The following is a 56,466-nucleotide window of genomic DNA, read 5'->3' as shown; positions in this document are numbered from 1 at the left end:
GATAAAGGCGCTCTGGCCGCCCAGCCGGGCAATACCGACCGCAACGTTTGCCGGTGCGCCGCCGGGACACTGCAGCAATCTGCCTTCTCCATCGGGCAGCAAATCCACTACCGCATCGCCAAGTACCCAGATTTTTTTCATGCTTTCCTCGCAGCTAAACAATATTAAACCGTTTTAGCTATTTAAGCACAGGCAGTGCGAAGGGGAAATAACGCGGGAGGAAAATTGGCTAACGCACCAGATGCGGCCAGTGAATATCACCGACGCCATTAAGCTGCGGGCGGGCAAACAGAAAGCCCTGGAAGCGGCGGATCCCGGCAGACTCGAGCCAGCACCACTCCTCTATCTTCTCGATCCCTTCCGCCACCAGGGTAATTTCGAGATCGGAGCAACAGCTGACGATGGAGCGCACAATCGCCTGCTTCGGACCGCTGAGGTGGATATCGCTGACTATCTCCCGGTCGATCTTAATTTTATCCGGCTGGAAGCGGGTCAGCAGCGAAAGACCGGCATAGCCGGAACCGAAATCATCGATCGCCAGGCCAATCCCCTCACCGCGAAGCTGCTTGATGGCGCTATTAAACTGATTGAAGCCGGAGATCATCTCGTTTTCCGTCACTTCAATGACCACCTGCTCCAGCTGAAGGCCATGTTTTTTTATCTCGCTGACCAAAAATTCCACGGCGTTGGGGACATTCACCAGCGACATCGGCAGCAGATTTACCGCAATCTTATGGCTGCCAATGCCCAGCTTTTCCGCGAGAGCAAAGGCATACGCTTTCGTCTGGAGATCGACTTCGTAGATTTTGTCCGGGTCAAGGGCGCTGAAGAAATGCTCCGGGCTGCCGCCTTCGTTGCCGCGAATAAGGGCTTCAAGTGAACTGATCTTCCCTTCCGAGGGCTCAACGATGGGCTGGAGCGCAAACTGACAGGTTTGGTTGGCCATCAGCCCCAGGTGTTCGCCAAAGGGCAACGCCTCGGGTGAAAGCGTCCATTTTTCAGGTACGTAGCGTGCACCCGACAGGGCCGGACGTTTGCCTGTGATAAACGTCTGAATAAATTTGAACACCCGGTCATCGGATGTGAGATAGCTTTCCAGCTTGCTGTAATTCAGAACCGACTGCAGCACCTCTTTCGGTGACTGCGTCTGCAGATCGAACAGCAGCATACCGACGTTTTCGAAGCGCCTGCGCGGGCCATAGTCCCGCATCAGCTCAACCACTCCACTGTGCCGCTTGTCGTCACGGATTTTATGGAACAGCTTGAGCACGCTCTCTTCCGACCCTTCGAGTATTTGCAGCACATCGCTGCCTTTTGCGAGCAGAACCCCGGTGATATTCAGACTGGCATTGCGGATCCGGGCGCGCTCCACCAGTTCCCGCAGCTCGGTGGAGGGGCGGGATAAATTCAACTGGCTTCGGTAAATCAGAGTCGTCAGCACAAAAATGGGTTCCGATGAGAAAGTGAGGTGCCTTGAAGCTACTATTTAACATACTTAATCAATGCGACCTAACATATTCACACCACAGGGGAACGTTACTTTTCCCCGTTGCCAATGCGGCTGTCGATCCTCTCCTGCATATAGTCGTAGAACGGATTCGAGGTGACCCGCATCAGCGCCTCTTTTCCGACGCTCAACACGGAGGTTTCGCCCCAGAGCGCAATCGTCCCCAGGCTGATGCCGTAGCGGTTTTTCACCCCAGGCTCACGGCCATAGAGATCGTCATCCGGCGGGAACGGCACCGCAATATGCGACAGGGAATAGACATCCTGCGGCCAGGCCTGCGCCAGCGGCACGACCGTCTCCCGGGTGCTGCCTGCCGGAGTGATTTTCGCCACAGTCGAGAAACTGTGCTCGCTGGCATTGGTAATAATCGTGACACCGTAACGCCTCTGCGCAACCGGCAGCAGCGCCGAAGTTGCCGTCCACGACGACGGTTTGAACAGCGGACGGAAGCTCGCCGCCTGGTTGATGTCAAACACCACCAGCTCGCTGCCGTTTGCCGGAAGCTGGTCAAACAGGCCGGTCACCACCGCGCGGGTGCTGACCGTGGAATCCATGACCGACTGGAACGCCAGAACCGGCGGCAAATTCGCCAGCCTGTTCTCCCGCGCCTCGCGGCCGATTTGCTCCTGCAGAGCCTTCGTCAGAAGCCATGACTGGCGGGCGGCGTTCACCGGGAACGAGTTATATTTGTACGGGTTATATTCCGGAGAGATATTCAGCCACGCCGCTTTGGCAAACGCCGGCAGCAGCGCCGGTAACCCGGCGAAACCGGCAAACCGCGCAAAGGCCGTCACGCCGATCATCGGTGAGAGCAGTATCACCTGCTGCGGTTTACGCAGCGAAGGCGCGTCCAGCGCATCGAGGGCATATTTCATCGCCAGCGCCCCGCCGTTGGAGTAACCCACCAGATGCAAAGGCACAGCCTCACCCGCCAGGCGCGTGGCTTCCCGCACCGCAAGACGCGTCGCCGCCAGCCACATTTCCCAGTCAACGTCCGTCAGCGCGCCGGGCGCGGTGCCGTGCCCGGGCAGGCGCGGTACCACGGCCACAAAGCCGTGCTGTTGATAGTTCACCGCAAGCCGCCGGACGCTGTAGGGCGAGTCCGTCAGACCGTGCAGCAGCACCACCGCGCCGCGCGGCTTTCCGGCTGGCATCAGCACAAAGGAGCGGTTGGCATCGGGGGCAAACTGACCGGGCCACACCAAGCTCTGGCGGTAATAGCGGTTTAACGGGGTTTGTTCCTCGCCCGCTGTTTTCGCCGTCACCGCGTTATCCAGAGCGGTGAAAATCGCCTTTTCCCGGGCCTGATACCCGGCAAAATCGGCGTTGTCCATCTCGCGCGCGGACATCTCATCGGCCCGCCAGGTGTGCCACAGGTGCAGTTCCGGCCCCTGCTGCGAGAGATAGACCCGCACCGCCAGCAGAACGACCAGGACGATCCCCACGACCATTCCTGTTTTCTTTGCAAGCGCGATCAGGCGCACGCTGACTCGCCAGGGCAAATTCGCCATGAGGGATCCCTTTTATGTTCTCAATGCTTCTATCTTATCAAAAATGTGAACGGACTGACGTATTCACCAAATTCATACCTGCCCGCTCAGCCAGTGCACCAAAAGTGAACTACGCTGCACAAATGTTGATCATTGGTTAAACAAATATTGCATGAAGTTTACTGCACAGCGGGTTTCACCCGCCCTGTGAACATGGCACGCGTCATGCATTGTTAACCCGGTAACAAAAATTCGGCTTTTGACAGCCTGTTAACAGCGAGGCGGTATGACGACGAAACTTGAGATGTTGAGCCGTATCGAAGCGACGTTCAGCCAGCTCACGCCCAGCGAAAAGCGGGTCGGAAGCTGGCTGCTGGCGCACGCCGCGCAAATCCCGTTTGAAACGGCGGAGAGCATCGGCCAGGCGAGCGGGACCAGCGGAATTACCGTCGGACGCTTCCTGCGCAAGCTGGGGTATCGCAACCTGGAGGATGCCAAAAAGAGCCTGCGCGATCCGTATCAGCCCTGGGGCATGAACGAGCGGCTGGACTCCTGGCAGCAGCAGCGCCCCCTTTCCAGCCGCCTTCAGCACGCCCTGTCGCTGGAAGTGGATGCCATCACGCAGGTGTACCAGATGGCGCAAACGGACGCCTTTCGTCAGGTGGTGCACAACCTCGCCCACGCCGACGCGGTGTTTGTGCTGGGGATCCAGTCCACGCGCGGGATTGCCAACGCCTTCTTCAGCCACCTTGAATACCTCCGCCCGCGCGTGAGCTATTCGGAGGGGGCTTCCGGCAGCTGGGTGGAATCCCTGAACTCGGGGTTTTCGCACCCGTACGTCGTGCTGACCGATACGCGCACCTACTCCTCGATGGCCCGCCAGTACTGCCGCGTCGCCAGCGAGAAAGGCATTCCGCTGGCCTTAATCACCGACATCTGGTGCCCGTGGGCGCGGGATTACCCGATTGATTTACTGCAGGTGAAAACCGATACCGGTCACTTCTGGGATTCGCTTGCCCCCGTGAGCTGTCTGTTCAACCTGCTGCTGTCGGGCGTGGTGGAAGCGCTTGGTGATGCGCTCCCGGCGCGTCTGGCGGTCAACCGACAATTACAACAAGAGTTTGGTCAATTCGAACGCTAAAGGAGCGGAGCTATGCCCGAAGAGAGTGAACTGATTGATGTGGCGAAGACGTTTCCCACGCTGCATATCGATCTGAAGTACGCCACCGCCGACAACATCACCGGCCGTCCGATCTATCAGGAGGCGCTGTGCCTGCTGCATACCGACGCGGCCACCGCGCTGGCAAAAGCCATCAGCATTGCCTCGCTGGCCGGGCTGAAGCTGGTGGTGTACGACGCCTATCGGCCGCAGCAGGCGCAGGCCCAGCTGTGGGATGCCTGCCCGAACCCGGAATACGTGGTCGACGTGGCGATTGGCTCCAATCACAGCCGCGGTACGGCCATCGACGTCACCCTGATGGATGAACATAACGCCGTACTGGATATGGGTGCCGGTTTTGACGAAATGCACGACCGCTCGCATCCGTATCACCCTTCCGTGCCGCCGCACGCCCAGCGCAACCGTCTTCTGTTGAACGCCATCATGTTCGGCGGTGGTTTTGTCGGTATCAGCAGCGAATGGTGGCACTTCGAACTGCCGAACGCCGCCAGCTACCCGCTGCTCGACGACCGTTTTGCCTGTTTTCCCCTGACGCACACTTCTCTTTAAACCTGGAGCACTGCCATGAAAACATCGCTTGTTTCGACCCTGATCGCCGCCACGCTGGCCCTGAGCGCCCCGCTGGCGCTGGCTGCCGTTCCGAAAGACATGCTGGCGATCGGTAAAGCCGCCGACCCGCAAACGCTCGATCCTGCCATCACCATTGATAACAACGACTGGACCGTCACCTATCCGTCCTACCAGCGTCTGGTCAAGTACAAGCCGGGCTCTACCGAGGTGGAAGGCGATCTGTCGACGGGCTGGAAGGCGTCTGAAGACCAGAAAGAGTGGACCTTTACCCTGGCGGATAACGCGAAATTTTCCGACGGCACGCCGGTCACCGCCGAGGCGGTAAAACTCTCCTTTGAGCGCCTGCTGAAGCTCGGCCAGGGGCCGTCTGAAGCCTTCCCGAAAGATCTGAAAATAGATGCCGTCGATGACCATACGGTGAAGTTCATCCTCAGCCAGCCGTTCGCGCCTTTCCTCTACACGCTGGCAAACGACGGGGCGTCCATCATTAACCCGGCGGTGCTGAAGGCCAATGCGGCGGACGATGCGCGCGGTTTTCTGGCGCAAAACACCGCCGGTTCCGGGCCGTTTATGCTGAAAAGCTGGCAGAAAGGCCAGCAGCTGATTCTGATCCCTAACCCTCACTGGCAGGGTGAAAAGCCGCACTTTAAGCGCGTATCGGTGAAAATTATCGGTGAGAGCGCCTCGCGCCGACTGCAGCTTTCCCGCGGCGATCTGGACATTGCCGACTCCCTGCCCGTCGATCAGCTCGCAGCGCTGAAGCAGGAAGGCAAAGTCGCCGTCGCGGAATACCCGTCCCTGCGCGTGACTTACCTCTATCTCAACAACGGTAAAGCGCCGCTCAATCAGGTGGATTTACGCCGGGCCATCTCCTGGGCGACGGATTACCAGGGGATGGTGAAAGGCATTCTGAGCGGCAACGGCAAGCAGATGCGCGGCCCGATCCCGGAAGGCATGTGGGGCTTTGACGCCACGGCAATGCAGTACAGCTTTGACGAGGCCAAAGCCAAAGCGGCGCTGGAGAAGGTCAAAGACAAACCCGCCAGCCTGACCTTCCTCTACTCGGACAACGATCCGAACTGGGAGCCTATCGCCCTCTCCACTCAGGCCAGCCTCGGCAAGATCGGCATTAACGTCAAGCTGGAAAAACTGGCCAACGCCACCATGCGCGACCGCGTCGGAAAAGGCGATTACGACATTGCCATCGGCAACTGGAGCCCGGACTTTGCTGACCCGTACATGTTCATGAACTACTGGTTCGAATCGGACAAAAAAGGGCTGCCGGGCAACCGCTCGTTCTATGAGAACAAAGAGGTCGATTCCCTGCTGCAGGCCGCGCTGAAAACCACCGACCAGGCAGAACGCACCAAAGATTACCAGCAGGCACAGAAGGTGGTTATCGACGAGGCGGCCTACGTTTATCTGTTCCAGAAAAACTACCAGCTGGCGATGAACAAAGAGGTCAAAGGCTTCACCTTTAATCCGATGCTCGAGCAGGTGTTCAACATCGCCACCATGAGCAAATAACGGTTCTCGCCGGGGGAAAGCGTATGACGTTCTGGAGCATAGTGCGCCAGCGCTGCTGGGGGTTAATCCTGGTGGTGGCCGGTGTCTGTATTATCACCTTTATTATTTCACACCTGATCCCCGGCGATCCGGCCCGCCTGCTGGCCGGCGACCGCGCCAGCGACGAAATCGTGCAGAACATCCGCCAGCAGCTAGGGCTGGACCAGCCCCTGTATGTTCAGTTTGGCCGCTACGTGGACGCTCTGGCCCACGGTGATTTAGGCACGTCCATCCGTACCGGACGCCCGGTCGCGGAAGACCTGAAGGCCTTTTTCCCCGCCACGCTGGAGCTGGCCTTTTGTTCTCTGCTGCTGGCGCTCGTCATCGGCGTGCCTCTGGGGATTTTGTCCGCGGTGTACCGCAACCGCTGGCTGGATCACCTGGTGCGTTTAATGGCGATGACCGGGATCTCCACGCCGGCCTTCTGGCTCGGGCTGGGCGTCATCGTGCTGTTCTACGGGCACCTGCAGATCCTCCCGGGCGGCGGCAGGCTGGACGACTGGCTCGATCCGCCGACGCACGTCACCGGCTTTTATCTGCTGGACGCGCTGCTGGAGGGCAACGGTGAGGTCTTTTTCAACGCGCTTCAGCACCTGATTTTACCCTCGCTGACGCTGGCGTTTGTTCACCTGGGGATCGTGGCGCGCCAGGTCCGTTCGGCGATGCTTGAGCAGCTCAGCGAGGACTACATCCGCACCGCGCGCGCCAGCGGACTGCCCGGCTGGTACATCGTCCTGCGCTACGCTCTGCCGAATGCGATGATCCCGTCCATTACCGTGCTCGGGCTGGCGCTGGGCGATCTGCTTTACGGCGCCGTGCTGACCGAAACCGTCTTTGCCTGGCCGGGCATGGGCGCCTGGGTGGTGACGTCCATTCAGGCGCTCGATTTCCCTGCCGTGATGGGCTTTGCCGTCGTCGTTTCGCTGGCCTACGTGCTGGTTAATCTGGTGGTCGATCTGCTTTACCTGTGGATTGACCCGCGAATCGGGCGCGGAGGTGCCGAATGATGTTAACGCAGGAAACGCCCGTCCCGGCTAAAACCGCCGGACAACGCATCAACTGGGCAAAGCTGTTCTGGATGCTGCGTCAAAGCCCGCTCACGATCGTTGGCGGCATCATTATGATTGCGATGCTCTTCCTGATGGTGGCTTCGCCGTGGATTGTGCCGCATGACCCGAACGCGCTGGATCTGACTGCACGCCTGCAGGCGCCGTCTGCACAACACTGGTTTGGTACCGATGAGGTGGGACGCGACCTGTTCAGCCGCGTGCTGACGGGCAGCCAGCAGTCGATTACCGCCGGGCTGGCGGTGGTGGCGATTGCGGGCGGCATTGGCTCACTGCTGGGCTGTTTTTCCGGCGTGCTGGGCGGGCGCGGCGACGCCATCATCATGCGGGTGATGGATATCATGCTCTCCATTCCCTCCCTGGTGCTGACCATGGCGCTGGCCGCCGCGCTCGGGCCGAGCCTGTTCAACGCCATGCTGGCGATTGCGATTGTCCGCATCCCGTTTTACGTCCGCCTGGCGCGCGGGCAAACCCTGGTGGTGCGCCAGTTTACCTACGTTCAGGCCGCCCGCACGTTTGGCGCCTCCCGCTGGCATTTGATCCGCTGGCATATCCTGCGCAACGCCCTTCCGCCGCTGATTGTGCAGGCTTCGCTGGACATTGGCAGCGCCATTCTGATGGCCGCCACGCTGGGGTTTATTGGCCTGGGCGCGCAGCAGCCGACCGCCGAATGGGGCGCGATGGTGGCCGTTGGCCGTAACTACGTCCTGGACCAGTGGTGGTACTGCGCCTTTCCCGGTGCGGCAATTTTGATTACCGCCGTAGGCTTTAACCTGTTTGGCGACGGTATCCGCGATCTGCTGGATCCGAAATCGAGAGGAAAACAGTGATGACCGAACCGGTATTACGTATTGAGGACCTGCACCTGAGCTTCCCGATTTTTCGCGGTGAGGTCCACGCGCTGAACCACGTCTCGCTGGAGATCGGCAGGGGCGAAATTGTCGGCGTGGTGGGCGAGTCGGGATCGGGTAAATCCGTGACCGCCATGCTCGCCATGCGGCTGTTGCCGGAAGGGAGCTACCGCATTCATAACGGACAGGTGAAGTTACTCGGCGAAAACGTCCTGACGGCGTCCGAGAAGCAGCTTCGCCAGTGGCGCGGTGCCCGAGTGGCGATGATTTTTCAGGAGCCGATGACCGCCCTCAACCCGACGCGGCGGATTGGCAAACAGATGGTGGAGGTGATCCGCCAGCATCAGCCGCTTTCGCGGCGCGAGGCGCAGCAGAAGGCGATTGCCCTGCTGGAAGAGATGCAAATCCCGGACGCGAAGCAGGTCATGGAGCGTTATCCCTTTGAACTCTCCGGCGGCATGCGCCAGCGGGTGATGATCGCCCTTGCCTTCTCCTGCGAGCCGGAGCTGATTATCGCCGACGAGCCGACCACCGCGCTGGACGTTACCGTCCAGCTCCAGGTGCTGCGCCTCCTGAAGCACAAGGCGCGGGCCAGCGGGACCTCGGTGTTGTTTATCAGCCACGATATGGCCGTGGTGTCGCAGCTCTGCGACAGGATGTACGTGATGTATGCCGGGAGCGTGATCGAGAGCGGTGCCACGCAAACGCTGATCCACCGACCCGTGCATCCCTACTCCATCGGCCTTCTGCGGTGCGCGCCGGAAAACGGCCAGCCGCGCGACCTGCTTCCCGCCATCCCCGGCACGGTGCCCAACCTCAGCCAGCTTCCGCAGGGATGCGCCTTCCGCGAGCGCTGCTTTGCCGCCGGGGCGAAATGCAGCGAAACGCCGCGCTTACAGCCCAACGGTGCAGAGGGCCAACAGGCTGCCTGCTGGTATCCACAACGGGAGAAACACCATGTCTGATGTACTGCTGGAACTGGATAGCGTGCACGTGAACTTTGCGGCGCGCAAAAACTGGCTGGGCCGCGTAACGGAACAGGTCCATGCCCTCAACGGGCTCGATCTGCAGATCCGCCGGGGGGAAACGCTGGGCATTGTCGGTGAATCCGGCTGCGGGAAAAGCACGCTGGCCCAGCTGCTGATGGGCATGCTTAAGCCCAGCGCCGGCGCGTGCCAGCGGGCTCACCACGCAGGCGGCATGCAGATGGTGTTTCAGGATCCGCTCTCGTCGCTCGACCCGCGATTGCCGGTCTGGCGCATCATCACCGAGCCGGTGTGGGTGCAAAAACGCAGCAGCGAGCGCGAGCGCCGTCAGCTGGCGGAGGATCTGGCGCTGCAGGTGGGCATTCGCCCGGAATACCTCGACAGGCTTCCGCACGCCTTCTCCGGCGGGCAGCGCCAGCGCATCGCCATCGCCCGGGCGCTCTCGTCCGATCCCGATATTATCGTGCTTGATGAACCCACCAGCGCGCTGGATATCTCCGTGCAGGCGCAAATCCTCAACCTGCTGGTGAACCTGCAACAGCAGCGTAATCTGACCTACGTGTTAATCTCGCATAACGTCTCGGTGGTCAGACACATGAGCGACCGGGTGGCGGTGATGTACCTCGGGCAGATTGTGGAGCTGGGCAGCGCCGCGCAGGTGCTTGGCGAGCCGCGCCATCCCTATACCCGTCTGCTGCTCGACTCGGTTCCCCGCACCGGTGAACCGCTGGATGAAAATCTGGCGTTACGCAAAACGGAGCTTCCCGGCAACCGTCACCTGCCCGAGGGCTGTTTTTTCCGCGACCGTTGTCCGATGGCAACGCAGGGGTGTGAACGTCCCCAGCCGCTACAGCCCTCACGCGAGGGCCGTAACGTCCGCTGCTGGCGCAGTCTGGATTAGATTTGCGCCATTCCGCCGTCCACAAACAGCTCGATGGCGTTAATAAAGCTGGCCGCGTCGGAGGCCAGAAACGCCACCGCTTTACCCACCTCGCCCGGCGCGCCTAAACGCCCCAGCGGTACCTGGGCGGCCAGAGCGTCGTACAGCCCCTGACGGTGTTCTTCCGGCACCAGATCGCCGAGACCTGGCGTTTTGATCGGGCCCGGGCTCACCACGTTGACGCGGATCCCGCGGCCCTGCAAATCCAGCGCCCAGGAGCGGGCAAAGTTGCGCACGGCGGCCTTACTGGCGCTGTAGACGCTGAAGTTGGCCGTCCCTTTAACGGAGACCGTCGAGCCGGTCAGAATAATCGACGAGCCGGCGGAGAGCAGCGGCAGCGCCTTCTGCACCGTAAACAGCACCCCGCGGACGTTGGTGTCGAAAATCCGGTCAAACTGCTCTTCGGTGATCGCGCCCAGCGGCAGCATATCGCCGCCACCGGCATTGGCGAACAGGATATCAAGACGGCCTTCATCTTTGGCTATCCGGGCATAAACCTCATCCAGATCGGCAAGCTTTGAAACGTCCGCGCGAATGCCCACGGCGTCAGAAGCAATTTCTGCTACCGCGGCGTCCAGTTCGGCCTGACGACGACCGGTGATGTACACCTTCGCGCCCTGCGCCGCCAGCTCCTGCGCCGTGGCAAGACCAATACCGGTGCTGCCGCCGGTGACCAGTGCGATTTTTCCTGAGAGAGTCGTGTTCATGTCATTTACCTTTTGTTGGGTTTGTGGTGCGCGCTTTCGCTCGCGTTGAACAAACTTTAGCCCTTGCGGCATTAGTGAAAAACAGGCAAAAATTAAAATGACTATTCACATACAGAAATAATCAGAGGTCATCATGGACCAGCTCATGGCGATGCGCGCCTTTACGCGGGTCGTGGAGTCCGGCAGCTTTACCCGCGCGGCGGACTCGCTGAATATGCCGATCGCCACGCTGAGCAAGCTGGTCAAATCGCTTGAGTCGCACCTGGAGATACGCCTTTTGCACCGCACCACTCGCCGGGTGGTCGCGACGCCTGAAGGGATGGAATACTATGAAAAAGCGCTCAGGGTGCTGATTGATATCGAAGATATCGACACCTCGTTTCGCGTTTCCCGCGCGACGCCAAAAGGGCATTTGCGGGTTGACGTGGGCGGCTCCACCGCCCGGGACGTGCTCATTCCCCTGCTTCCGGAATTTATGCAGCGCTACCCTGAGATCCGCATCGACCTTGGCGTGGCCGACCGGCCGGTCGATCTCATCAGCGGTAACGTAGACTGCGTGATTCGCGGCGGTCCGCTGGACGACTCAACCCTCATCGCCCGTCATCTCGGTAACGCCGAAATGGTCACCTGCGCGACGCCGGGCTACCTGAAAAACCATGGAGTTCCGGCCTATCCACAGGAGCTGTGCAACGGCCACAAGCTCATTAGCTACCTCTCGCCCGTCACCGGGCGGGCGTTTCCTTTTCGCTTCAGAAAGAACGGCGAGACGCTGGAAATCAACGTTCCGCATTATCTCGGCGTAAATGAAAGTAATGCCCATCTGGCGGCTGCCGCGGCGGGGCTGGGGATCGTTCAAACCTTTGAGTATTCGGCAAAGGCGTATTTGCAGGCGGGAACGCTGGCGGCGATCCTGGGTGGCTGGCGCCCTGCCGCGTATCCGTTTCATGTGGTTTACCCGCAGAACCGGCATTTGACGCACAGGCTGAAGGTGTTTATCGCCTGGCTGGCGGAGGTGTTCCCCGCCGCGCTGAAGGGATAGCCGGGCGCAAACCCGGCTGGGTCTTAATTGAGCTTATAGTCCAGCGTAATCTCAGCTTTCAGGAGCTGCGAGACCGGACAGCCCGCTTTTGCTTTCTGAATAATGCCGTCGAACTGCTGCGGGGCGATGCCTGGAACGGTCACCTTGCTTTTCAGGGCAACCTTAGTGATGGCAAAGCCGCCGTCGGTTTTATCCAGAGAGACGTCCGCGGTGGTATCAATGGAATCGGCGGTATAACCCGCTTCGCCGAGCATCAGCGACAGCGCCATTGAGAAGCAGGCCGCATGTGCCGCGCCAATCAGCTCTTCGGGGTTGGTCCCCTTTTCGCCCTCAAAGCGGGTATTGAAACCATAAGGCTGCTGATTGAGAACGCCGCTCTCGGTGGAAACCGTTCCTTTTCCGCGCTTAATGTCGCCAGACCAGTGTGCCGAACCGTGCTTATGAATAGTCATTCTTGCTCTCCTTTTGGCTTACAAAGGGTTAAGTATAGACTACGCATCTGCCCCACCCTGGAACACAGACAATTCCGGGACTTTCACCTGCTGTACCGACAAAAAGGATAATGATATGGCGCTAAAAATCAGGATGGCCGTTGCCGTCACCACGCTGGCTCTGTCGCTCTCTTCACTGGCGAAAACGCCGGAGAACTTTATCTATACCAGCTCGGGCGATCTCGACGCGGCGTTTCCGCTCGTTGCGCGAAGCGATATCGGCGGCGTGCAGATCGTTTACAACTGGCGCCTGCTGGAACCCGAGAAGGACAGCTATGACTTCTCGCGGATCGAACAGGATCTGGTGCGCGTTAAGGCCGCCGGAAAAAAACTCTTTATTCAAATCCAGGATCGTTTTTTTGAGGCGGACGCCCGCTACGTGCCGGACTATCTGATGCACGATAAGCAATACGGTGGGGGGATTGCGCCGCAGTTCGATAACCCCGGCGAAGGCAAGCCTGTCGGTTCAGGATGGGTGGCGCGTCAGTGGGATCCCGCCGTGCGTCAGCGCTACCAGGCTTTGCTGGCCGCCCTCGCGAAACGCTTTGATGGTGAGGTGTATGGCGTAAACCTGCCCGAAACCGCCATCGATCTCGACGAAAAAAATCCGCCCGCCGGGTTTACCTGCGACAGCTATTTCGCTGGAGAAATGGAAAATCTGGCCTTTGCGCGAAAGGCTTTTAAGAAATCACACGTGGTGCAATACGTGAACTTCTGGCCGTGCGAGTGGGATAACGACCACAACTACATGGGGCGTCTGTTTAAGTATGCCAGCGCCAACAATGTCGGTCTGGGTGGGCCGGATATTGTTCCCAACCGCAAGGCACACATGAAGAATGCCTATCCCTTCTTCCATAAAAATAAACAGACGCTGCCGCTCATCGCCATGGCGGTTCAGGAACCGACCCTGACCTATAAAAATCCTGAGACCGGCAAGCCCTTCACCAAAGCAGAATTTGATCGGTTCGCGGAAAATTATCTCGGGGCGGATATTATTTTCTGGAGCACGTCCTCTCCCTGGCTAAAGGCAAAATAATCACCCGTAAACCCTGCTCTTAAGCCAGGTAGCGGGCCAGTTCGTCGAGAAACACGCGCAGCGCGGCAGGCTGATATTCCCGTGACTGATAAATGCCATGGATGGCAAGCGGTTTCGGCTCAAGCGCCTCCAGCACCGGCACCAGCAATCCCTGTTCCAGCGCGGCAGACGCTTCGCGCTCCGGCAGCATGGCAATACCGCAGTGCTTGATCGCCGCGTCCATCAACAGTGAAGAGATGCTGGCGCTCAGGTTGCCGCTGACGGCCACGCTCAGGCTTTCCCCTTCTGGCGTCAGGAAGTGCCAGGACTGCCCGGCAAAAAAGCTGTAGTGCAGACAGTTGTGCTGCGCTAATTCTTCAGGGCTGACGGGGGTACCGTGCTGTGCCAGATACGCCGGCGAGGCGCAGAGCACCGAGCGACATTCCCCCAGCCGGCGGGCAATCATGCCGGGTTCGGGGTTGTCGGTAATGCGCACGGCGACATCAATGCGCTCTCCCACCAGGCTCACCGGGTGGTTGTTCACGTCCAGCTCGATGCGCAGCTGCGGGTAGCGCGAGAGCAGCTCAGGCAGGACCGGCGCAATCAGGTGCATGGCGGTAAAATGGGCGCAGGCCACCCGCAGCGTGCCGGAGGGCAGATCTTTCTCCGACTGGCCCTCGATTTCCTGCGAAATCTGCGAGAGCGTCCGCGTTTTTTGCAGCACCTTTTCACCCGCCGCGGTCAGCGTTAGCTTGCGCGTGGAGCGGTTTACCAGCCGCGTACCCGCCCACTTCTCCATTTGTTCCAGGTAGCGGCTCACCATCGGCCGGGAAATGCCCAGCGCGCGCGCCGCCGCGCTCAAACTTCCCAGCTCGCATATCCGGTTGTAGACCTGAGCGGCAATAACGCGATCCATAAAAGCTCCATCTGCTCGATTTATGAAACTAAGCATGTCTTGTTTCAGGAATTCTGGCAAATGCGAATATCCGTACAATAGACACATTCCTGAACAACTGAGACAACAGCATGAAACTCACTCATATTGCCCTGCTATCCACCCTTTCCACGCCGGCGGTTTTTGCCGCGCCGTTAACCATTGATACCTGGAACCCGCAGGAAAAAGGCATTTTCCCGGTCTCCTCCACGCTGGTTTCCGGCCCGAAAGAGGCGGTGCTGTTTGACGCGCAGTTCAGCGTGAAGGATGGCGAAGCGCTGGTAGAAAAAATCCGCCGCAGCGGTAAAACCCTGAATAAGATTGTGATCACCTCCGGCGATCCGGATTTCTATTTTGGCCTGCAGCCGCTGGTCAAAGCCTTCCCGAATGCCAAAGTGGTGGCCACGCAGCATGTGGTTGACCATATTAAAGCCACCAAAGACGCCAAGCTCGCCTTCTGGGGGCCGCAGATGAAGGACGGCGCGCCAACGGAGCTGGTTGTCCCGCAGGTTCTTGCCTCCACCACGTTCATGGTTGACGGGGAAAAGGTCGATATCGAGCAGTCAGACAGCTATGCGGCCTATGTGTGGATCCCCTCAGCAAAAACGATCCTCGGCGGCACCGGGGTAGCCTGGGGCATTCACGTCTGGACGGCAGACACCCAGACGCCGGAAAGCCGCAAGCAGTGGCAGGAAACGCTGGAGCATATGGCCGCGCACAAACCTGAGCGCGTGATCCCGGGCCACTACCTGGGCACTCCTCCAGCGGGCACTGGCGCGATTGATTTTACCCGCGACTATCTGCAGCGCTTTGAAAAGGCTTTAGCCGCGCATAAAGATTCCGCAGGCGTTATCAATACCCTGAAAAAACAGTATCCGGGCCTGGCTGATGAAAGCTCGCTGGAATTAAGCGCCAAAGTGAATACTGGCGAAATGAAGTGGTAATTTAAAAACGGCTCCTGCTATATTTCCGCGATAGCAGGAGCCCCGCCAAAATATCCCCGCCGTTACCCGTCGATATAGCCACACCTTTTAAAAGTGCATAAAAGCATGCACTTATGCCATTTTTATTTCTAAGATGAATCTGAACCACAACCGGGAAAATATTTGCCATTCTGTTTATGAATTAAATTTTTTGCGAGCCGTACCATTAAACAGACAACGACACGGAGGCAGCATGTTTACTTATTACCCGGCTAATACCGCAGCAGCACAACCTGAACTCGTTAACGCGATTGCGCAGGGTCTTCACGCCGAGCACGGTGCTGTGACTGAAGATGACATTTTGATGGAACTAACCAAATGGGTGGAATCCACCGATAATGACATCCTCAGTGACATCTACCAGCAGACTATTAACTACGTCGTCAGCGGACAAAACGCACCCTTGTAAAAACCTGCTAAGCTGGATCTGCAACCTAAGGGGTTACATTTCGTTTGCGTAAGCAAACTGGTCCTTAAAACTATCAACAGGATTGAGGAGTTAACATGAAATCGAACCGTCAGGCACGCCATATTCTGGGACTGAACTACAAGCTTTCAAATCAGCGTAAAGTGGTGATTGAAGGCGACTACGAAACGCAGGTCACGCACGCCACCGGCAGAAAACGCCACACCGGCAAGTAAGTTCCAGACTGAGATCCAGAACACCATCGGTAATCCCGATGGTGTTTTTGTTTATGTGTTGCGGTAATTAATATTTAGCTCCTTTATAATACCGCCTGACCGCACCCCATCGCACAGGCCAGAAAGATGACAAACAGCAGTGTCAGGGACGGATCTTCATAAAAAGAGTGAGTGACATGGACAACAAACTGAAAAAACATCGTTCCTTATACATCCCATACGCCGGACCGGTTTTACTCGAATTCCCCCTGCTCAACAAAGGCAGCGCCTTCAGCATGGAAGAGCGCAGCAGCTTTAACCTGCTGGGTTTACTGCCCGAAGTGGTTGAAACCATTGAAGAACAGGCGGAGCGCGCGTGGATCCAGTATCAGGGTTTCAAAACCGAAATCGACAAGCACATCTACCTGCGTAACATTCAGGACACTAATGAAACCCTCTTCTATCGCCTGGTGCAGAACCATCTCGAAGAGATGATGCCGGTGATCTACACCCCGACGGTGGGTGCGGCCTGCGAGCGTTTCTCAGAGATCTACCGTCGTTCACGCGGTGTTTTCATCTCCTATCAGAACCGCCACAACATGGACGATATTCTGCAGAACGTGCCGAACCACAATATAAAAGTGATTGTGGTGACCGACGGCGAACGTATTCTCGGCCTCGGCGACCAGGGCATTGGCGGGATGGGGATCCCAATCGGTAAACTCTCTCTCTACACCGCCTGCGGCGGCATCAGCCCGGCGTATACCCTGCCGGTGGTGCTGGACGTCGGGACCAATAACCAGCAGCTGCTCAACGATCCGCTCTATATGGGCTGGCGCCATCCGCGCATTACCGACGACGAGTACTATCAGTTTGTCGACGACTTCATCCAGGCCGTGAAGCACCGCTGGCCGGACGTTCTGCTGCAGTTTGAAGACTTCGCGCAGAAAAACGCGATGCCGCTGCTGAACCGCTATCGCGATGAGATCTGCTCTTTTAACGACGACATCCAGGGCACCGCAGCCGTGACCGTGGGTACGCTTATCGCCGCCAGCCGCGCAGCCGGCAGCCAGCTGAGCTACCAGAAAATTGTCTTCCTGGGCGCAGGCTCTGCGGGCTGTGGTATCGCCGAGCAGATCATCGCCCAGACGCAGCGCGAAGGCTTAAGCGAAGAGCTGGCCCGCTCCCGCGTCTTTATGGTTGACCGTTTCGGCCTGCTGACCGACGCTATGCCGAACCTGCTGCCGTTCCAGAACAAGCTGGTGCAGAAGCGCGAGAACCTGAAAAACTGGGATACCGACAACGAAGTCCTTTCCCTGCTGGACGTAGTGCGCAACGTGAAGCCGGATATTCTGATCGGCGTTTCCGGGCAAACCGGCCTCTTCACCGAAGAGATCATTCGCGAGATGCACAAGCACTGCGAGCGCCCTATCGTGATGCCGCTTTCCAACCCGACCTCCCGCGTGGAAGCGACGCCGCAGGACATCATCGCCTGGACCGAAGGTAACGCGCTGGTCGCCACCGGCAGCCCGTTCGACCCGGTGGTGTGGAAGGATAAAACCTATCCGATCGCCCAGTGCAACAACTCCTATATCTTCCCGGGCATTGGTCTGGGCGTGATCGCCTCCGGCGCGTCCCGCATTACCGATGAGATGCTGATGTCGGCGAGCGAAACACTCGCGGGCTACTCGCCGCTGGTCAACAACGGTGAAGGGCTGGTGCTGCCGGAGCTGAAAGACATTCACAAGGTGTCGCGCGCTATCGCGTTTGCGGTGGGTAAAATGGCGCAGCAGCAGGGCGTGGCGGTGAAAACCTCTGCGGACGCGCTGCAGCAGGCCATCGACGACAACTTCTGGAAACCTGAATACCGTAGCTATCGCCGTACCTCGATTTAATTCTGCACTGCGACCGTTCCCTCTCCCTTTGGGAGAGGGAATTAGATTCGCCCCCCACTAGCCAAACCCCTTTTCCCCCGCTACACTCCCTTCATCTATTAACCTACTGAATATATAAGGAGGCCAATTATGCTGTATCGTGAAATTTTCAATGTTTCACATACATTTGGTGATCGCACCAGCTCAAGCGTTATCGGTATCGTGCTGCGATAACTTCTGCTTGAGCGAAGACACCAACCCCTGAAATCCCTTCTCTCGGGCTTACTGAGTTATCGTCAGCGATGTTTGACGAGGCATAAACATGCCTGTAACTCTTGGGTAAGCAACAATGAGCACTTTACTCACTGCACAATCTTTACGCGTTGATACGGCGTTTGGCACGCTCTTCGACTCACTCTCCTTTACGCTGAAAAAAGGCGATCGCATTGGCCTGCTGGGCGACAACGGCTGCGGCAAAAGCACGCTGCTGAAGGTGCTGGACGGCACTGACTCCCCCGCCGCCGGCACGGTAGCGCTGGCCGGGCACTGCCTGATGGCGCGCGTGGAGCAACATCTTCCGGACGCCATTTTCCCGCTGACCATGCTGGATGCCGTGCTCGCACAGCTGCCTTTAGCCGAGCGCGATAGCCTGCGCTGGAAAGCCGAAACGCTGCTGGCAGGCATGGGCTTCACGCCTCAGGATATGGCGCTGCAATCCGCCACGCTGAGCGGCGGGCAGCACACCCGCCTGCTGCTGGCGCGGGCGCTGATTCACGACCCGGATCTGCTCCTGCTCGATGAACCCAGCAACCACCTTGATTTGCCGACCATGCTCTGGCTGGAACACTTTCTGCAGAACTGGTCAGGCAGCTTCGTGCTGGTCTCCCATGACCGACAGCTGCTGGATGCCGTCACCAACGGCAGCTGGATCCTGCGCGATAAAACGCTGCACTACTTCGCCCTTCCCTGCACGGCCGCCCGCAAGGCGCTTGAAGCAAAGGATGAAAGCGACGCGCAGCGCCACAAGGCGGAGCAAAAGGAGATTGACCGCGTGACCGCCAGCGCGAAGCGGCTGGCGACCTGGGGCAAGGTTTACGACAACGAAGACCTGGCCCGCAAAGCCAAACAGATGGAAAAACAGGTCGAACGGCTGAAGGAGAGCCAGACGGCGCTCAAGGCAGGCAGCCAGTGGACGTTAACCCTGCGCGGCGACGCGCTGCGGGCCGACCGTCTGCTGGAGATGGAAAACCTCAGCGTCCCGCCTGCGCCCGGGCTACCGCCGCTGTTTAACATCGAAATGGCGCGGCTAAAAAGCGGCGATCGCGTGGCGATTGTCGGTCGTAACGGCTGCGGCAAATCGTCGCTGATGAGGCTTATCTGGCAACAGTTTGCCGATGAGTCCGCAGAAAGCGGGTTGAAAATCCATCCGCGCGTGTCGCCAGGCTATTACGACCAGACGCTTAATCAGCTGCCGGATGACGCCACGCTGCTCGACGCGCTGGAGCCTTTTGCACCGGATCCGCAGAACCGCAAAATGGCGCTCATCAGCGCCGGGTTCCCGTGGTCCCGCCATGGGCAGAAAATCAGCACGCTCAGCGGCGGCGAACGCTCGCGCCTGCTGTTCGTGGGCCTGACGCTTGCCCGCTACAGCCTGCTGATGCTGGATGAGCCCACTAACCACCTGGACATGGAAGGCAAAGAGGCGCTGGCGCAAACCCTTCAGCAGTTTGAAGGCGGCGTGCTGCTGGTCAGCCACGACCGTCAGTTAATTAGCCAAAGCTGCAACCGTTTCTGGCTGATTGAAGAGGGAAAGCTGAGCGAGTGGCACGATGCAGAAGCGGTGTTTGAGCGCCTGCGTGAAAGCGCGGGGCTGGCGACATCCACCGCGCCCGTCATCGACGCTGCGACGGTTCAACCCTCGCCGTATGACGATCTGCTCGAACGGCTGGTCGCGCTGGAAACGCTGCTGGAAGACGATCTGGCGCGTAAGCCGAAGCATCAAAAGCCGCATCTTCAGGCGCAATGGCGTAAAGAGATAGAGGAGATAGAGGCACAGCTGTAAGTCTGCGCCCGGCGAGTCTCTCGTCGGGCCAGTATTTTCCCCCTAAATTATTAGAGGAACGCCGTATTCTTATTCTGAAAATGGATTAAATAATGACATTATGTTGCCGTTGCCTTGCATTACAGCGCCAAACCACTAATCCTTGAGGAGTATTACACCTGCTATGCAGATACTCATCATGAACAAGGAGATACATATGAAGGCTGCTGTTGTCACTCAGGATCATCAGGTTAATGTCACCGAAAAAACCTTACGCCCGCTAAAGCACGGGGAGGCCCTGCTGAAGATGGAATGCTGCGGCGTATGCCATACCGACCTCCACGTGAAGAACGGTGATTTTGGCGATAAAACCGGGGTTATCCTGGGCCACGAAGGGATTGGCATCGTAAAAGAAGTCGGCCCCGGCGTGAAGTCGCTGAAAGTCGGTGACCGCGCAAGCGTGGCCTGGTTTTTCGAAGGCTGCGGCCACTGCGAATACTGTAATACCGGCAACGAAACCCTGTGCCGCGACGTGAAAAACGCCGGTTACTCCGTTGACGGCGGGATGGCGGAAGAGTGCATCGTCACCGCTGACTACGCCGTAAAAGTGCCGGACGGTCTGGAATCCGCTGCGGCCAGCAGCATCACCTGCGCCGGCGTCACCACCTATAAAGCGGTGAAGGTCTCGGGTATCAAACCGGGCCAGTGGATCGCAATCTATGGTCTGGGCGGTCTGGGAAACCTTGCGCTGCAGTACGCCAAAAACGTCTTTAACGCCAAAGTCATCGCTCTCGACGTTAACGACGAACAGCTGAAGCTGGCGGCCAGCATGGGTGCGGATTTAACCATCAACTCCCGCAGCGAAGACGCCGCGAAAATTGTGCAGGAGAAAACCGGCGGCGCGCATGCCGCAGTCGTTACTGCCGTCGCAAAAGCGGCCTTTAACTCAGCCGTTGATGCCGTGCGTGCCGGTGGCCGCGTGGTCGCGGTTGGCCTGCCGCCGGAAGCGATGAGCCTCGACATTCCGCGTCTGGTGCTGGACGGCATTCAGGTGGTAGGTTCCCTGGTCGGCACCCGTCAGGATCTGCAGGAAGCCTTCCAGTTCGCCGCAGAAGGTAAGGTGGTGCCGAAAGTCACGATGCGTCCAATCGAGGACATCAACGCCATCTTTAAAGAGATGGAACAGGGCCAGATCCGCGGCCGTATGGTGATCGACCTACGTTCATAATCGTTCATTTTTCATTACCGCTCCTCGCTGGGGCGGTTTTTTTATAGCCATTTTCCGGCAATCCTTATCTTAATTCCTTTGTTCCCTTGTTTTCCCCCGCGCCCGATGATGAATCCGACGCTAACAAGAAGATAACAAAGGAATTCACCATGCAAACCCCATTTCGTCTGCCGCTGCTGACGGCGCTGATTCTGGCGACAACCGCAGCCTGGGCAGCAGATGCGCCCGTCAAAGGCGGCACGCTGATTTATCTGGAGCAACAGGCGCACACCAACCTCTATCCGCCTGCCGGTGGCTTTTACCCGAACGGCGGCATTCTGAATCAAATCACCGACAAACTGACATGGCAGAACCCAAAGACGCTGCAGGTCGAACCCTGGGTGGCCGAAAGCTGGACCACCAACGCCGATAAAACCGAATACACCTTTAAGCTTCGTCCCGGCATCACCTTCTCCGACGGCACGCCGCTGGACGCCAACGCCGTGGCGAAAAACTTTGATACCTACGGTTCAGGCAATAAGGCACAGCGCCTGCCGGTGTCAGAAGTGATTAATAACTACGATCGCAGCGAAGTCATCGACCCGCTGACCGTGAAGTTCTACTTCAAAAAACCGTCGCCGGGGTTCCTGCAGGGCACCGCCACCATTGGTTCGGGTCTGGTCTCGCTCAGCACGCTGAAGCGCAACTTCGAAGAGCTGGGAGATGCCCGCCACATCATCGGTTCCGGCCCGTTTGTGGTGAAGGACGAGAAGCTGGGACGTGAAGTGACGCTCGAAGCGCGCAAAGACTACCAGTGGGGGCCGAAAAACCTGGCGCAGCAGGGGCCCGCTAATCTCGATGGCATCAAGTTTATCGTGACCCAGGAAGACAGCGTGCGCGTGGGGGCCCTGCTGGCCGGTCAGGCCGACTTTATTCGCCAGGTGCAGGCGTATGACGAAAAGCAGGCGACAGATCAAGGCTATAAAATCTACGCCGCCCCGACCCGCGGGGTGAACGACAGCATCAGCTTCCGCCCGGATAACCCGCTGGTCGCCGACGTTCGCGTTCGCCAGGCGCTGCTGCATGCCACCAATGCAAAACAGGTGGTCGAGACCCTCTTCTCGGCCAACTATCCGCAGGCGAAGTCCGTGATTGCCGGTTCCGCCGCAGGCTTTGTCGATCTCAGCGACAAATTGACCTTTGACCCGGCAAAAGCCAACCAGCTGCTGGACGAGGCGGGCTGGAAAGCAGGCGGCGACGGGATCCGCGCCAAAGACGGCCAACGTCTGGGGCTGACGGTGTATGAATCCCTGCCGCAGCCACAAAATAAAGAGGTGCTGCAGCTGGTTGCCCAGCAGTGGCGACAGGTGGGCGTGGCGCTGAGCGTCAAAGCCGGTGACGCAGGCAGCCGCACGCTGGATAACCTTGACCCGCTGAAAACCCCGTTAACCGTCTCCGAAGTGGGCCGCGCCGATCCTGACGTGGTGAAAAGCATGTTCTACCCGGCTAACCGCGACGCGCTGCTGCAAAAAGGCGGATCCAGCGACAAGGTCAAAAACTTCCGTGACGACAGGCTGAATGAACTGCTGGTGAACATTTCTGCTGAAGTCGATCCGCAAAAACGCCTGCAGCTGACGGGGGACGCCCAGCGCTACCTGCTGGATAACGCCTACGTTATTCCGATTTTCGAGGAGCCGCAGGTCTTTGCCGGTGCGCCGTGGCTGAAAGGCGTCAATTTTGAAGCGGTAGGCCGCCCGTCGTTCTACGGCGCGTGGATTGAGAAACACTGAGGAGCCGACGATGCGCCACGCACTTCTTCAACGCTTTGGGCACGGGCTGCTGGTACTGTGGGCCGCCTTTACCCTCTCGTTCGTGTTGCTCCAGGTGCTGCCGGGCGACGCGGTGCTGATTAAATTTCAGAACCCGGACCTGGGCTTAAGCCCGGCGCAAATCGAGGAGATGCGCGTGGCCTACGGCGCAGACAGCCCGCTGTGGCAGCAATACGGTCATACGCTGCTGGCGATGCTGCGCGGGGATTTCGGCTATTCGCTACAGGCAGGCGTGCCGGTCAGCGAGCTGATTGCCAGCAATCTGCCGGCTACCCTGAGCCTCGCCCTGCCTGCCTTTTTACTCGCGGTCCTGCTGGCATTTGCGCTGGCCTTTGCGTCGCGCCTGCCGGGTCTGCGCTGGCTGAGTAATACCCTCCAGTCTCTGCCAGTCCTGTTTATCTCTTTACCGACGTTCTGGCTGGGGATTGCCCTCATCCAGCTTTTTTCTTTTCAGCTGCGACTGATCCCGGTGATTAACCCGACGCCGCTGCAGGGGCTGATCCTGCCGATCGTGACCGTCGCGATCCCGATCTCCGCCCCGCTGGCGCAAATTCTGATGCGCAGCCTGGACCAGGTGGCGACGCAGCCGTTTGTCGCCGTCGCCCGTGCCAAAGGGCTGAGTGAAACCGCCGTCCTGTGGCGTCACGTGACCGGCAACGCCCTGCTGCCGGTCCTGAACATTGCCGGGCTGCTGCTGGGCGAGCTGATTGCCGGGGCGCTGATCACCGAAACCGTTTTTGGCCTCAGCGGGCTCGGGCAGCTGACCCAGCAGGCGGTGAATAATCAGGACATCGCCGTGCTTCAGACGGTGGTTATGATTTCCGCCCTCGGTTTTGTCCTGATCAATCTGCTGGTGGATATGCTGATGCCGCTGCTGGATCCCCGTCTGCAAACCGTTACCGGAGGTGCATCATGAGTCTGGTCGATTACGCGGCCGCCGCGCGAAAACGCGTTCCAGCGTGGCAGGGAGTGGAATGGCAGCCGGGGCTATGGCTGGCATGGGCGGTGATTATTTTAGCCGCTTTTGCCGCCGTGGCGCCCGGCCTGTTAACCCACTTCAGCCCGATTGAGGGCATCGCCGGGGCACAGCGCCTGGCACCGCAGGCCGGTCACTGGCTCGGGACCGATCAGCTTGGCCGGGATGTTTATACGCGTATCGTTTATGGCGCCTCCCATTCCCTGAGCGCGGCGCTGGCCGCCGTGACGATGGGTCTGGTGGTAGGCACCGGTTTAGGGGTGATTGCCGGGGCGTTCGCCGGACGCGTCGAGTCTCTGCTGATGCGCTTCGTCGACGTGCTGCTGTCCATCCCGTCTCTGCTGCTCTCGCTGACGGTGATTATTCTGCTCGGGTTTGGCACCGTTAACGCCGCGATTGCCGTAGGCGTTGCCTCCATTGCCAGCTTCGCCCGCCTCGCGCGCGGTGAAGTGGTGCGCATCCGCCACACGGATTACGTCGAGGCGGCGTTCGGCAGCGGCGGGACGTTTTTCGCCGTGCTGTGGCGACACATCCTGCCCAACGCGTTAACCGCCGTCCTCGCCTTTGCCACGATGCAGTTTGGTCAGGCCATCCTGGCGCTCTCCACGCTGAGCTTTCTCGGTTACGGCACCCCGCCGCCGGTGCCGGAATGGGGCTTACTGATTGCCGAAGGCCGTAACTATCTCTCTACCGCCTGGTGGCTCACCACTTTCCCCGGCGTCGTCGTCATCGCCGTGGTGCTGGCCACCAACCGCATCAGCCAACAGTTCAGCGGAGGTCGTTAATGACCGTGCTCTCAGTGGAAAATTTGACGATCAGCTACCGTACCGCGCGCCAGTGGCGAGAGGTGGTGCATAACGTCAGCTTCACGCTCGGACGAGGGGAAATGCTGGCGTTTGTCGGCGAATCCGGGTCCGGCAAGACGACCACGGCGCAGGCGATCATTGGCCTGCTGGCCGATAACGCCCGGCGCGATGCGGGAAAGATATCGCTCAACGGCGAGGAGATTAGCCGATGGTCCGCGAAGCGTCTCGATACCCTTCGCGGGGCGCGAATTAGCCTGGTGCCGCAGGATCCGGGTAATTCGCTCAACCCGGTGAAAACCATCGGTGTGCAGGTCGGAGAAATTATTCAGCTACACCAGAAGGTGACCCGCGCCGAGCGCGACGAGCAGGTGCTCGCCCTGCTGACAAAGGTCGGCCTGAGCCACCCCGAACAGCGCATGACGCAGTATCCCCATCAGCTCTCCGGCGGGATGAAACAGCGCGTGCTGATTGCCATCGCCATTGCCCTGCGTCCGGACGTGATCGTTGCCGATGAGCCCACCAGCGCGCTGGATGTGACGGTGCAAAAACGTATTCTCGATCTGCTGGATATCCTGCGCCGGGAATCGGGTACCGCCGTTCTGTTTGTCACCCACGATCTGGCGCTGGCCGCACAGCGCGCGGACAGGCTGCTGGTGTTTCGCGATGGCGAGGTTCAGGAACAGGGCAACACCGCCGATATCGTCCGCACGCCGCAGCACGCCTACACCCGTCAGCTGTTGAGCGATCTCCAGGGCCAGCGCCTGACCATCGCCCCGGTGGCCGGTCGCCCGCTCGCGTCCCCGGCCATTCGCGCCCGCGGCATCAGCAAGCAATTCTCCCTGGGCAAAGGTCATCAGCTTCAGGCGCTGGATCGGGTTACGTTTGACGTCAGGCGCGGCAGCACGCATGCGCTGGTCGGTGAATCCGGCTCCGGGAAAACCACCCTCGCCCGTATTTTGCTGGGTTTTGAACAGGCCGACAACGGACAGGTCATCATTGATGATATTGATGCCACCGCGCTCAGCCGCGAGGCACGCCGTCAGCTGCGCCAGAAGATCCAGTTTGTCTACCAGAACCCGTTTGCCTCTCTCGACCCGCGTCAGACGCTGTTCGAGATCATCGAGGAGCCCCTGAAGAACTTTTCTCGCCTCGGTAAGGCGCAGCGAAAGCTCCGGGTGGAGACGGTGGCTCAGCGGGTTGCCCTGCCCGTCGAACTCCTGACCCGCACCGCCCGGGAGCTTTCAGGCGGACAGCGGCAGCGCGTTGCCATCGCCCGGGCGCTGATCCTGGAACCGACCATTCTGGTGCTGGATGAAGCCACCTCCGCGCTGGACGTCACCGTGCAGGCGCAGATTCTGGCTCTGCTTCAGCAGCTGCAGCAGCAGCTGGGATTGACCTACCTCTTTATCACGCACGATCTGTCTACCGTCCGCCGGCTCGCCCACAGCGTCACGGTGCTGCGCAGCGGTCAGGTGGTCGAACAGGGTGATGTCGGAACCTTATTCGCGTCGCCGCAGAACGACTATACCCGCGAGCTGATTGACGCCATTCCCCATTTTTCATCCGCTACGGAGGAGTTCGCATGACGCGAAAACGCCTGGGATTTTTCACCCGCCTGCTTGACGACGCTACGCCGAAGGAGCGCTATCGTCTGGCAACTGAACAGATCCGCCACGCCGAACGCCACGGTTTTGACAGCGCCTGGATTGCCCAGCACCACTTCCACGAAAGTGAAGGTGGCCTGCCGTCGCCGCTGCTGTTTCTGGCGCACGTAGCCGCGCATACCGAAACCATCCGACTGGGCACGGCCATCATCACCCTGCCGATGGAAAACCCGCTGCGCGTCGCGGAAGATGCCGCCGTGCTCGATTTACTCGCTGATGGCCGTCTTGAGGTCGGTTTTGGTTCGGGCGGCACACCGACCTCATTTCTGCCGTTCGGCCTGACGTTTGAGGAGCGCGGCGCGGCCTTTGCTGACCATTTGCATGTGATCCAAAGCGCCTGGCGCGGGGATTCGCTGACCCATCCGGATAACCACCTTTACCCGCCTGCGCCGCAGCTGGCCGACCGTATCTGGATTGCCACCGTCTCTGTTGACGGAGCCGTTCGCGCCGCCCGGGCCGGACACGGTTTAATGCTCTCCCGCACGCAGCCGCGCCCGGCAGATCGGCTGGATTTAACGCTCGACGAGATCCAGAACCCGATTGTGGATGCCTACCTCGATGCGCTGCCTGCGGGCATCGCACCGCGCATTTTGGCCTCCCGTACGGCGTTCGTCGCCGACAGCGACGACTATGCGCTCAGGGTCGCGACGCCGGGCCTTACGAAACAGGCCCAGCAGCATCGCGCTGCCGGGCACGTGGTTAGAGGTGACAACGTCACCGATTATCGCCGCCAGTTTGACGCCCATATTGGTTCGCCCGATACGGTGCTGAATTCTCTGAATGCTGACTCCATTCTCAGGCGCGCCACGGATATCTCATTCCAGGTCCATTCGGTCGAACCCACGCATCGCGACACGCTGCGGTCCATCGAACTGATCGCCGAACGTATTGCCCCCCACATCCTTTGAGGAGACACCTATGTCGTTAAGTCAGGACATTCTCGCCGAGCTGGCGGAAATTAAACCCGGTTCCCCTCTGGCAGAGGCGCGCGCCACGCGTGATGCCTCCACGCGTCACGCGCAGGGCAGCTACGAAATTCTCTTTAGCCAGCAGGATGCTGATTTTGCACTGGACGAGCGCTTCGCCGTAGCGGCAAAAGTCGCCAGGTGGCACAGCGCGGAGGCGCTGGCCGCGCACTATGCGGGATTTGGCCTGGCCGATCCCACCTCAGAACGCCTGACCCCGGCGCTGAACTTCGCGCGCCTGCTGACGTTCTCCCCCGTCGAAGCGACGCCCGCAGCGTTAAGGGCGCTGACCCAGGCGGGATGGAGCAAGGAAGGCATTGTTACCCTGGCGCAGCTTATTGCGTTTGTGAGCTTCCAGAGCCGACTCATCACCGGGCTGCGGCTGCTGAACGACAGGCCCGTCGCCAAAAGCGATGCGCCGGTGGCGGCAGGCATCTGGCACACGACCGCAACAACGGTCACCGGGAAGGCGGCACCCGTCGCGTTTACCCAGCAGGAGCTGGGATGGGAACCGTGGATAGCGGCCAAACCGCTGGCGGATTTCCGTGACGATGAGGTTGCCATTCTGGCGAAATTTGGCCATACCGATTCCGACTACTTCCGCCTGCTGGGGCGCAACCTGCCGGTGCTTGAACAGCGCACGTTAACGGATAAAGGAATTTTTTATACATCGGGGGGATTGCCGCGCGCCGAGCGCGAGCTGGCCGCAACGGTCGCCAGTAAAATCAATGGCTGCATTTACTGCGCATCTGTCCATGCGCGTAAAGCCAGCCAGCTGTCAAAGGATGACGCGGCGGTAGAAGCCCTGCTGGCCGTGAGGCCGGGGCGGTCCCTGAGCGAGGGGCAATCCGCACGCTGGCAGGCGGAAATCGATTTTGCGGCGGCGCTGTCGGTCACGCCGCCTGCCGCCACGCCGCTGCACCTTGCCGCGCTGGAAAAAGAGGGGCTGGATACCTTAGCGCAGCTTGATCTGGTGCAGTCCGCCGCGTTCTTCGCCTGGGCCAACCGCCTGATGCTGACCCTGGGTGAGCCCTGGTTTGCCTGAAGCCTGTGAGGCTAGCGCGCGAGCGTTAGCCTGAGCCCGTCTGGCCCGCAGGTGACCGTAGATCAGCAGTGCGCTCATGGCCGAGAAAGAGAGTATTGCCGCCGGCAGCGTAACGTAACGCCAGCTAAAGCCGAGGACAATCATCATCCCGCCAAAGTACGCCCCAATCGCACTGCCGAGATTAAACGCCATCTGTCCCCCTGCCGCCCCCAGCATCTCACCGCCCTTCGCATTTTGCAGAAGCAGAATTTGTAGCGGCGCAGAGAGCGCGAACAGTCCGGCACAGCAGATAAAGCCCATGACCAGCGAGGCCGTTTTCAGTTCACCAAAGGCGAAAAGCAGCAGCAGCGAGGCGACAATCACCATGTCGGTGGTGGCCGCAATGCGCAGCGGGCTAAAACGCCCCGAGAGCTTACCGCTCAGCAGATTGCCCAACACCATGCCAAGCCCCATCAGCATCATGATGGCCGTCATCATCCCTTCTGAATAACCGGAGACGTTAACCATAAACGGCTTAACGAAGCTGAACCACGCGAACACCCCGGCGTTGCCAAACATGGTGGCGGCAAAAATCAGCCAGGGTTCTGGTTTTTTCAGAAAATGGAACTGCTCGGTCAATTTGATTTCTGAAGTGTCGCGGATGTCCGGCACCCAGAGCAGAACCGAGAGGATCACCAGCGCATCGAACACGGCAATCAGAAAAAAGGTATAACGCCAGCTGAACTGATGTCCGAGCCAGGTCCCCAGCGGAACGCCCATCAGGTTGGCCACGGTCATACCGGCGATCATCCCTGCCACCGCGACCGTCACCCTGCCCGGTGGCGCAATTTTAGACAGGATAATCGCCCCGACGCCAAAAATAGCCCCGTGCGGAAAGCCGGAAATCAGCCGCCCCACCGCCAGCCAGAAATAGGACGTGGAAAACGTGAACAGGGCATTGCCGACAGCGGACATCGCTACCAGAAACAGCAGCGTGGTCTTTAACGAAAACTTGCCTGAGAACAGCGCCACAATCGGGGCGCCAATCACCACGCCGAACGCATAAAACGAGATCATATTCCCGGCGGAGGGAATCGAAATACCGGTGTCATGTGCCAGCTCGGTTAACACGCCCATAATGCCAAATTCGGCCATTCCGAGGCCAAATGTGCCAAGCGCCAACGAAAAAATTGTCTTTTTCATACTTCAACCACTGGTTAATCACACGCGACGGACATTATTGAATAATCTTGTATGGTGAGCCAGCTCAAATCCGTTGGCTGGCAGGTTAATCCATTAATTCAGGTAAGGTTGTGAATACCGCTAGCCCAAAACCACGATGCCAAGCCGCTCCATCAGCTGGGCAATCTGATAGCTGTCCAGTTTGACACCCTGCAAATCAATACCGCGCACGTCCAGTTCACCCAGTTCTGAGTTGGTCAGATCGCAGTGGGTAAAATTGGCTGCTCGCCAGTCAAAAGAGGAGAACTCGCCCCCCGACAGATCCGAGCCGCTGAAGGTGGCACCGAGTATTTGCGCACCGTTCCAGCGGTTTTCCCACAACTCGCATTTTTCCAGAACCACCTTCGAAAAATTGGCATAGCTCAGGTTGCTTTTTGTTATGTAAGCACTGCAAAACCAGGTACGCGTAGTGATCATGTTCATAAAACTGGTCCCGCGAAAATCAGCCCCTTGCGCCCTGCATTCACGAATTTCGATGCCTAATGCATTCGAATGCCTGAAATCCGCCATCGATAAATCGCAGCTTTTGAAAATAGCATCTTTAAGCTGCGCCCGAGTAAACTTACCGCCCTGCTGGCTTTCCCGGTCATAGAACTGACAGCCAATAAACTCCGTGCTGGTTAAATCCGTGCCGGAAAAGTCGCAGTTACGAAAGATTGCATTCTCTATTTTCTCGCCGGTAAAACGAGTACGACCGATTTTTTCGCCCTCAAAAATCAATGCCATCACACCAACCTGTTTATTCATACAGTATCTGTCACCATTCTAACCCGTTACCTGCAGAAGAGAAACACGCTTATCTGACACACATGTCAAAAATTCCCGCGAAGGTTGCAGGCCAGCATTACACTTCAAAGTGTTAGTTCCTTCTAAGCACATCACCCGATCCGGAGATGAGAATTATCATGGGAAACGCAAAGCAGAATAAAACCAAAGCAGCGACCGTGACCAAAGCGAGCGTAGATAGCCTGGTTAAACCCGTGCTGAAGACCAAAGAGTATGAAAAAGAGCTACGTCGCCTCCACGTTGAACTGGTTAAGCTCCAGCAGTGGGTCGTCGCAAAAGGGCTAAAAGTGTGTATTGTTTTTGAAGGACGCGACGGTGCCGGTAAAGGCGGCACCATTAAAGCGATAACCGAGCGCGTCAGCCCTCGCGTGTTTCGCGTTGTAGCCCTCCCTGCACCCACCGAGAAAGAGAAAACCCAGCTCTATTTTCAACGTTATGTTCCCCATCTGCCTGCCGCCGGAGAGATCGTCATATTCGACCGCAGCTGGTACAACCGCGCGGGCGTCGAGCGGGTCATGGGATTCTGCACCCCCGAGCAGGTTGAGAAGTTTCTTGATGGTGCGCCGGTGATGGAAAAAGCGATGGTGGATGCCGGGATTATCCTGCTGAAGTACTGGCTGGAGGTCACGCCTAAAGAGCAGGAGCGCCGCCTGCGCGACCGTATTAACGATGGTCGTAAAATCTGGAAGCTATCGCCGATGGATATTAAGTCCTTTAACCTGTGGGACGAGTATACCCTCGCGCGCGACGCCATGTTTGAAGCGACAGATACCGCATGGGCGCCGTGGTTTGTGGCACGTTCAGAAGATAAAAAACGCGTGCGTCTGAATATTATTTCGCACCTGCTCACCCAAATTCCTTATAAAGAAATTCACGTCGAAAAGGTGGATTTACCGAAACGTAAAATTGGTAAAGTCAAACCCACAAAATATCCGTTCCGGTATGTGGAAGAGCGGTTCTGAAATTACTGGAATACGCCTCGCAGAATGTAGATTACCAGGGGATACGGTATTGTTTTTTGTTGGCTGCGGTTGATAATGACCGCACCAACAAAGGAGCTGAAAATGAAGCCAAACCGTAACAAAGACTATGGCAAAAGGGAGAGCATGGCGAGTGGAGTCTCCCGCGAGGCCCGTACACCAGAGGCGCGAAGACGAGAGCATCAGCAAGATAAAGAATTCATAAAAGCCATGAATGAATTTACGGCTAAAGCGGGATTATTATCAGACGATCCTTTCTTTGGAGGGATTTAATGTGCTTTCAGTTTGACGTTTACCGTAACCCTTCAGAAAGAACACGGGACTACCAGCCTTATTTTATGATAATTCAACATGACTATTATGATGATTTATCAACAAGACTGATTATTCCATTAAGCTACCATAGCTATCTACGTGGACATATCAATGCCGCGATGCCTTTAGTGAATATTGATTTCGAGCGATATTTCCTTAACACCGCTGGCATAACACACGTGGAGAAACAGAAACTAAATAATAAAGATTATGTATGTAATCTTCGCAGCGCGAGAAGTACTGTTATCGCGGCGATAGATGCGTTAGTGACCAATACATAACGTAGGCCAGCGCAAGCGCAGCGCCGCCGGGCAAAGCCGACGGCGCAGGTCTTACTTCATTCCTTCCGTACTTTCCTTTTTCGCTTCCAGCCGTTCCACATCACGATACCAGCGCGGGTGGTGTTTCTGCGCCCAGCGGCGGCTCACCTTCCCTTCAATCATCCCTTTAATCGATCCTTTTACCCAGAACGCCATATACATATGGATCAGGATGGCGTGGATAAGAATGATGGCCGACGTGGCGTGGATCAGCAGCGCGTAGCGAATCACCTGAATCGGGAAATAGTGCGCAAAATACGGACGCCAGATAATCACGCCGGTCACCAGCAGCACAAAAATCATGCTCATGATGGTCCAGAACATCATCTTCTGTCCGGCGTTGTATTTCCCCACCTTCGCGACCTTATGTTCGTTGCCCTTCAGGACTTCGACGATCCCTTTCACCCACGGGATATCCTGCTTGTCCGGGATGTTATGGTGGACAAAGCGCACGAACATAAACATCAGCACCACGAAAATCAGCACGCCAAAGAACGGATGCAGAATGCGCCCCATCTGCGGCGTGCCGAAGGTTTCGGTCAGCCACTGCAGCGTCGGGAAGAAGAACGAAATCCCCGACACCGCTACCAGGAAGAAACAGATCACGACCGTCCAGTGACAGGCGCGGTCGACAAACTTCGTGCGCACTATCATTTTCGATTTACTCATGATGATCCTCCTCGTCGTCATCCACCTCTTTGTTCGGCCCGATCCCGATGTAGTGATAAATCAGCCCGGCAAAGGTGGCGATAAAGCCCGCCGCCGAAAGCGGCTTAAGCGCACCTTTCCACAGGTTGATGGAGGTATCGATCGCCGGATCCTTCGGCAGGTTGTGGTACAGCTCCGGCTGGTCGTTATGGTGCAGCACATACATCACGTGCGTACCGCCCACGCCCTGCGGGTTATAAATGCCCGCATTCTCGTAGCCGCGCGCTTTCAGCTTGTCCACGCGCGCCTGCGCCACGTCAAGCATCTCTTTTTTGGTGCCGAAGTGGATAGCCCCGGTCGGACAGGTTTTCACACAGGCAGGCTCCTGCCCGACGCTGACGCGGTCCACGCACAGGGTGCATTTGTATACCCGGTTATCCTCTTTATTGAGCCGCGGGATATTAAACGGACATCCCGCGATGCAGTACCCGCAGCCGATGCAGTTGTCCTGCTGGAAGTCGACAATCCCGTTGGCGTACTGAATAATCGCGCCGGCAGACGGGCACGCCTTCAGGCAGCCCGGATCTTCACAGTGCATGCAGCCGTCTTTGCGAATCAGCCACTCCAGCCTGCCGTTCTGCTCGGTTTCGCTAAAGCGCATTACCGTCCAGGATTTGGCGCTCAGATCCGCCGGATTGTCGTAGACCCCCACGCAGTGCCCCACCTCGTCGCGGATATCGTTCCACTCCGAGCAGGCCACCTGGCAGGCCTTACAGCCCACGCAGGAGGAGACGTCGATAAGCTTGGCGACCTCTGCCTTGTAGTCCCGCGCGCGGGGCGCGGGGGTAATCGGGTTGGTCGCGGAGCGTTTGATAACGTCTTGTGTTTCCATCGCCATTTAATCGCTCCTTACGCTTTCTCGATGTTGACCAGAAACGCCTTGTACTCCGGCGTTTGCGAGTTGGAATCGCCGACGTTTGGCGTCAGGGTGTTGGCGATGTAGCCTTTCTGCGCCACGCCCTCAAAGCCCCAGTGCAGCGGGATCCCGACGGTTTCCACCTGCTGGCCGTGCACGTTCAGGCTTTGGAGACGACGCGTCACCACCGCCACCGCGCGAATAAAGCCGCGCTTGCTGCTCACCTTCACGCGGTCGCCGTTGGCGATGCCTTTCGCCTTCGCCAGCGTCTCGCTGATCTCCACAAACTGTTCCGGCTGCGCGATAGCGTTAAGCCGCGCGTGCTTGGTCCAGGTATGGAAATGCTCGGTCAGGCGATAGGTCGTCCCCACGTACGGGAACTTGTCCTTTTTACCCAGCCGCAGCACGTCCTCTTCGTAGATGCGCACCACCGGGCTGGAGATGACGTTTGGATGCAGCGGGTTGGTGCCGAGCGGCGTTTCCATCGGCTCGTAGTGTTCCGGGAACGGCCCTTCCGCCAGCTTGTTGAGGGCAAACAGGCGTCCCAGCCCTTCCGGCTGCATGATGAACGGCCCGGTGTTGCTGCCCGGCTGGGCGGTGTTGTAGTCCGGGATATCGTTCCCCGTCCACTTCGCCCCGTTCCACTGAATCAGCATGCGTTTCGGATCCCACGGCCTGCCGTTTACGTCTGCAGACGCGCGGTTGTAAAGCACGCGACGGTTCAGCGGCCACGCCCATGCCCAGCCCAGCGTATTGCCCAGCCCGGAAGGGTCGGCGTTATCGCGGTTGGCCATCTGGTTACCCTGCTCCGTCCAGCTGCCGGTATAGATCCAGCAGGACGACGCCGTCGTGCCGTCGTCGCGCAGCAGCGCGAAGCTGCTCAGCAGCTGGCCTTTCTTCGCCACCAGGTTGCCGCTGGCGTCATAGAGATCCGCCAGCGCCACGCCGTTGTTCTCCTTCGCGACTTCCTCTGACTCAGGACGATCCGGCTGCTTGTAGTGCCAGCCCATTTTCAGCAGCGGCTCAGCGCCTTTGCCGCCTTCGGTGCGGTACATCTCGCGCAGGCGGTGGTAAATCCCGGCGAGGATCTCACCGTCATTACGCGCTTCGCCCGGCGCATCCTGACCTTTCCAGTGCCACTGCAGCCAGCGGCCGGAGTTTGCGATGGAACCGTCCTCTTCCGCAAAACAGGTGGACGGCAGGCGGAACACTTCGGTCTGAATCGACGCCGGGTCGACATCGTTCGATTCCCCGTGGTTCTGCCAGAAGGTGGACGTTTCGGTCACCAGCGGATCGATAACCACCATGTACTTCAGCTTGCTCAGGCTGCGAACGACTTTGTTCTTGTCCGGGAAGGAGGCCACCGGGTTGAAGCCCTGGCAGATATATCCCGTGACGTCGCCCTTATCCATCATGTTGAAATACTTGATGACGTCGTAGGCCTGGTCCCACTTCGGCAGCCACTCAAAGCCCCAGTCGTTCTCCTTCTGCGCCGCGTCGCCGTAGAAGGATTTCATCAGGCTGACGTAGAACTTCGGATAGTTGCTCCAGTAGTTCACCTGGTCCGGCAGCGTCGCTTTCGGCGTATTGGCCTCAAGATACGTTTGCAGATCCGCCTGCTTTTCAGACGGCAGCGTCAGGTAGCCCGGCAGGCTGGTTGACAGCAGGCCAAGGTCGGTGAGCCCCTGAATATTTGAGTGACCGCGCAGCGCGTTCACGCCGCCTCCCGCCATCCCCATGTTGCCGAGCAGCAGCTGGATCATCGCCATGGTGCGGATGTTCTGCGCGCCGACGGTGTGCTGCGTCCAGCCCAGCGCGTAGAGGAATGTTGTGGTTCTGTCGGCGGCGCTGGTGGAGGCCAGCACTTCGCACACCTTCAGGAAGTCCGCTTTCGGCGTGCCGCAGATGTTTTCCACCACGTCCGGCGTATAGCGGGAAACGTGCTGCTTCAGCAGGTTCCACACGCAGCGCGGGTGCGTCAGCGTTTCATCACGCAGCGCGTAGCCGTTTTCATCGAACTGATAGTTCCAGGACGTTTTATCGTACTGGCGTTTTTCGGCGTCATAGCCGCTAAACAGCCCGTCATCAAAGGCAAAATCATCCCGCACCAGCAGGTTCGCGTTGGTGTAGTGCTTAACGTATTCCGCGTTAATTTTATTATTTTCGATCAGGTACAGCAGCACGCCGGACAGGAACGTAATGTCCGTACCGGAACGGATTGGCGCATAGATATCGGCCACCGATGCCGTGCGCGTAAAGCGCGGATCGACGACGATAAGCGTCGCATCGTTGTTGTTTTTCGCCTCCATCGCCCAGCGGAACCCCACCGGATGGGCCTCCGCGGCGTTTCCGCCCATCACCACCACGACGTTAGCGTTTTTGATATCAACCCAGTGGTTGGTCATCGCACCGCGACCAAATGTTGGAGCAAGACTTGCTACCGTTGGTCCGTGTCAGACGCGCGCCTGGTTGTCTACCGCCAGCATGCCGAGAGAGCGCACAAATTTTTGCGTCAGCATGCCGGTTTCATTACTCGCCGCCGAGGCGCACAGCATGCCGGTGGATAACCAGCGGTTAACCGTTACGCCCTGGGCGTTCTTTTCAATAAAGTTAGCGTCGCGGTCGGCTTTCATTAATTTGGCAATACGGGAGAAGGCCTCATCCCAGGAGATACGCTGCCATTTATCAGAACCCGGCGCGCGGTATTCCGGGTAGCGCAGGCGGTTTTCGCTGTGTACATAGTCCAGCAGCCCCGCCCCTTTCGGGCAAAGTGCGCCGCGGCTTACCGGATGATCCGGATCCCCTTCAATATGGTAAATCGCTTCTCTGGCGTTCTTCGCGCCATCGCCCAGGCTATACATTAAAAGCCCACAACCTACGGAGCAGTATGTGCAGGTGTTACGGATCTCTTTTGCGCGCAGCAGCTTATAGTTGCGTGCCTGAGCCAGCGCCATTTTGGGAGCAAATCCCAGCATGGCTGCCGTTGTTCCGGCCATACCGCCCGCGCAGATTTTGAAAAATTGTCTGCGGCTGACGTCCATTGTTGTCCTCGTTATCTGAAAAGACTTCGCGCCGCAAACTAACAGCAAAGCCCCTAATTTTTTTGCGTCAAATCAAGGTCATCTGCCTTCCCCCCCTTAATAGTCACCCCCGGAACCTTTAAATACTCCTTTTTGATTAACGGTTTAAGAGAATAATTGGCGACAGCGTCAGGATGAATGCGATACATTTTTCCTTTGATTGTTATTACAATGGCGAAGTAATGGACAGAAAAAGAGCAACGCTTATTGGGCTGGCGGCAATACTGTTATGGAGCACCATGGTCGGCCTTATTCGCAGCGTGAGTGAGGGACTGGGCCCGGTAGGCGGTGCGGCGATGATTTACACCCTCAGCGGATTACTGTGTCTGGTGACGGTAGGATTTCCTGATATCAGGCGGTTTTCACCCCGCTATCTTATTGCCGGCAGCGTTTTATTTGTCAGCTACGAAATATGCCTGGCGCTGTCGCTGGGCTATGCCGCAACGCGCTCGCAGGCAATAGAAGTGGGCATGGTCAATTACCTTTGGCCAAGCCTGACCATTGTGTTTGCCATCTTGTTCAACGGGCAGAAATCGACCCTGTTGGTGATCCCCGGCTTAGCCGTCTCATTGCTGGGTGTCTGCTGGGTATTGGGCGGTGAACAGGGTTTACATCTTGATGAAATAACCCGCAATATCGTTTCCAGCCCGCTGAGCTACGCGCTGGCGTTTGCCGGGGCATTTATCTGGGCCGCCTACTGCACGGTCACCAGCAAATTTGCGAAAGGACAAAACGGCATCACGTTGTTTGTTTTGCTGACCGCGCTGACCCTGTGGGTGAAATATTTCCTGAGCGATCAGCCCGAGATGGTGTTTACGCTTCCGGTGATAGTGAAACTCGTCATGTGCGGTATTGCGCTTGGGTTTGGTTACGCCGCATGGAATATTGGCATCCTTCACGGTAACGTCACGGTACTCGCTGCCGTATCCTATTTTACCCCTGTCCTCTCCGCCGCGCTTGCCGCCGCAGTGCTGAGTTCGCCCCTCTCATTCTCGTTCTGGCAGGGCGCGCTGATGGTCTGCGCCGGGTCGTTGCTCTGCTGGTACGCAACAAGACAATAATGTCGGTTTTGCTGTCGAGGAATATTTATCCCGACAGCAAATAATTAACATAAATTTAATATGTGAGCGCACGCCAAAATATTCATATGAACAGTAGAGCACGTGTTTAGATTCTGTTTATATTCCACCCCCTTTCGTAAATTCCGGCCCTCCCGCATTGACATAAATTGACACCGACAGGTGATTAATACTGTCCAAATACTCACAAGATTAATAGCACAAAGTGCAATAGTATTTTTCTGTTTATTTCAGCCTTCAGAACGGAAATTCCGTGCATTAAGGGGACAAAACAAGGCATTACGGCTATAAAGACCGTTCACCCCTCAAAAATGAACGGAAATACCGATAATTACCATTTTTTATAAAACCATAAAGAAACTATATCCACAGCAATCAACCCGGCAATTAATTGATTAAATGCTAATCATTTGACGCTATTTCATCGTCATTTACCCGATCTCGATCACACTAAATGAAATTATTGCTAATAATTTGAAACTTATTATTGAAATAGGACTACAAGATTTTTAAAAATAGCATGCCATTGACGATCGGCCTCGTTTAGAAATCGTTCAAAGTGGCTCAGGAAATACCAAAGAAAATTATAAGGAACATTTAAGATGAAACTTAAATTAGTTGCAGTGGCAGTGACTTCCATGTTGGCAGCAGGCGTTGTAAACGCGGCTGAAATTTATAACAAAGACGGTAACAAGCTGGATCTGTACGGTAAAGTAACAGGTCTGCACTATTTCTCTGATGATACTGATAACGACGGCGACAAAACTTACGTTCGTCTGGGCTTCAAAGGCGAAACTCAGATCAACGATCAGCTTTCCGGTTACGGCCAGTGGGAATATGAGTTCAAAGGCAACCGTTCTGAATCACAGGGCTCTGACGGCAACAAAACCCGTCTGGCCTTCGCGGGTCTGAAATTCAACGAATTCGGTTCATTCGACTACGGTCGTAACTACGGTGTTGCTTACGACATCGGCGCGTGGACTGACGTTCTGCCAGAGTTCGGTGGTGATACCTGGACTCAGACCGATGGCTTTATGACTGGCCGTACGACTGGCGTTGCAACCTACCGTAACACCGACTTCTTCGGTCTGGTTGACGGTCTGAACGTTGCCGCTCAGTACCAGGGTAAAAACGACCGTAACGACATCACCGAAGCGAACGGTGACGGCTGGGGTCTGTCTTCTACCTATGAAATGGACGGTTTCGGTGTCGGTGCAACCTACGCGAAATCTGACCGTACTGACCGTCAGGTTGCTGCAGGTCGCGTCGCTAACACCGTTAACGCTGGCGGTGAGAACGCAGAAGTATGGGCTGCTGGCCTGAAATACGATGCGAACAACATCTATCTGGCAACCACCTACTCTGAAACCCGAAACATGACCAACTTCGGTAACGGTTATATCGCGAACAAAGCTCAGAACTTTGAAGTTGTTGCTCAGTACCAGTTCGACTTCGGCCTGCGTCCATCCATCGCTTACCTGAAATCCAAAGGTAAAGACATCGGTTCATACGGCGACCAGGATCTGGTGGAATACGTTGACGTTGGCGCGAGCTACTACTTCAACAAAAACATGTCTACCTATGTTGATTACAAAATCAACCTGGTTGACGACAACAGCTTCACCAAAGCAACTGGCGTTGCTACCGACAACATCGTAGCTGTAGGCCTGACCTACCAGTTCTAAGATTTGTCACGATAAAAGGCCAGCCCATGCGGCTGGCTTTTTTTATACGGATTTCTGGCGTCAACAAGGAGTACGCCATGCACATATTCAAAGGACGCTGCTTGTGCGGAATGAGTCAGTTCAGCGTGAGCCTCAATAATTTTGACGTATACGCATGTCACTGCACCCAATGCCAGAAGTGGTCGGGCGGCATTGCCATGTATCTTGAGCCGCAGGGCGAACCACTTCTTGAGCAAGACTCTATCGCCCCTTCTCATTTCGCGTCATCGGCGCGCGGCGAACGCTGGTTCTGCCCCGGCTGCGGCTGCCCGCTGTGGTTCAAACTGACCTCAACGTCGCGCTATTTCATTCCCTGGACGCTGCTTGAGATGGGTGAAGATGAGCGACGCCGGCTGGTGCTAGCCGCGGAAATCTACACCGAAACCCAGCCCGCGTTCTTTGGTCTGACCGGGCAATACGCGCGCTACAGCGGTTCGGAAATTGAAGCGCTTGATAAACACTGCCTGCTTACGCCGTAAGCGGTTCGACGCCTGCAGCCCGACGAAGCCAGTTTTGCAGCAGCTTACCGTCCTCGGTCATCTCTGAATCGGCACGCGTGCAGAGATAATAGTCGCGCCCGTCGTCAATGGGTAAGTCAAATATCTTCACCAGCTCGCCGCTCTCAAGATAAGGCGCGATCAGCGGCTCGCGCATCAGCGCGCAGCCCAGCCCGGCCTGTACGCCCGCCAGCGTTAACAGCCCGTCTTCAAACAGGGGGCCGCTGCGCCGCAGAGATCGTTTTACCCCCTGCAACTGAAACCACTGCGGCCAGCTGGTGCGCTCCTCATCATGCAGCAGCGGCATTTGCAGCAGTTGCTCAGGCGTATCGATATGGCCATGAATGCGCAAAAACGCGCGGCTACACACCGGAACCATCTGTCCGGAAATCAGCTTTTCGCTCTGATAGCCCGCCCACTGGCCGTTACCAAAACGAATCGACATATCCGACGCATCGCTCAGATAGTTACGATGGTTGGCATACACAACGTTGATCTCGGTCTGCGGGTTGGCACGCATAAAATCAGGCAGACGCGGGATAAACCACCCCATGCCAAAAAGCGGGATCAGGCTGATGGTGACCTGACGCGTTTGCGCCTGCTCGGCCAGATGCTCCGTTGCCTGGCGCAGCACGTTAAACGCAGCACGGATCGAGCGGTAATATTCACGTCCGTGCTGGCTCAGCACCAGCCTGCGCCCCTGACGTTCCGTCAGCGGCATTTGCAGATACCCTTCGAGGACCTTGAGCTGATGACTGACCGCCGACGGTGAGATATCCAGTTCCTGCGCGGCCAGCGTGACGCTGCCCAGCCGGGCGATGGCCTCAAAGGCCCGGACGGCGCGAAGCGGTGGGTCGTTTGCCAGACGGCTGTCTGCATACGCAGACAAAGCTGACGATTGTTCTGTTTTATTCATATGTTGATTTCTTTAGGCTTTTCACCTGAAAATACGATTGCATTATCTTTATATAAATCATAAAGATGAAGCAATAGCGGTTTATCATAAGAAATAATATATGTGTATTTTACAATTTAATTCATTTATCGGATGGTAGCCGCAGAAAAAAGACTTTGCGGGAACAGACGTTGGATACACTCATACAACAACTGATCAACGGTGTGATGCTGGGCAGCATTTACGCGCTGATCGCGCTGGGCTATACCATGGTGTATGGCATCTTGCGCATTATTAACTTTGCTCACGGCGATATTCTGATGGTCGGTGCGCTCACCACCCTTTCCTCCATTAACGCCCTGAACGCCACTTTCCCTCACATGCCGCTGCTGTTGCAGCTTGGCGTTGCCCTAGTGATTGCCATGGCCGTTTGCGCCCTGCTGGCAATGGCCGTGGAGCGCTTTGCCTATCGTCGACTGCGCAACGCCCCGCGCCTGGCACCGCTTATCTCGGGTATCGGCGTCTCGGTCCTGCTGCAAACCGTGGCGATGATTATCTGGACGCGCAACCCGCTGATGTTCCCGCAGATCCTGCCTATGGAACCGATCGCCGTGACGTCAGGAAGTGAACAGCATCCCCCCGCCATTGTGACCGTCACCGGCATTGTTACCGTGGCACTGGCGCTTGCGGTGATGACGGGGCTATGGCTGCTGGTGGAATACACCCGCCTGGGCCGCGGCATGCGCGCCGTGGCGGAAAACCCGCGCGTGGCCACGCTGATGGGGGTTAATCCCAATGCCATTATTACCCTGACGTTCGCCATTGGCGGCGTATTTGCCGCGCTGGCAGGCGTCATGATGGCCAGCAACTACGGCAACGCCAGCTTCTCAATGGGCTTTTTGCCCGGGATCAAAGCCTTTACCGCCGCCGTGCTGGGAGGCATTGGTAACATTCGTGGCGCAATGATTGGCGGGATCCTGCTCGGCATCATCGAAGCGCTGGGCGCAGGTTACCTGGGTGAACTGACCCACGGCGTCTTCGGCAGCAACTATCAGGACGTCTTTGCCTTTATGGTGCTGATCCTGGTGCTGGTCTTCCGTCCGGCAGGCCTGCTGGGCGAGCGCGTAGCGCACAGGGCGTGAGGGAAACAATGACAACGCTTCAACTACAAACCCCGGCGGCGACGGGCAAATTCTGGTCAGGCATGGTTCTGTTCTGCCTCGCGCTGCTGGTTGCCCCCGTGGTAGCCACGCAGCTTGGCGGCAACTACTGGGTACGCGTTATCGACTTTGCCCTGCTCTACATCATGCTGGCGCTGGGGCTTAACATTGTGGTGGGCTATACCGGCCTGCTGGATATGGGGTTTATCGCCTTTTACGCGGTCGGCGCCTATCTCGCCGCGCTGATGGCCTCGCCACACCTGCTGGAGGTTTTGCCGATCCTCAACGTCTGGTTCCCGGACGGGCTGCACACCTCATATCTGCTGATTATTCCGCTGGCGGCGCTCGTCGCAGCGGTCTGCGGCATTTTACTGGGCGCTCCCACGCTGAAGCTGCGCGGGGACTACCTGGCGATAGTGACCCTCGGCTTTGGCGAAATCATCCGCATCCTGATGCGCAACCTCGACCGTCCGGTGAACATCACCAACGGTGCGAAGGGCATTACCGGGGTGGATACGCTGAATCTGTTCGGCCTGAAGTTTAGCGGCGTATACCACTGGTTAGGTTTCAAAGTGCCCGCGCTGTGGCTGTGGTACTACCTGTTGATGCTGGTGATTGTGGCGATTATTTTTGTCTGCCTGCGCCTGCAGCATTCTCGTATTGGCCGCGCCTGGCACGCCATCCGTGAAGATGAGGATGTGGCCCGCGCGATGGGCATCAACGTGCGTAACTATAAGCTGCTGGCATTTGCGATGGGTGCCTCTTTTGGCGGCGTGGCGGGTGCCCTGTTCGGCGCGTTTCAGGGCTTTGTCTCCCCGGAATCCTTCACGTTACAGGAATCCATTGCCGTGTTGGCGATGGTGGTGCTGGGCGGGATGGGACACATTCCGGGCGTGATCCTCGGCGCGATACTGCTCACCGCCCTGCCGGAACTGCTGCGCAGTCAGGCAGCTCCGGTTCAGCAGGCGCTGTTCGGTACGATACTGATTGACCCGGAAGTGCTGCGTCAGCTGTTCTACGGCCTGGCGCTGGTGCTGGTCATGCTGGTGCGTCCTGCCGGGATCTGGCCGGTACGCCACAAGGAGGTGAATACATGAGTCTGTTAACCGTACGCAATATGTCCAAACGCTTCGGCGGTCTTACCGCGGTGGATGACGTTTCGATCGCCGTGAACAAGGGTGAGATCTACGGCCTGATTGGTCCTAACGGGGCGGGAAAAACCACCTGTTTTAACCTGATCACCGGGCTTTATCCGGCGGACAGCGGTGAATTTTCGATTGCCGACAAGCCCTATTTCCCAAAGCACATTGAGAAAGTCACCGCCGCCGGGATTGCCCGCACGTTTCAGAACGTGCGCCTCTTTAACGACATGTCGGTGCTGGAAAACGTGATGGTGGGTCGCCACGTGCGCACCCGTAACGGCCTGTGGGCCGCGCTGAGCCGTCACAAACGCGCTCGCGAGGAAGAGATGCAGACCCGGGAACTGGCCAGGCACTGGCTGGAGTACACCGGCATTGCCAGGTTCGCCCACTACCGCGCCTGCGATCTGGCCTATGGTCATCAACGCCGTCTGGAGATTGCCCGCGCGCTGGCAACGGATCCGCTGCTGCTGGCGCTGGACGAACCCGCCGCGGGGATGAACGCGGCGGAAAAAGTGGCGCTCGGCGAGCTGCTTATCCGCCTGCGCGATGACGGCATAACCCTGCTGATGATTGAACATGACGTCAAGCTGGTGATGGGCATCTGCGATCGCCTGACGGTACTTGATTACGGCAAAACGCTCGCCAGCGGCACGCCGGAGAGCGTGCGTCGCGACCCGGCAGTGATCGCCGCCTGGCTTGGAGGCAACGCCCATGTCTGAATTACTGAAGGTGGAACGTGTGGACGTGCATTACGGCGGTATTCAGGCCGTACGCGATGTCTCTTTTACCCTGCGCGAGGGCGAACAGGCTACGCTGATCGGCGCGAACGGCGCGGGGAAAAGCTCCACCGTACGCGCCATTACCGGGCTGGAAAACTTTAGCGGTCGTATTGAATTCAACGGTAAAGCGGTGCGTAAGCACAAGCCCGAAACCCTGCTCCGTGACGGACTGGTGATGGTCCCGGAAGGCCGGGGGATCTTCTCCCGAATGACGGTGCTGGAAAACCTGCAGATGGGCGCCTGGCTCAGGCGTGACACTGTCACCGTCAGGCGCGAGATGAACGAGATCTTCGAGCGCTTCCCGCGCCTGGGCGAGCGCCAGCATCAGCTTGCCGGGCTGCTGTCCGGTGGCGAGCAACAGCTGCTGGCCCTTAACCGCGCCCTGCTCAGCCGCCCGCGGCTGCTGATCCTCGACGAACCTTCGATGGGCCTTGCCCCGAAGATGGTCGAGAACATTTTTGCCGTTATCGCCGGGCTGCGCGAACGCGGCGTTGCCCTGCTGCTTATCGAACAAAACGCCCGTCTCGCGCTGGAAGTCACCGACAGCGCGTGGGTGATGGACAGCGGCAGCATCGTCCATCACGGCGAATCGAAAGCGCTGCTCAATGATGACCAGATTGCACAGATTTATTTGGGCGAAATGCCCGTTTAACAACACCAGCCAACATCAGGGAAAAACAATGAAAACAGTAAAAATCAGTGCGCTCAGCGCCGCTATCCTCCTCGGCAGTTTTGCCTCGACGTTCGCGTGGGCAGTCGACGGTGAAACCGTGGTTATCGGTCTGGCAGGCCCGCTCACCGGCCCGTCTGCCCGTATCGGTAAGGATCTGGAGAACGGCGCGCAGCTGGCCATTGACGACATTAACAAGCAGCACCCGACCATCGGCGGCAAAGCGGTGACCTTCAAACTACAGTCCGAAGACGATCAGTCCGACCCGCGCACCGCCGTGGCCGTGGCGCAGCGTCTGGTGGATAGCGGCGTGGCGGGCATTGTTGGTCACTGGAACACGGGCACCAGTATTCCAGCCGCACGTATCTATCACGATGCGGGCATCGCCCAGGTGGCACCGGTCGCGCCCGGTCACGCCTATACCAAACAGGGTTTTGATACCAGCTTCCGCGTGATGGGCCACGACGACGACGGCGGTCAGCTAGCCGGTCAGTACGCGGTTAATACGCTGAAAGCCAAACGCATTGCGGTGATCGACGACCGTACCGCCTTTGGTCAGGGCCTGGCGGACCAGTTTATTAAATCGCTTGAAGCGCTGGGCGTGAAGGTTGTCGATCGTCAGTACGTTGATGACAAAACGGTGGACTTCAGCGCCGTGCTGACCGCCATCCGCAGTAAAAACGCCGATCTGATCTTCTTCGGCGGCGTCGACAGTCAGGCAGCGCCGCTGGCGCGTCGTATCAAACAGCTGGGTATGAACGCTAAGCTGATGGGCGCAGGCGGATTTGTCAGCCAGACGTTCCTGCAGCTGGCCCAGAAAGAAGGCGAAGGCGTGGTCGCGCTGGAGCCGGGTCTGCCCGTTGACCAGATGCCGGGTGGAAAGGCATTCGAACAGGCCTATCAGGCACGCTACCACACCCATATCGAACTGCACGCCCCGTTCGCCTATGACGCCACCCGCGTGCTGGTTGCGGCGATGGAAAAAGCAGACTCCGTTGAGCCGTCCGACTATCTGCCCGCCCTGCGCGCCATCAGCTACTCCGGCGTCACCGGCCAGATCGCGTTTGATAAAGAAGGTAACCTGAAATCGCCGTCCTTCACCGTTTACAAAGTTGTCGACGGCAAATGGCAGCCGCAAACCGTGCTGGGTGGCGCAAAAGCGAAGTAACGCAGCGAGGGCAATGTGATGAGTGATAATAACGAGCTGGGCATTCTCGCCCGCCGCAAAATTGAAGCAGAAATTATAAAGCCAATTTATGAAATCCTGGTGCGCGAGATAGGGAAAACCCGCGCCCAGGCGGTCATTGGCGAGGCCATTGAGCAGGCCGCGATTGACGCTGGCAAAGCGTTTGCCAGCAAAGAACCCAACGGCACGGACGTAAAGAGCTTCATCGCCCTGCAGTATCTGTGGGAAAAAGATAACGCGCTTGACGTGAAGGTGATCGACGCCGACGACCAGCAGTACAACTACAACGTGACCCGCTGCCGCTACGCGGAGATGTATCACGAGATGGGGCTGGGAGAGATTGGTCATCTGCTCTCCTGCGCGCGCGATGAAAAATTCATCGTTGGCTATGCGCCGGACGTGAAGCTGACCCGCACGACTACCATCATGCAGGGCGGTTCGTGCTGTGATTTCCGCTACCGCAGCAGTAAGGACAAGCCATGATCCACGTTAACGCCGAACGGCTGTGGTCAACGCTTGAGATGATGGCGCAGATCGGCTGCACGCCCGCCGGCGGCGTGACCCGTCTGGCGCTGAGCGAGGAAGATCGTATTGCGCGTAACCTGCTGCGCGACTGGGCGCTGGACGCGGGTTTCACCTGCGACGTCGACAGCATGGGCAATATGTTTATCCGTCGCGCGGGGAAAAACACGCAGCTTGCCCCGGTCATGACGGGTTCACATGTGGATACCCAGCCGCTGGGCGGTAACTACGACGGGGTTTACGGCGTGCTGGCCGGGCTGGAGCTGCTGCGAACCCTTAACGACCATAACGTTGAGACTGAACGTGACGTTGTGCTGGTGAACTGGACTAACGAAGAAGGCGCGCGCTTTGCGCCGGCCATGCTCTCTTCAGGGGTCTGGACGGGACAGTTTAGCGAAGCATACGCGCATGCCCGCGCGGATAACGAAGGCACTACCGTGGGCGAAGCGCTGGAGAGCATTGGCTACCGGGGTGAAACCCCTGCCCGTTCGTTTCCCGTTCACGCCTGCTACGAACTGCACATCGAACAGGGTCCGATCCTGGAAGATGAAGCCATTGATATCGGGTTAGTCCGCGCGGCAATGGGCCAGCGCTGGTTTACCCTGACGCTGGACGGATTCGCCGCCCACGCGGGCACGACGCCGATGCACAGCCGCCGCGACGCGCTGACCGCCTTCGCAGAGCTGGCGCTGAAGGTGGAAGAGATTGGCTATCGGCATGCGCCGGACGGACGCGCGACGATCGGTATGGCGAAGGTTACGCCAAACTCGCGCAACGTTGTGCCGTCTCGCGTGGAATGCAGCGTTGAGTTTCGCCATCCGGCACAGCAGGCTCTGGAAACCATGGAAGCGGCGCTGCATAAGGTTTCTGAAAGCCTCAGCCTGCGCGGCGTCGCTGCTGCCGTTGAGCGCATTTTTGACTACGCGCCCGTCGCGTTTGATGCCGAATGCCTGGCGCGTTCGGAGAAGGCCGTGGCGGAACTGGGCTATTCGTCGAAACCAATGGTCTCCGGTGCGGGACACGACGCCTGCTATGTCAGCAAAATGGCGCCCGCCAGCATGATCTTTATCCCCTGCGTGAAAGGCATCAGCCATAACGAAGCGGAGAGGATCTTGCCAGAATGGTCGGAAAAAGGGGCGAACGTGCTATTGCATAGCGTTCTGTCCGCGGCCCTTGAGAGATAGAACGGTGCGAAAGCAGAGGAGCTCTGCTTTCGCCAGAATCTACACGGCAACGCGTCGGCTGATTTCGACAACCCGATCGCTGGGAAGGTGATAGTGGTTAATGACGTGCGTACAGTTGCGCTTCATGAACGCAAAGATGTGCCGTTGCCAGGCCGCCATACCTGCCTCACCCTCGCCTGCCACAATAGTTTCATGCCCGACATACCAGGTTGCGTCGTCCGTGGCAAAAAGCGCGTTAATCTCGCTGACCCCCTGCAACAAACGCGGGATGTCCGGATGTTCCATAAAACCATACTGCGCCACGCCGTGCCAGTAGCCCGGCGCCCGCTGCTCTACCCTGATGCGTTGCTCTTCCCCCACGTATGGCACATTCAGAATATCAATGGTAAGCGACAACACGTCCTGCTGTAGCGCCCGGTTTCGCGCGACGTGCCAGCGCATGACCGGCGGAATATTGTTCTGTGTCCGGGTCAAAAAGACGGCGGAGCCAGCCACTCTTGGCACCGTCTTTTGCTGAAGCTGGGCAAAGAACGCATCCACGCTGACGCCCTTCTCGCCCACCGATGCGGATACCGCCTTGACGCCGCGGTGCCAGATCAGCATCACCGTACAAATCGCTGCGGCCATCAGCAGCGGAATATAGCCGCCCTCCAGGACCTTAATCAGATTGGCAAATAAGAAGGTGGCATCAATCACCAGGAAGCAGAGGGCAATCACCGCGCTGCTGGCCAGGCTCCAGCGCCACACTTCGCGCATTGCCACAAACAGCAGCCCCGTGGTCATCAGCATGGTTAACGACACGGCAATGCCGTACGCGGCGGCGAGCTTATCGGAGGATTTAAAGAACACCACCAGCCCGATGGTTACCCCCATCAGCAGCCAGTTGATTATCCCGATATAAATCTGACCGTAGCTTTCCGCCGCCGTCTGCTTGATGCGTAATCGGGGTAACCAGCCAAGCTGTATGGCCTGGCGCGTCATGGAAAAAGCGCCGGTGATAATCGCCTGACTGGCGATTATCGTCGCCAGCGCGGCAAGAATGATGAGCGGAACCTGGAGCACAGGCGGACAGAGCGTGTAGAAAAGGTTTTGCTTGCTGTCGGCACCGGCCAGAATCAGCGCTGACTGGCCGGCATAGTTGAGCAGCAGCGAAGGAAAGACGATGCCGTACCAGGCAAGCCAGATGGGCTTTTTGCCAAAATGCCCCATGTCTGCATACAGGGCCTCGGCACCCGTCACGCAGAGAAAAACGCCGCCCAGGACCAGAAAACTGGTGTACCCGTTCGAAAACAAAAACGCGATGCCGTACGCAGGGTTGAGGGCCAGCAATACCGACGGGTGTTGAACGATCCCCCGCACGCCCAGCGCAGCAATCGCCAAAAACCAAACCGCCATAACCGGGCCAAATATTTTCCCTATGCGAGCAGTACCAAAAGGCTGAAGAAGAAACAGCGCCAGCAGGACCGCCACCGTCAGGGGCAATATGTACGGCTGAGATTCAGGAATGACCATCTCCAGCCCTTCAAGGGCAGAAAGCACGGAGATAGCCGGGGTTATCGCGCCGTCACCGTAAATTAAAGCGGCACCGATAAGGGCGGAAAAAATCACCCAGCGCCCGCCTTTGCCTTTCTCCACCAGAAGCGACATTAAGGCCATGATGCCCCCCTCGCCATGATTATCAATTCGCATGGCAAAGGCGGCATATTTTATGGACGTTACCAGGATGAGTGTCCAGGTAATCAGGGAGAGCAGGCCCAGGATGACGCCGGGCGTAGGGTCATGCTCAGAGAGCGACAGCACCGTGCGGAAGGTATAGAGCGGGCTGGTGCCGATATCACCAAAAACGACGCCCAGCGCGCCTCCTGCAAGCAGGGTTAACCGGGAGAGCGGTTGGGACGGTTCACTGCTGTGGCGAGGGCTCATATTTTCCAGCAAGAGTCAGATAATCCTTTAAAAAACATAGCCCATCTGCCCCACCCGCGCCAACCGCGCGCCCTGTATTACTGCGGCTTGGCCTTCGCCAGGCTAAACCAGATCCCCACTGCCAACAGCAGCAGCATTCCGCCCGCGCTGCCCAGCGCCACGCTGTGCGAAGTGATAAACGCGCTTTTCGCCGCCTCAATCACCGACTCCGCCAGCGTCGGGGTCAGATCCTGCGCCACCTTCATCGCCTCACCAATGGATGACGAGGCTTTATCTGCGAGCGAGGCGTTCAGCCCCTGCGGCAGGTCAATTGACGCCGAGAAGCTGCGGGTCAACAGCAGACCAAAGATGGCGATCCCCAGCCCGGCGCCCAGCTCATAGGACATGGTTTCAATCGCCCCTGCCGCGGCGGCTTTCTCTTTCGGCGCAGCGGCCATAATCGCCGAGGTCGAGGCCAGCAGCGCGCTGGCGGCGCTGAAGCCGAGCAGAACCATCAGGGCAGAAGCCAGCAGCTGCTGCGTGCTGAAGTCGAGCATCGACAGGCCGATAAAGCTGACGGCGCTGAGCCCCATTCCGCCAGCCGCCACAATGCGCAGACCGAGACGACCCACCAGCACACCCGCGATCGGTCCGCTAAACCCGCTCGCCACCATCAGCGGCAGCATGAACATTCCCGCTTCAAACGGCGTAAAGCCATGAACAAACTGCAGCTCCTGGGCCATCAGCAGCTCAAACCCGACCAGGGCAATCATGGCGGTCATCGCCATCACCACGCCGCTTAAAATGATGCGATGGCAGAACAGACGCATGTCGATCATCGGTACGCGAGCGCGGAGCTGAATACGCACGAAGATAAACAGCAGCACCGAGCCGGTCACCAGCGCGGACGCGACCACCCACGGCGACAGGACGCCTTTTAGCGCGGTTTTCGCACTGTAGACCAGCAGCAAAATCGCCACAATCAGCATAATGGCATGGCTGATATTCAGCGGCTGCTCCGGACGCCCCTGCTGAGGAGGCACCAAACGCGCGGCCAGCGAAACCACCACCAGCACGATCGGCACGTTGATTAAAAAGACCGATCCCCAGTAAAAATGCTCGAGCAGCATACCGCCAATCAGCGGGCCAAACGCCGCGCCACCGGAGCCCACCGCAGCCCAGACGCCGAGCGCAATGTTACGATCCCGCGCGTCGATAAACAGCGTGCGGATCCCTGCCAGCGTGGCCGGAATAATCATCGCCGCGCCGATTGCCAGCGAGGCGCGCGCCGCAATCAGCCACCCTGCTGACGGGGCAAATGCTGCCGCCAGCGACGACAGGCCAAACAGCGTGCTGCCAATCATGAGCAGTCGTTTAAAACCAATGCGGTCACCCAGGGCGCCCATCGGCAGCACCATTCCCGCCATCACCAGCGAGTAAATATCGATGATCCACAGCAATTCATTGCCGCTGGCGCCCAGCGTCATGCTCAATGTCGGCGCCGCCACGTGCAGCACCGTCGCGTCGATCGCCACCGGGATATACACCAGCACGATAATCACTAACGCTAACCACTGACGAAACATAAATTTCCTTTTCTTTTAAAACATGGACACATGTCCAGGATGCGATCCTACGTAAAGTTGAACGCATGTCCAGCTTTTTGTTACACTCGTTTCATTCCCATTGAGAGTGAGTAAACATGCGATATCTGAGCAAGGATGAACGGCGGGAAGCCATCTTACAGGCCGCCATGCGCGTGGCGCTGGCTGAAGGACTGGCTGCAATGACGGTACGCCGTATTGCCGCCGAGGCCGGAGTCGCCACCGGCCAGGTACATCATCATTTTACGTCCGGCGGCGAACTAAAATCGCTGGCCTTCGTACGGCTAATTCGCGAGCTGCTGGATGCGGATGTCGCGGGTAAACAGGCCGGCTGGCGGGAACAGCTTCATGCCATGCTCGGCAGCGATGACGGGAGGTTTGAGCCCTATATTCGCCTGTGGCGTGAGGCGCAGATCCTGGCCAGCCGCGATGCCGACATCAAAGGCGCCTATGTGATGACCATGGAGATGTGGCACCAGGAAACGGTGGCGCTTATCAAAGCGGGAACGGAGGCCGGGGCATTAAATCCGGGCGATCGGGCGGAAAATATTGCCTGGCGCTTGATTGGTCTGGTGTGCGGTCTTGACGGAATGTATATCTTAAACATGCCCGAAATGGACGAAGCCGCCTTTAACAACCATCTTGATAAATTAATCACGCTCGAGTTGTTTAATACGCCGTCTAAGCAGTGATGTTGCCGGGTAGCGGCGACGCCTTACCCGGCCTGCGTATTATTTCCCGGCCTGAGGATGTGTATCAAACCCTGCCATCACCGCCGTCAATTCTGACAGTGTAAAGCCGTGCTTCGGATCGTCAACCCCAAGACCAAAGCGCTCCTGCATTAGCTGGTATAGCGCCGCAGCGTTGGGAAGATGGATCTGCTCCTCCACATGGCCGTTCCGCCAGTGGGTAAAGTTGAAGTTGGTCAGCGTCAGCTTGCCGCCGTCCGGCAGATGGCGACACATCAACAGATGATGGCGGAAATGCGACTGCGGCCAGTGCGCCGACCAGAAATTCCCCATCACGTAATCGCTGAAATACTGCGTCGTCAGGTCAAACTGGTACATCGACTGCCAGTGCTCGTGGTGCCGGAACTGCAGCACCCAGTCGTTCCCCTCGCTCAGCAGACGATACAGCCCGTGCGGCGTCTCCTGTTCTTCATTAGCGAGCAAGCGAATCGGCGCCGTCAGCGTCTGGCCTCCAAAGCCGACGTCGGCAATCCAGCGCTCACCGTTAAGCTCAACCAGCAGCAGGCGGTGCGTGCGCGGCGGCATTTGCGGCGGACTCGCTAATACCACGCGCCCCAGCACGCTACGCACCGTAAACCCGACTTCACGCAGGACGCGCTCGAACAGGCCGTTTTGCTCAAAGCAGTATCCTCCGCGACGTGCGGTGACCAGCTTGTCGACCAGGCACCGATCGTCAAGCTGGATTTCGCGAGGCAGAACAACATCAATATTCTCAAAAGGGATCGCACAGTTGTGATGTAAATGCAGCGCGCGCAGGGTATCGATATCCACCCGCGTCGGTTGCGCCCAGCCGATGCGGGCAGAATAGGCGGTCAGAAATGGGGACATACATCAGTTTCCTTTGATTGAGATGTTCTGTTTATAAACTATTTTTACGCATCCACTTTGATTTACGTGCTTTTTCGTCATACTCATCGGTGTAGATGAGGAGACCCTATGAGCCACTTTCGCCCTGTTGAATTACGTCATGCCAGCCGTCTGCTGAACCACGGCCCTACTGTGCTTATCACCAGTCGGGATGAAAGCCTCGACAGACGCAACGTGATGGCCGCCGCATGGTCAATGCCCGTTGAGTTTGAACCTCCGCGCATCGCAATAGTCGTGGATAAAAGCACCTGGTCGCGCGAGCTGATTGAGCGCAGCGGGAAGTTTGGCATCGTCATCCCCGGCGTGGCGGCGGCCAACTGGACATACGCGGTCGGTAGCGTCAGCGGGCGCGATGAGGACAAATTTAACTGCTACGGGATCCCGGTGGTGAACGGTCCTGAACTTGGCCTGCCGGTGATAGAAGAAAAATGTCTGGCGTGGATGGAGTGTCGGTTATTACCCGTCACCTCAGCGGCAGAAAAATACGATACGCTTTTTGGTGAAGTGGTTTCAGCGGCAGCCGATGAACGCGCGTTTATCGCCGGGCGCTGGCAGTTTGACGGGGATAAGCTGAATACCCTGCATCATCTTGGGGCCGGAACGTTTGTCGCGAGCGGGAAGATGGTGAAGGCGCCGGATTGAGAAAACCCTCCCCCTATTGGGAGAGGGTGACCGTATTACTTCGCACGCCGCGCAATAATCTCATCCGCAACATTCCGCGGGGCTTCCGCAAAATGATGGAACTCCATCGTATACGTCGCGCGTCCCTGGGACATCGAGCGCAATGTCGTGGCATAACCAAACATCTCTGCCAGCGGCACGTCAGCGCGAATAATCTGGCTTCCGTACTGCTCCGCCATCCCCTGCACCATGCCGCGGCGGGAAGAGAGATCGCCCATGATGTTACCGGCGTACTCTTCCGGCGTTTCCACCTCCACGTGCATGATCGGCTCAAGGATCACCGGGTCCGCCCTGCGGGCGCCCTCTTTAAAGCCGAGGATCGCCGCCATGCGGAACGCCATCTCCGAGGAGTCAACGTCGTGATACGAGCCAAACGTCAGCGTCGCTTTGACATCAACAACCGGATAGCCCGCCAGCACGCCGCTGTTCATCGCTTCCCGAAGCCCTTTCTCAACGGACGGGATGTACTCGCGCGGCACCACGCCGCCCTTGGTGGCATCTTCAAATTTAAAGCCACTTCCAGGCTCCAGCGGCTCCAGGCTCAGCACCACATGGCCGTACTGCCCTTTACCGCCGGACTGACGAACAAATTTACCTTCGATATCCTTCACCGTTTTACGCAGGGTTTCACGGTAGGTTACCTGTGGGCGGCCAATGTTCGCCTCGACGCCAAACTCACGCTTCATGCGGTCGACGATGATCTCAAGGTGTAGCTCACCCATCCCGGAGATAATGGTCTGGCCGGACTCTTCGTCAGTATGCAGGCGAAACGATGGATCTTCCGCCGCCAGACGCTGCAGCGCGATCCCCATTTTCTCCTGATCGGCCTTAGTTTTCGGCTCGATCGCCAGCGAGATAACCGGGTCCGGGAACTCCATGCGTTCAAGCGTGATCACTGCATTCGGATCGGTGAGCGTATCGCCGGTGGTCACATCCTTCAGCCCCACGCAGGCCGCGATGTCTCCGGCGCGCAGTTCGTCCACCTCGTGACGATCGTTGGCATGCATCAGCACGATACGCCCGATGCGCTCTTTCTTCCCTTTCACCGGGTTGTACACCGCGTCGCCTTTGCGCAGCACGCCAGAGTACACGCGGATAAAGGTCAGTTGCCCGACGTACGGATCGCTCATCAGCTTGAACGCCAGGGCCGAGAACGGCTCATCATCGCTCGGATGACGCTCCGCGTGCTGCCCTTTTTCATCCACGCCATCAATGGCCGGCACGTCCAGCGGCGACGGCATGAGCTCAATGACCGCATCGAGCATGCGCTGCACGCCTTTATTTTTGAACGCGCTGCCGCACAGCATCGGCTGAATTTCACCCGAGATGGTGCGAATACGCAGCCCTTTGATAATTTCCGCTTCCGTCAGGTCGCCCGTTTCCAGGTACTTATCCATCAGTTCATCGCTGGCTTCCGCCGCCGCAGAGACCATTTTTTCCCGCCATTCCTGGGCGGTACTGACCAAATCGTCCGGCACGGGCGCATAGGTAAACACCATGCCCTGCGTCGCGTCGTCCCACAGAATGGTGCGCATCTTGATGAGATCCACCACGCCGGTGAAATGATCTTCTGCGCCCACCGGGATGACAATCGGCACCGGATTGGCCTTCAGGCGCTCCTGCATCATCCGCACGACGCGGAAGAAATCGGCACCCGCACGGTCCATTTTGTTGACGAAGGCCAGTCGCGGAACGTGATATTTATTGGCCTGACGCCAGACGGTTTCCGACTGCGGCTGCACGCCTCCCACGGAGTCATACACCATCACGGCGCCGTCGAGTACGCGCATGGAACGTTCCACCTCAATGGTGAAATCCACGTGGCCCGGGGTGTCGATGATGTTGATCCGGTGCGGCTCATAGCCTCTGTCCATACCCGGCCAGAAGCAGCTGACGGCTGCGGAGGTAATCGTGATCCCGCGCTCTTGCTCCTGCGCCATCCAGTCAGTGGTTGCCGCGCCATCGTGTACTTCACCCAGCTTGTGGCTCATCCCGGTGTAAAACAGGATGCGCTCAGTGGTGGTGGTTTTACCGGCATCGATATGCGCGGAGATACCGATGTTGCGATAACGTTCGAGAGGGATGGGTCGGGGCATGATATTTCCTTAAGTCTTATGACTTGTCTGTCACGACCAGGATGGTCGTGCATTCGTTCGTTTGCTATAATAGTCCTATTGTACGAGTATTATCGAACTATTTTTTAACGGTTGACCTATTGTTGATATAGCTCAATCTGACGCCAAACGCAGGAAAACGATGATCCCAAACCACCCTGAAACTGAACAAATACTGCTGGAAAATGTGCTGTTTGCCCTCGGCAATCCGCTCCGGCTGTCGATCATTCGCCGGCTGGCCGATGGCAGCGAACTCAGCTGTAACGCGCTGCGCCCGGAGGATGTAGTAAAGTCGACAATGACGCACCACTGGCGCGTTCTGCGCGACAGCGGCGTGATCTGGCAGCGCCCGCAGGGGCGGGAGAACATGATTTCGTTGCGAAGAGAGGATCTGGATGCCCGTTTTCCAGGGCTGATGGAGATACTTTTACAGGCCAAATCATAAGGGCATGCCTGTTTTTTCCTGAAAAATGCCCCGTACATATTTGAGGGGGCATTACGTCAGCGAAGGGATTTATCTAACCTGCATACGATATTCAATCATTCCACTTTTCTTCGCAATCCAGTCGTACAATCGTTGCCCGCGATAGTTGGCTTCATGCGTATGCCAGTAAAGGTGGCTGGCATGATGTTTTCTCGCTTCTCTCTGAACATATTCTATTAACTGTTTGCCAATGTGTTTGCCCCTTACGGCTTCGCAGACGTATAAATCTTCGAGGTAGCAATAATCGCTCTCAGCCCAGGTCGAACGATGAAAGAGATAATGCGCAAAACCCACTACGTCTCCATTACATCGTGCAACCACGCAGAATAGCGGCTCAACGGGGCTGAAAAATCGTTGCCAGGTTCGTTCAGTAATTGCCCCGGACAGATCGACGTTGTAAAACGCCTGATATTTTCCCCATAGTGGCATCCAGCTTTCAAAATCACGTTCTTTAACTGCCTCAATTATTACGCTCGTATTATTCATATTGCCTCTTTGGTCACCCGTTTATTCGTTTCAGGAAGAGTGTATTCGCTGAATGGCACGTTTTGCCCCGCCAATTCTCGCCATCAAGGCAGACCAATTTTTCATCCTTCTGCATGCAATA

Annotated in this window: 53 protein-coding genes and 1 pseudogene (1 of these 54 running past the window's edge); 37 read left to right on the top strand and 17 right to left on the bottom strand. The window is 57.8% G+C overall.

Going from position 1 to position 56,466, the window contains the following annotated elements; all coding sequences use genetic code 11:
* The 3 genes from ACMWLG_RS15580 to ACMWLG_RS15570 form a co-directional block, all read right to left on the bottom strand.
* On the bottom strand, positions 1 to 141 hold the 5' portion of the coding sequence (locus ACMWLG_RS15580; protein WP_045399894.1) for an aminoimidazole riboside kinase. Its footprint begins 750 nt before the window's first position; 141 of the gene's 891 nt are visible here — the first part of the coding sequence; its start codon is at positions 139 to 141; its stop codon lies beyond the left edge, outside the window.
* A gap of 88 nt (positions 142 to 229) precedes the next feature.
* Positions 230 to 1,441 carry a diguanylate phosphodiesterase gene (locus tag ACMWLG_RS15575; RefSeq protein WP_045399898.1) on the bottom strand — a complete coding sequence of 404 codons (1,212 nt, stop codon included), beginning with the start codon at positions 1,439 to 1,441 and terminating at the stop codon, positions 230 to 232.
* A gap of 95 nt (positions 1,442 to 1,536) precedes the next feature.
* On the bottom strand, positions 1,537 to 3,018 hold the full coding sequence (locus ACMWLG_RS15570; RefSeq protein WP_045619897.1) for an alpha/beta hydrolase: 1,482 nt from the start codon (positions 3,016 to 3,018) through the stop codon (positions 1,537 to 1,539).
* Positions 3,019 to 3,283: 265 nt separating this feature from the next.
* Here ACMWLG_RS15570 and ACMWLG_RS15565 point away from each other — a divergent pair, with 265 nt between their 5' ends.
* The 7 genes from ACMWLG_RS15565 to ACMWLG_RS15535 are packed head-to-tail and all read left to right on the top strand — an operon-like array spanning position 3,284 to position 10,118.
* Complete coding sequence (locus ACMWLG_RS15565) at positions 3,284 to 4,138, top strand: MurR/RpiR family transcriptional regulator (RefSeq protein WP_045399904.1); 855 nt, start codon at positions 3,284 to 3,286, stop codon at positions 4,136 to 4,138.
* 12 nt (positions 4,139 to 4,150) lie between these two features.
* Positions 4,151 to 4,726 (top strand): D-alanyl-D-alanine dipeptidase, encoded by a 576-nt coding sequence (gene ddpX, locus ACMWLG_RS15560; protein ID WP_023311885.1) that lies wholly within the window; start codon positions 4,151 to 4,153, stop codon positions 4,724 to 4,726.
* Positions 4,727 to 4,741: 15 nt separating this feature from the next.
* Positions 4,742 to 6,274: an ABC transporter substrate-binding protein gene (locus ACMWLG_RS15555; protein ID WP_045399907.1), complete on the top strand. Its 1,533-nt coding sequence runs from the start codon at positions 4,742 to 4,744 to the stop codon at positions 6,272 to 6,274.
* Between the two features lie 23 nt (positions 6,275 to 6,297).
* A complete protein-coding gene (locus ACMWLG_RS15550) occupies positions 6,298 to 7,320 on the top strand; it encodes an ABC transporter permease (protein ID WP_033145620.1) in 1,023 nt (340 codons plus the stop codon).
* The gene (gene ddpC, locus ACMWLG_RS15545; RefSeq protein ID WP_045399911.1) at positions 7,317 to 8,210 is read left to right on the top strand and encodes a D,D-dipeptide ABC transporter permease; all 894 of its coding nucleotides are present in this window, start codon (positions 7,317 to 7,319) and stop codon (positions 8,208 to 8,210) included. Before ACMWLG_RS15550 ends, ddpC begins: the two co-directional genes overlap by 4 nt.
* Entirely contained in the window at positions 8,210 to 9,196 is a 987-nt protein-coding gene (locus tag ACMWLG_RS15540) for an ABC transporter ATP-binding protein (protein ID WP_045399914.1), read from the top strand. The genes ddpC and ACMWLG_RS15540 overlap by 1 nt, the downstream gene beginning before the upstream one ends.
* Complete coding sequence (locus tag ACMWLG_RS15535) at positions 9,189 to 10,118, top strand: ABC transporter ATP-binding protein (RefSeq protein ID WP_045399916.1); 930 nt, start codon at positions 9,189 to 9,191, stop codon at positions 10,116 to 10,118. The genes ACMWLG_RS15540 and ACMWLG_RS15535 overlap by 8 nt, the downstream gene beginning before the upstream one ends.
* On the opposite strand, the gene ACMWLG_RS15530 is transcribed toward ACMWLG_RS15535, so the two are convergent.
* Positions 10,115 to 10,864, bottom strand: a complete 750-nt coding sequence (locus ACMWLG_RS15530) for an SDR family NAD(P)-dependent oxidoreductase (RefSeq protein WP_045399919.1) — start codon at positions 10,862 to 10,864, stop codon at positions 10,115 to 10,117. The genes ACMWLG_RS15535 and ACMWLG_RS15530 overlap by 4 nt on opposite strands.
* Before the next feature lie 133 nt (positions 10,865 to 10,997).
* Here ACMWLG_RS15530 and ACMWLG_RS15525 point away from each other — a divergent pair, with 133 nt between their 5' ends.
* On the top strand, positions 10,998 to 11,903 hold the full coding sequence (locus ACMWLG_RS15525; RefSeq protein WP_045399922.1) for a LysR family transcriptional regulator: 906 nt from the start codon (positions 10,998 to 11,000) through the stop codon (positions 11,901 to 11,903).
* A 23-nt stretch (positions 11,904 to 11,926) separates the two neighbouring features.
* Here the strand turns inward: ACMWLG_RS15525 and ACMWLG_RS15520 are convergent, their stop codons facing one another.
* Positions 11,927 to 12,355 (bottom strand): OsmC family protein, encoded by a 429-nt coding sequence (locus tag ACMWLG_RS15520; protein ID WP_023311893.1) that lies wholly within the window; start codon positions 12,353 to 12,355, stop codon positions 11,927 to 11,929.
* A gap of 115 nt (positions 12,356 to 12,470) precedes the next feature.
* On the opposite strand from ACMWLG_RS15520, the gene ACMWLG_RS15515 reads away from it, so the two are divergent.
* A complete protein-coding gene (locus ACMWLG_RS15515; protein WP_045399926.1) occupies positions 12,471 to 13,430 on the top strand; it encodes a hypothetical protein in 960 nt (319 codons plus the stop codon).
* A gap of 19 nt (positions 13,431 to 13,449) precedes the next feature.
* Here ACMWLG_RS15515 and ACMWLG_RS15510 read toward each other — a convergent pair whose 3' ends face one another.
* Positions 13,450 to 14,325 carry a LysR family transcriptional regulator gene (locus ACMWLG_RS15510; protein ID WP_045399930.1) on the bottom strand — a complete coding sequence of 292 codons (876 nt, stop codon included), beginning with the start codon at positions 14,323 to 14,325 and terminating at the stop codon, positions 13,450 to 13,452.
* A gap of 110 nt (positions 14,326 to 14,435) precedes the next feature.
* Here ACMWLG_RS15510 and ACMWLG_RS15505 point away from each other — a divergent pair, with 110 nt between their 5' ends.
* The 12 genes from ACMWLG_RS15505 to ACMWLG_RS15450 all read left to right on the top strand — a co-directional run bounded on the left by ACMWLG_RS15505 (position 14,436) and on the right by ACMWLG_RS15450 (position 28,354).
* Entirely contained in the window at positions 14,436 to 15,287 is an 852-nt protein-coding gene (locus ACMWLG_RS15505) for a Vmh family MBL fold metallo-hydrolase (protein ID WP_045399934.1), read from the top strand.
* Positions 15,288 to 15,519: 232 nt separating this feature from the next.
* Entirely contained in the window at positions 15,520 to 15,735 is a 216-nt protein-coding gene (bdm, locus tag ACMWLG_RS15500; RefSeq protein ID WP_013096534.1) for a biofilm-dependent modulation protein, read from the top strand.
* A gap of 95 nt (positions 15,736 to 15,830) precedes the next feature.
* The gene (sra, locus tag ACMWLG_RS15495) at positions 15,831 to 15,968 is read left to right on the top strand and encodes a stationary-phase-induced ribosome-associated protein (protein ID WP_045399937.1); all 138 of its coding nucleotides are present in this window, start codon (positions 15,831 to 15,833) and stop codon (positions 15,966 to 15,968) included.
* A gap of 176 nt (positions 15,969 to 16,144) precedes the next feature.
* Positions 16,145 to 17,842, top strand: a complete 1,698-nt coding sequence (locus ACMWLG_RS15490; RefSeq protein WP_023311897.1) for an NAD-dependent malic enzyme — start codon at positions 16,145 to 16,147, stop codon at positions 17,840 to 17,842.
* 328 nt (positions 17,843 to 18,170) lie between these two features.
* The gene (locus ACMWLG_RS15485; RefSeq protein ID WP_414763001.1) at positions 18,171 to 19,883 is read left to right on the top strand and encodes an ABC-F family ATP-binding cassette domain-containing protein; all 1,713 of its coding nucleotides are present in this window, start codon (positions 18,171 to 18,173) and stop codon (positions 19,881 to 19,883) included.
* A gap of 196 nt (positions 19,884 to 20,079) precedes the next feature.
* Positions 20,080 to 21,090, top strand: coding sequence for an alcohol dehydrogenase AdhP (gene adhP, locus ACMWLG_RS15480; protein WP_023311899.1), 1,011 nt, complete (start codon positions 20,080 to 20,082; stop codon positions 21,088 to 21,090).
* A 149-nt stretch (positions 21,091 to 21,239) separates the two neighbouring features.
* A complete protein-coding gene (locus ACMWLG_RS15475) occupies positions 21,240 to 22,859 on the top strand; it encodes a TIGR04028 family ABC transporter substrate-binding protein (protein WP_045399941.1) in 1,620 nt (539 codons plus the stop codon).
* Positions 22,860 to 22,869: 10 nt separating this feature from the next.
* A complete protein-coding gene (locus ACMWLG_RS15470; protein WP_045399943.1) occupies positions 22,870 to 23,814 on the top strand; it encodes an ABC transporter permease in 945 nt (314 codons plus the stop codon).
* On the top strand, positions 23,811 to 24,659 hold the full coding sequence (locus ACMWLG_RS15465) for an ABC transporter permease (protein WP_171863448.1): 849 nt from the start codon (positions 23,811 to 23,813) through the stop codon (positions 24,657 to 24,659). The genes ACMWLG_RS15470 and ACMWLG_RS15465 overlap by 4 nt, the downstream gene beginning before the upstream one ends.
* Entirely contained in the window at positions 24,659 to 26,266 is a 1,608-nt protein-coding gene (locus ACMWLG_RS15460; RefSeq protein ID WP_045399947.1) for a dipeptide ABC transporter ATP-binding protein, read from the top strand. The genes ACMWLG_RS15465 and ACMWLG_RS15460 overlap by 1 nt, the downstream gene beginning before the upstream one ends.
* Complete coding sequence (locus tag ACMWLG_RS15455; protein WP_045399948.1) at positions 26,263 to 27,252, top strand: putative FMN-dependent luciferase-like monooxygenase; 990 nt, start codon at positions 26,263 to 26,265, stop codon at positions 27,250 to 27,252. Before ACMWLG_RS15460 ends, ACMWLG_RS15455 begins: the two co-directional genes overlap by 4 nt.
* Before the next feature lie 10 nt (positions 27,253 to 27,262).
* Positions 27,263 to 28,354 carry an alkylhydroperoxidase domain protein gene (locus ACMWLG_RS15450; RefSeq protein WP_045399949.1) on the top strand — a complete coding sequence of 364 codons (1,092 nt, stop codon included), beginning with the start codon at positions 27,263 to 27,265 and terminating at the stop codon, positions 28,352 to 28,354.
* A 9-nt stretch (positions 28,355 to 28,363) separates the two neighbouring features.
* On the opposite strand, the pseudogene araJ reads toward ACMWLG_RS15450, so the two are convergent.
* Positions 28,364 to 29,536, bottom strand: a pseudogene (araJ, locus tag ACMWLG_RS15445) (MFS transporter AraJ); the annotation flags it as partial.
* 120 nt (positions 29,537 to 29,656) lie between these two features.
* Entirely contained in the window at positions 29,657 to 30,301 is a 645-nt protein-coding gene (locus ACMWLG_RS15440; RefSeq protein WP_045399951.1) for a quinolone resistance pentapeptide repeat protein QnrE7, read from the bottom strand.
* A 179-nt stretch (positions 30,302 to 30,480) separates the two neighbouring features.
* Here ACMWLG_RS15440 and ppk2 point away from each other — a divergent pair, with 179 nt between their 5' ends.
* The 3 genes from ppk2 (at position 30,481) to ACMWLG_RS15425 (ending at position 31,937) form a co-directional block, all read left to right on the top strand.
* The gene (ppk2, locus tag ACMWLG_RS15435; RefSeq protein ID WP_045399953.1) at positions 30,481 to 31,323 is read left to right on the top strand and encodes a polyphosphate kinase 2; all 843 of its coding nucleotides are present in this window, start codon (positions 30,481 to 30,483) and stop codon (positions 31,321 to 31,323) included.
* Between the two features lie 102 nt (positions 31,324 to 31,425).
* Positions 31,426 to 31,614 carry a type II toxin-antitoxin system CcdA family antitoxin gene (locus ACMWLG_RS15430; protein WP_045354074.1) on the top strand — a complete coding sequence of 63 codons (189 nt, stop codon included), beginning with the start codon at positions 31,426 to 31,428 and terminating at the stop codon, positions 31,612 to 31,614.
* Positions 31,614 to 31,937, top strand: a complete 324-nt coding sequence (locus ACMWLG_RS15425) for a CcdB family protein (protein WP_045619889.1) — start codon at positions 31,614 to 31,616, stop codon at positions 31,935 to 31,937. Before ACMWLG_RS15430 ends, ACMWLG_RS15425 begins: the two co-directional genes overlap by 1 nt.
* Positions 31,938 to 31,988: 51 nt before the next feature.
* Here the strand turns inward: ACMWLG_RS15425 and fdnI are convergent, their stop codons facing one another.
* The 3 genes from fdnI to fdnG are packed head-to-tail and all read right to left on the bottom strand — an operon-like array spanning position 31,989 to position 36,581.
* Positions 31,989 to 32,645 carry a formate dehydrogenase-N subunit gamma gene (fdnI, locus tag ACMWLG_RS15420; RefSeq protein WP_045399955.1) on the bottom strand — a complete coding sequence of 219 codons (657 nt, stop codon included), beginning with the start codon at positions 32,643 to 32,645 and terminating at the stop codon, positions 31,989 to 31,991.
* Positions 32,638 to 33,522, bottom strand: coding sequence for a formate dehydrogenase subunit beta (gene fdxH, locus ACMWLG_RS15415; RefSeq protein WP_023311937.1), 885 nt, complete (start codon positions 33,520 to 33,522; stop codon positions 32,638 to 32,640). The genes fdnI and fdxH overlap by 8 nt, the downstream gene beginning before the upstream one ends.
* Before the next feature lie 11 nt (positions 33,523 to 33,533).
* Positions 33,534 to 36,581 (bottom strand): formate dehydrogenase-N subunit alpha, encoded by a 3,048-nt coding sequence (fdnG, locus tag ACMWLG_RS15410; protein ID WP_101677527.1) that lies wholly within the window; start codon positions 36,579 to 36,581, stop codon positions 33,534 to 33,536.
* Positions 36,582 to 36,802: 221 nt separating this feature from the next.
* Here fdnG and yddG point away from each other — a divergent pair, with 221 nt between their 5' ends.
* The 3 genes from yddG to ACMWLG_RS15395 all read left to right on the top strand — a co-directional run bounded on the left by yddG (position 36,803) and on the right by ACMWLG_RS15395 (position 39,902).
* Complete coding sequence (yddG, locus tag ACMWLG_RS15405) at positions 36,803 to 37,681, top strand: aromatic amino acid DMT transporter YddG (protein WP_045399959.1); 879 nt, start codon at positions 36,803 to 36,805, stop codon at positions 37,679 to 37,681.
* 620 nt (positions 37,682 to 38,301) lie between these two features.
* Positions 38,302 to 39,384 carry a porin OmpC gene (ompC, locus tag ACMWLG_RS15400; RefSeq protein WP_045619887.1) on the top strand — a complete coding sequence of 361 codons (1,083 nt, stop codon included), beginning with the start codon at positions 38,302 to 38,304 and terminating at the stop codon, positions 39,382 to 39,384.
* A gap of 77 nt (positions 39,385 to 39,461) precedes the next feature.
* Positions 39,462 to 39,902, top strand: a complete 441-nt coding sequence (locus ACMWLG_RS15395) for a GFA family protein (RefSeq protein ID WP_045399961.1) — start codon at positions 39,462 to 39,464, stop codon at positions 39,900 to 39,902.
* On the opposite strand, the gene ACMWLG_RS15390 is transcribed toward ACMWLG_RS15395, so the two are convergent.
* On the bottom strand, positions 39,892 to 40,836 hold the full coding sequence (locus ACMWLG_RS15390; protein WP_045399962.1) for a LysR substrate-binding domain-containing protein: 945 nt from the start codon (positions 40,834 to 40,836) through the stop codon (positions 39,892 to 39,894). The genes ACMWLG_RS15395 and ACMWLG_RS15390 overlap by 11 nt on opposite strands.
* Positions 40,837 to 41,006: 170 nt before the next feature.
* Here ACMWLG_RS15390 and ACMWLG_RS15385 point away from each other — a divergent pair, with 170 nt between their 5' ends.
* Genes ACMWLG_RS15385 through ACMWLG_RS15355 form a run of 7 tightly spaced genes read left to right on the top strand, consistent with a single transcriptional unit; the run spans position 41,007 to position 47,458 of the window.
* Complete coding sequence (locus ACMWLG_RS15385) at positions 41,007 to 41,957, top strand: branched-chain amino acid ABC transporter permease (RefSeq protein ID WP_045399966.1); 951 nt, start codon at positions 41,007 to 41,009, stop codon at positions 41,955 to 41,957.
* A gap of 8 nt (positions 41,958 to 41,965) precedes the next feature.
* Positions 41,966 to 43,072 (top strand): branched-chain amino acid ABC transporter permease, encoded by a 1,107-nt coding sequence (locus ACMWLG_RS15380; RefSeq protein ID WP_045399969.1) that lies wholly within the window; start codon positions 41,966 to 41,968, stop codon positions 43,070 to 43,072.
* Positions 43,069 to 43,836: an ABC transporter ATP-binding protein gene (locus ACMWLG_RS15375; protein ID WP_045399971.1), complete on the top strand. Its 768-nt coding sequence runs from the start codon at positions 43,069 to 43,071 to the stop codon at positions 43,834 to 43,836. The genes ACMWLG_RS15380 and ACMWLG_RS15375 overlap by 4 nt, the downstream gene beginning before the upstream one ends.
* On the top strand, positions 43,829 to 44,548 hold the full coding sequence (locus ACMWLG_RS15370) for an ABC transporter ATP-binding protein (RefSeq protein ID WP_045399974.1): 720 nt from the start codon (positions 43,829 to 43,831) through the stop codon (positions 44,546 to 44,548). Before ACMWLG_RS15375 ends, ACMWLG_RS15370 begins: the two co-directional genes overlap by 8 nt.
* Positions 44,549 to 44,576: 28 nt before the next feature.
* Entirely contained in the window at positions 44,577 to 45,734 is a 1,158-nt protein-coding gene (locus ACMWLG_RS15365) for a branched-chain amino acid ABC transporter substrate-binding protein (RefSeq protein WP_414763000.1), read from the top strand.
* Between the two features lie 18 nt (positions 45,735 to 45,752).
* Positions 45,753 to 46,235, top strand: coding sequence for an L-2-amino-thiazoline-4-carboxylic acid hydrolase (locus ACMWLG_RS15360; protein ID WP_045354104.1), 483 nt, complete (start codon positions 45,753 to 45,755; stop codon positions 46,233 to 46,235).
* A complete protein-coding gene (locus ACMWLG_RS15355) occupies positions 46,232 to 47,458 on the top strand; it encodes a Zn-dependent hydrolase (protein ID WP_045399979.1) in 1,227 nt (408 codons plus the stop codon). The genes ACMWLG_RS15360 and ACMWLG_RS15355 overlap by 4 nt, the downstream gene beginning before the upstream one ends.
* Positions 47,459 to 47,497: 39 nt before the next feature.
* On the opposite strand, the gene ACMWLG_RS15350 is transcribed toward ACMWLG_RS15355, so the two are convergent.
* On the bottom strand, positions 47,498 to 49,381 hold the full coding sequence (locus tag ACMWLG_RS15350; RefSeq protein WP_023311950.1) for a potassium transporter Kup: 1,884 nt from the start codon (positions 49,379 to 49,381) through the stop codon (positions 47,498 to 47,500).
* A 77-nt stretch (positions 49,382 to 49,458) separates the two neighbouring features.
* Positions 49,459 to 50,946 (bottom strand): MFS transporter, encoded by a 1,488-nt coding sequence (locus ACMWLG_RS15345; protein WP_045399981.1) that lies wholly within the window; start codon positions 50,944 to 50,946, stop codon positions 49,459 to 49,461.
* A 116-nt stretch (positions 50,947 to 51,062) separates the two neighbouring features.
* Here ACMWLG_RS15345 and ACMWLG_RS15340 point away from each other — a divergent pair, with 116 nt between their 5' ends.
* Entirely contained in the window at positions 51,063 to 51,656 is a 594-nt protein-coding gene (locus ACMWLG_RS15340) for a TetR family transcriptional regulator (RefSeq protein WP_045399983.1), read from the top strand.
* A 39-nt stretch (positions 51,657 to 51,695) separates the two neighbouring features.
* On the opposite strand, the gene nhoA is transcribed toward ACMWLG_RS15340, so the two are convergent.
* Positions 51,696 to 52,541, bottom strand: a complete 846-nt coding sequence (gene nhoA / locus ACMWLG_RS15335; RefSeq protein ID WP_045620315.1) for an N-hydroxyarylamine O-acetyltransferase — start codon at positions 52,539 to 52,541, stop codon at positions 51,696 to 51,698.
* A 108-nt stretch (positions 52,542 to 52,649) separates the two neighbouring features.
* Here nhoA and ACMWLG_RS15330 point away from each other — a divergent pair, with 108 nt between their 5' ends.
* Positions 52,650 to 53,222, top strand: coding sequence for a flavin reductase family protein (locus ACMWLG_RS15330; RefSeq protein WP_029741093.1), 573 nt, complete (start codon positions 52,650 to 52,652; stop codon positions 53,220 to 53,222).
* 35 nt (positions 53,223 to 53,257) lie between these two features.
* Here ACMWLG_RS15330 and fusA read toward each other — a convergent pair whose 3' ends face one another.
* Positions 53,258 to 55,357 carry an elongation factor G gene (fusA, locus tag ACMWLG_RS15325; RefSeq protein WP_023311955.1) on the bottom strand — a complete coding sequence of 700 codons (2,100 nt, stop codon included), beginning with the start codon at positions 55,355 to 55,357 and terminating at the stop codon, positions 53,258 to 53,260.
* A 160-nt stretch (positions 55,358 to 55,517) separates the two neighbouring features.
* Here fusA and ACMWLG_RS15320 point away from each other — a divergent pair, with 160 nt between their 5' ends.
* The gene (locus ACMWLG_RS15320; RefSeq protein ID WP_045354132.1) at positions 55,518 to 55,820 is read left to right on the top strand and encodes an ArsR/SmtB family transcription factor; all 303 of its coding nucleotides are present in this window, start codon (positions 55,518 to 55,520) and stop codon (positions 55,818 to 55,820) included.
* Positions 55,821 to 55,889: 69 nt separating this feature from the next.
* Here the strand turns inward: ACMWLG_RS15320 and ACMWLG_RS15315 are convergent, their stop codons facing one another.
* On the bottom strand, positions 55,890 to 56,345 hold the full coding sequence (locus ACMWLG_RS15315) for a GNAT family N-acetyltransferase (RefSeq protein ID WP_023311957.1): 456 nt from the start codon (positions 56,343 to 56,345) through the stop codon (positions 55,890 to 55,892).
* Between the last annotated feature and the right edge of the window lie 121 nt (positions 56,346 to 56,466).

Origin of the sequence: Enterobacter sp. 01-M-02-SI-ECC (genome assembly GCF_047530595.1) — a bacterium.
GTDB classification, from domain to species: Bacteria; Pseudomonadota; Gammaproteobacteria; order Enterobacterales; family Enterobacteriaceae; genus Enterobacter; species Enterobacter cloacae_M.
This window is presented reverse-complemented; position numbering and strand designations above follow the sequence as displayed.

Coding starts and splice junctions, on each gene's coding strand:
- yddG (WP_045399959.1), top strand. CDS start 36,803: ATGGACAGAAAAAGAGCAACGCTTATTGGGCTGGCGGCAATACTGTTA.
- ddpX (WP_023311885.1), top strand. CDS start 4,151: ATGCCCGAAGAGAGTGAACTGATTGATGTGGCGAAGACGTTTCCCACG.
- ACMWLG_RS15470 (WP_045399943.1), top strand. CDS start 22,870: ATGCGCCACGCACTTCTTCAACGCTTTGGGCACGGGCTGCTGGTACTG.
- sra (WP_045399937.1), top strand. CDS start 15,831: ATGAAATCGAACCGTCAGGCACGCCATATTCTGGGACTGAACTACAAG.
- fusA (WP_023311955.1), bottom strand. CDS start 55,357: ATGCCCCGACCCATCCCTCTCGAACGTTATCGCAACATCGGTATCTCC.
- ACMWLG_RS15475 (WP_045399941.1), top strand. CDS start 21,240: ATGCAAACCCCATTTCGTCTGCCGCTGCTGACGGCGCTGATTCTGGCG.
- ACMWLG_RS15485 (WP_414763001.1), top strand. CDS start 18,171: ATGAGCACTTTACTCACTGCACAATCTTTACGCGTTGATACGGCGTTT.
- ACMWLG_RS15365 (WP_414763000.1), top strand. CDS start 44,577: ATGAAAACAGTAAAAATCAGTGCGCTCAGCGCCGCTATCCTCCTCGGC.
- ddpC (WP_045399911.1), top strand. CDS start 7,317: ATGATGTTAACGCAGGAAACGCCCGTCCCGGCTAAAACCGCCGGACAA.
- ACMWLG_RS15375 (WP_045399971.1), top strand. CDS start 43,069: ATGAGTCTGTTAACCGTACGCAATATGTCCAAACGCTTCGGCGGTCTT.
- ACMWLG_RS15465 (WP_171863448.1), top strand. CDS start 23,811: ATGAGTCTGGTCGATTACGCGGCCGCCGCGCGAAAACGCGTTCCAGCG.
- ACMWLG_RS15430 (WP_045354074.1), top strand. CDS start 31,426: ATGAAGCCAAACCGTAACAAAGACTATGGCAAAAGGGAGAGCATGGCG.
- ACMWLG_RS15345 (WP_045399981.1), bottom strand. CDS start 50,946: ATGTTTCGTCAGTGGTTAGCGTTAGTGATTATCGTGCTGGTGTATATC.
- ACMWLG_RS15510 (WP_045399930.1), bottom strand. CDS start 14,325: ATGGATCGCGTTATTGCCGCTCAGGTCTACAACCGGATATGCGAGCTG.
- ompC (WP_045619887.1), top strand. CDS start 38,302: ATGAAACTTAAATTAGTTGCAGTGGCAGTGACTTCCATGTTGGCAGCA.
- ppk2 (WP_045399953.1), top strand. CDS start 30,481: ATGGGAAACGCAAAGCAGAATAAAACCAAAGCAGCGACCGTGACCAAA.
- ACMWLG_RS15555 (WP_045399907.1), top strand. CDS start 4,742: ATGAAAACATCGCTTGTTTCGACCCTGATCGCCGCCACGCTGGCCCTG.
- ACMWLG_RS15565 (WP_045399904.1), top strand. CDS start 3,284: ATGACGACGAAACTTGAGATGTTGAGCCGTATCGAAGCGACGTTCAGC.
- ACMWLG_RS15530 (WP_045399919.1), bottom strand. CDS start 10,864: ATGAACACGACTCTCTCAGGAAAAATCGCACTGGTCACCGGCGGCAGC.
- ACMWLG_RS15370 (WP_045399974.1), top strand. CDS start 43,829: ATGTCTGAATTACTGAAGGTGGAACGTGTGGACGTGCATTACGGCGGT.
- ACMWLG_RS15395 (WP_045399961.1), top strand. CDS start 39,462: ATGCACATATTCAAAGGACGCTGCTTGTGCGGAATGAGTCAGTTCAGC.
- ACMWLG_RS15315 (WP_023311957.1), bottom strand. CDS start 56,345: ATGAATAATACGAGCGTAATAATTGAGGCAGTTAAAGAACGTGATTTT.
- ACMWLG_RS15455 (WP_045399948.1), top strand. CDS start 26,263: ATGACGCGAAAACGCCTGGGATTTTTCACCCGCCTGCTTGACGACGCT.
- ACMWLG_RS15540 (WP_045399914.1), top strand. CDS start 8,210: ATGACCGAACCGGTATTACGTATTGAGGACCTGCACCTGAGCTTCCCG.
- ACMWLG_RS15355 (WP_045399979.1), top strand. CDS start 46,232: ATGATCCACGTTAACGCCGAACGGCTGTGGTCAACGCTTGAGATGATG.
- ACMWLG_RS15330 (WP_029741093.1), top strand. CDS start 52,650: ATGAGCCACTTTCGCCCTGTTGAATTACGTCATGCCAGCCGTCTGCTG.
- ACMWLG_RS15340 (WP_045399983.1), top strand. CDS start 51,063: ATGCGATATCTGAGCAAGGATGAACGGCGGGAAGCCATCTTACAGGCC.
- ACMWLG_RS15450 (WP_045399949.1), top strand. CDS start 27,263: ATGTCGTTAAGTCAGGACATTCTCGCCGAGCTGGCGGAAATTAAACCC.
- ACMWLG_RS15535 (WP_045399916.1), top strand. CDS start 9,189: ATGTCTGATGTACTGCTGGAACTGGATAGCGTGCACGTGAACTTTGCG.
- fdnI (WP_045399955.1), bottom strand. CDS start 32,645: ATGAGTAAATCGAAAATGATAGTGCGCACGAAGTTTGTCGACCGCGCC.
- bdm (WP_013096534.1), top strand. CDS start 15,520: ATGTTTACTTATTACCCGGCTAATACCGCAGCAGCACAACCTGAACTC.
- ACMWLG_RS15515 (WP_045399926.1), top strand. CDS start 12,471: ATGGCGCTAAAAATCAGGATGGCCGTTGCCGTCACCACGCTGGCTCTG.
- ACMWLG_RS15380 (WP_045399969.1), top strand. CDS start 41,966: ATGACAACGCTTCAACTACAAACCCCGGCGGCGACGGGCAAATTCTGG.
- nhoA (WP_045620315.1), bottom strand. CDS start 52,541: ATGTCCCCATTTCTGACCGCCTATTCTGCCCGCATCGGCTGGGCGCAA.
- adhP (WP_023311899.1), top strand. CDS start 20,080: ATGAAGGCTGCTGTTGTCACTCAGGATCATCAGGTTAATGTCACCGAA.
- ACMWLG_RS15350 (WP_023311950.1), bottom strand. CDS start 49,381: ATGAGCCCTCGCCACAGCAGTGAACCGTCCCAACCGCTCTCCCGGTTA.
- ACMWLG_RS15525 (WP_045399922.1), top strand. CDS start 10,998: ATGGACCAGCTCATGGCGATGCGCGCCTTTACGCGGGTCGTGGAGTCC.
- ACMWLG_RS15570 (WP_045619897.1), bottom strand. CDS start 3,018: ATGGCGAATTTGCCCTGGCGAGTCAGCGTGCGCCTGATCGCGCTTGCA.
- ACMWLG_RS15320 (WP_045354132.1), top strand. CDS start 55,518: ATGATCCCAAACCACCCTGAAACTGAACAAATACTGCTGGAAAATGTG.
- ACMWLG_RS15360 (WP_045354104.1), top strand. CDS start 45,753: ATGAGTGATAATAACGAGCTGGGCATTCTCGCCCGCCGCAAAATTGAA.
- ACMWLG_RS15520 (WP_023311893.1), bottom strand. CDS start 12,355: ATGACTATTCATAAGCACGGTTCGGCACACTGGTCTGGCGACATTAAG.
- ACMWLG_RS15490 (WP_023311897.1), top strand. CDS start 16,145: ATGGACAACAAACTGAAAAAACATCGTTCCTTATACATCCCATACGCC.
- ACMWLG_RS15460 (WP_045399947.1), top strand. CDS start 24,659: ATGACCGTGCTCTCAGTGGAAAATTTGACGATCAGCTACCGTACCGCG.
- fdxH (WP_023311937.1), bottom strand. CDS start 33,522: ATGGCGATGGAAACACAAGACGTTATCAAACGCTCCGCGACCAACCCG.
- ACMWLG_RS15390 (WP_045399962.1), bottom strand. CDS start 40,836: ATGAATAAAACAGAACAATCGTCAGCTTTGTCTGCGTATGCAGACAGC.
- ACMWLG_RS15440 (WP_045399951.1), bottom strand. CDS start 30,301: ATGGCATTGATTTTTGAGGGCGAAAAAATCGGTCGTACTCGTTTTACC.
- ACMWLG_RS15550 (WP_033145620.1), top strand. CDS start 6,298: ATGACGTTCTGGAGCATAGTGCGCCAGCGCTGCTGGGGGTTAATCCTG.
- ACMWLG_RS15425 (WP_045619889.1), top strand. CDS start 31,614: ATGTGCTTTCAGTTTGACGTTTACCGTAACCCTTCAGAAAGAACACGG.
- ACMWLG_RS15505 (WP_045399934.1), top strand. CDS start 14,436: ATGAAACTCACTCATATTGCCCTGCTATCCACCCTTTCCACGCCGGCG.